Below are 53,077 nucleotides of genomic sequence, written 5' to 3' on the forward strand. Positions count from 1 at the left end.
GTCCCGACTGGGGGTTAATGGCGAAGTGGGAAAGGGAGATCCAAGCATGGGAAGGGGAGCGAAGGCGGCTACTCCGCAGATTGAGAAGATAGTGGGCCTACCTGAACCCATCTGGCAGGAGCTCTTTGAGGAGGTGGACCGCCTCAAGGCGGTGTACCAAAAGCTGAAGCAGGCTCCTCCGGAAGCGCGGAGCGCCTTGGAGAAGGAGGTCCTCCATAGTCTCACCCACCTCTGGGCCCACACCCGGGTCATGTGGGAGGAGCTGGAGCTTACGGACCCTGCGGAGGACGCATGAGGGTGGCGGTGGTGGGGGCCACGGGGGCCGTGGGGCGGGAGATCCTAAAGGTCCTCGAGGCCCGAAACTTCCCCCTCTCGGAGCTCAGGCTCTACGCCTCCCCCCGCTCCGCCGGGGCGCGCCTTCCCTTTAGAGGGGAGGAGGTCCCGGTGGAGCCCCTGCCCGAGGGGCCTCTCCCTGCGGACCTCGTCCTGGCGAGCGCCGGCGGCTCCCTCTCCAAGGCCCTGGCCCCGGTCTGGGCGGAGGGCGGGGCTTTGGTCATAGACAACTCCAGCGCCTGGCGCTACGAGCCCTGGGTGCCCCTGGTGGTGCCCGAGGTGAACCGGGAGAAGATCTTCCAGCACCGGGGCATCATCGCCAACCCCAACTGCACCACGGCCATCCTGGCCATGGCCCTTTGGCCCCTGCACCGGGCTTTTGGGGCCAGGCGGGTCATCGTGGCCACCTACCAGGCGGCCTCGGGGGCGGGGGCCAGGGCCATGGAGGAGCTCCTCAGGGAGACCCACCGCTTCCTCCACGGGGAGGCGCCGGGGGCCCAGGCCTTCGCCCACCCCCTGCCCTTCAACGTCATCCCCCACATAGACGCCTTCCAGGAAAACGGCTACACCCGGGAGGAGATGAAGGTGGTCTGGGAAACCCACAAGATCTTCGGGGACGAGTCCATAAGGATCGGCGCCACGGCGGTGCGGGTCCCCACCTTGAGGGCCCACGCCGAGGCGGTGAGCGTGGAGTTCGCCCGCCCCGTGAACCCGGAGGCGGCCCGGGAGGTCTTGAGGGGGGCCCCGGGGGTGGAGGTGGTGGACGAGCCCGAGGCCAGGCGCTACCCCATGCCCCTCACCGCCAGCGGCAAGTGGGAGGTGGAGGTGGGGAGGATCCGGAAGAGCCTCGCCTTTGAGAACGGCCTGGACTTCTTCGTGGTGGGGGACCAGCTTCTGAAGGGGGCCGCCTTAAACGCCGTGCAGATCGCCGAGGAGTGGCTCAGGGGCCCCTGAGCCAGAGCCAGTACTCCAGGTTCCCCTCCTTGCCCGGGAGGGGGCTTTCCCTCTCCCCCAGGACCCGGAAGCCCAGGGCCAGGGCCTTTTCCCGCACGCGCCTTAGGGCCTCCCGCCGCTTGGCCTCCTCCCGCACCACCCCCCTGTGGGCCTTGGGGCCCAGCTCAAACTGGGGCTTCACCAGGACCAGGGCCTCCCCGCCGGGCCCTAGGAGCTCCCTGACCTTGGGGAGGAGCAGGGTGGAGGAGATGAAGGAGACGTCCATGACCACCAGGTCCACCGCCTCCAGCAGGAGGAGGGTGCGGGCGTCCTGCTCCTCCAGGGCCACCACCCGGGGGTCTTCCCGGAGGCGGGGGTGGAGCTGGCCTTTGCCCACGTCCACGGCGTAGACCCTCCGGGCCCCCCTTTCCAGGAGGACCTGGGTGAAGCCCCCGGTGCTCGCCCCCAGGTCGGCGCACACCTTTCCCCTGGGTGCCACCGGGAAGGCCTCCAGGGCCCCGAGGAGCTTGTAGGCCCCCCGGCCCACGTAGCGCGCCCCCTGCAAGAGGGCCACCTCCGCCTCCTCCGGGACGGGGTGGGCGGGCTTTTGCACCACCTTCCCCCCCACCCGCACCTTGCCTTCCAGGATCAGGCGCTTGGCCTTCTCCCGGCTCTCCGCTAGGCCCCTCTCCACCAGGTAACGGTCCAGGCGCACGAGGGTATTATGGACCAGTGGAGCCGGAGCTTTCCGGTACCTGGTACGTTCTGGAAGGGGAGCCCGGGGAGCACCTGGTGGTGGAGGCCCTGGGAAAGAGGCTTTCCGGCATCTGGACGGATAGCGCCCTGGCCGAGGCCTTCCTCGCCCACCACGGGGAGCTCGGGATGCGGGTGAGCCCCTTAGAAAGCCGGGCCCTCAAGGAGGCCTTCCTCAGGGCCCTGAGGATGCTTCAGGTGGAGGCGGTTCTCTTGGACTACCGCCCCGGGGTGCACCGGGCGCGGGTGGTGAAGGTGGAAGACCTTCTAGAGGAGGTGCGGCATGCCTAGGGTATTGGCGGCGCTTTTCCTGGCACTGGCCTTCGGCGTGGCCCAGCGGGTGGACCTGAGCCTGGGGAGCCCCTTTGGGGTTCAGGGAGGGGTGCGCTTTCCCCTCCTTCCCCTGGTCCTGGAGGGGCGGGTCTACGGGGGGGTGGGCCCGGAAGCCCTGGGAGGCGGGGCGGACCTCCTCTTTAAGGTCCCCCTCACCGACCTCTACCTGGGCCTAGGGGGCTTTTACGGCACCGGCAGGGCCCTTTCCCTCCCCCAGGACCAGGCGGGGCGGGGAGGGGTGCGGGCGGTCTTGGGCACCTGGCTCAACCTGCCCCTGCCCCTGGTGGGGGTCTACCTGGAGCTCCAGCCCGTCTACTACCTGGCCCCCGTCTCCTTCGGCCTGGGCGGGGCCTTGGGCGTGAGCGTAGGGCTTTAGGCCTGGTACCCCTCCTTCAGGGGCACAATGCGGTTCATCACCAAGGCCTCGGGCCTCGAGTCCACGGGGTCCCGCCAGAAGTAGCCCAGGCGCTCCAGCTGGTAGCGGGTGTCCCCGGGGTCTTGGGCCACGCTCGGCTCAATGAAGCCCCGCTTCACCAAAAGGGCCTCGGGGTTGAGGTTCTGGAGGAAGTCCCCCCCCTCCTCCGGGTCCTTGGTGCGGAAGAGCCTGCCGTAGAGCCGGAACTCCACGGGAAGGGCGTGGCGGGCGGAGACCCAGTGGATCACCCCCTTGGGCCTGACCCCGTCCTCGGGGTTTGCCCCTAGGGTGCCGGGGACGATGCGGGCCTTCAGGAGCCTGACCTCCCCCCCTTCCTCCACCACGTCCTCCAGCTCTATCACGTAGGCGTGCCGGAGGCGCACCCTTTGCCCCGGGGCGAGGCGCTTCCAGCCCTTGGGAGGGCTTAGGCTGAAGTCCGCGCGCTCAATGTAGAGCTCCTGGGAGAAGGGAAGGGGCCTCCTGCCCTCCTTGGGGATGTCCCGGGGCCAGTAGGGGGCCTCGAGCCACTCCTCCCCCTGGTAGTTGGTGAGGACCACCTTCAGGGGGTCCACCACCCCCAAGACCCTGGGGGCGATGGGGTTCAGGTCGTCCCGCACCACCTCCTCAAAGAGGTCCATCTCTATCTGGGCCTCGTTGCGGGAAATCCCCGTCCTCCGCACGAACTCCACGATGGCCTCGGGCCTTATCCCCCTTCGCCTCAGGCCCCTCAGGGTGGGGAGCCTGGGGTCGTCCCAGCCCGAGACGTACCCTCCCTCCACCAGCCGGATGAGCTTCCTCTTGGAAAGCACGGTGTGGGTGAGGTCCAGGCGGGCGAACTCGTACTGGTAGGGCCTGGGGGAGAGGGGCAGGCCGCACTTTCCCTTGAGGTTTTCTATCACCCAGTCGTAGATGGCCCGGTTGTTCTCAAACTCCAGGGTGCAGAGGGAGTGGGTGACCCCCTCTATGAAGTCCTCCAGGGGATGGGCGAAATCGTACATGGGGTAGATGACCCACCGGTCCCCGGCGTGGTAGTGGGGGGCGTGGACGATGCGGTAGAGCACCGGGTCCCGGAGCTTGAAGTTGGGGTGGGCGGGGTCGATCTTGGCCCTTAGGACCCGGCTTCCCGTGGGAAACTCCCCCCGGCGCATCCCCTCAAAGAGCTCCAGGTTCTCCTTCACCCTCCTTTCCCTGTAGGGGCTTGGCTTCCCTTGGGCGCGGAGGGCGCTCATCTCCTCCTCCGGCAGGTCGTCCACGTAGGCCTTGCCCTCCTGGATGAGGACCAGGGCGCATTGGTACATGGTCTCAAAGTAGTCCGAGGCGTAGAGGACCCGGTCCGGGGTGAAGCCCAGCCAGCGCACGTCCTCCTCAATGGCCCGGGCGTACTCCTCCTTCTCCGTTTCGGGGTTGGTGTCATCGTAGCGCAGGTTGCACTCCCCGCCAAAATCCCGGGCCAGGCCAAAGTTCAGGACGATGCTCCGGGCGTGGCCGATGTGGAGGTAGCCGTTGGGCTCCGGGGGGAAGCGGGTGAGGAGCTTGGCGTACTTCCCCTCCTCCAGGTCCCGCTCCACGATCTCGGTGATGAAGCACGGGGGGACAAGACCCATAAGAGCAGTTTACGGTTAAGCCACGCCACCTGGGGGTACTTAGAACCGGGGCGGCCGCTTCTCAAAGAAGGCCCGGATTCCCTCCTTTAGGTCCCCGGTCTCCCGCACCCAGGCGTTGGCGAGGGCGGCCAGGCGGAGGCCGTCCTCGAGGCCCATCCCTGGGAGGGAGAGGAGGAGCTCCTTGGTGAGGCGGAGGGAAGTGGGGGCGTTTTGGGCCACCTCTTCCGCCAGGGCCACCGCCTCTTCCAGGGCCTTCCCCGGCGGGGCCACGCGGTTGATAAGCCCCAGGGCCTTGGCCTCCTCCGCCCCTAGGAGCCTTCCCGTGAGGAGGAGGTCCTTGGCCACCTTCTCCCCCACGGCCCGGGAGAGGATCACCGAGACCAAGGCGGCCACGAAGCCGATCCGGACCTCCGTGAAGCCCATCTGGGCCTCCCGGTCCATGACCACCAGGTCCGCGGCCAGGGCCAGCCCCGCTCCCCCCGCCACCGCCGGGCCGTTCACCGCGGCCACGGTGGGCTTGGGGAAGGTGTAGAGCCGGTGGAAGAGGCGCATGAGGGAGCGGGAGTGGCGGTAGTTCTCCTCGGCCCCGAGCTCCGTGACCTTCTCCAGGAAGGAGAGGTCCGCCCCGGCGCTGAAGGCCTTGCCCCTCCCCGTGAGGACCACGGCCCGCACCCCCGGGTCTTCCTCCAAAGCCTCCAGGGCCTGGAGGAGCCCCTCCACCATCCCGGGGGAGAGGGGGTTGCGCCGTTCGGGGTCGTTGAGAAAGAGGGTGGCCACGCGGCCTCCTTCTACCTGGACCATGCCCCCATTGTAGCCGAGGGCTTTTTCCTGCTACACTCCCCTTAGCCCGCAAACTGTGGCGAAAGGGCTTGGCGGGCTAGGAGGTGGTGTAGATAAAGGAGTACTTGACCAACGAGCGCATCCGCGCCAAACAGGTGAGGGTCATCGGTCCCGATGGGCAGCAGCTGGGCATCATGGACACCCGGGAGGCCCTGCGCCTGGCCCAGGAGCAGGACCTGGACCTGGTCCTGGTGGGCCCCACCGCCGATCCGCCCGTGGCCCGGATCATGGACTACTCCAAGTGGCGCTACGAGCAGCAGGTGGCGGAGAAGGAGGCCCGGAAGAAGGCCAAGCGCACCGAGGTGAAGTCCATCAAGTTCCGGGTCAAGATTGACGAGCACGACTATCAGACCAAGCTGGGCCATATCAAGCGCTTCCTGGAGGAAGGGCACAAGGTCAAGGTGACCATCATGTTCCGCGGGAGGGAGATGGCCCACCCCGAGCTCGGGGAGAGGCTTCTGGAGCGGGTGGCCGAGGACCTAAGGGGGATGGCGGTGGTGGAGATGAAGCCCGAGATCCTCGGCCGGGATATGAACATGCTCCTGGCCCCGGCCAAGGTCTCGGCCTAGACCGAGGAAGCCCCCTCTGGTATAGTGGGAAGGCTTTGGGGAGCACCCAAGACCCCTTCGGGGGCGCTTCCCAGGGTGGAGGAGGCTTATGCCGAAGATGAAGACCCACAAGGGCGCCAAGAAGCGGGTAAAGGTGACCGCTTCGGGCAAGGTGGTGGCCATGAAGACGGGCAAGCGGCACCTGAACTGGCACAAGTCGGGGAAGGAGATCCGCCAGAAGGGGCGGAAGTTCGTCCTGGCCAAGCCCGAGGCGGAGCGCATCAAGCTCCTTCTGCCCTACGAGTAGGAGGTAAGGGATGCCGCGCGCCAAGACCGGATTTGTCCGCCGCAGGAAGCACAAGAAGGTCCTGAAGCTCGCCAAGGGGTACTGGGGCCTACGCTCCAAAAGCTTCCGCAAGGCCCGGGAAACCCTCTTTGCTGCGGGCAACTACGCTTACGCCCACCGCAAGCAGAAGAAGCGGGAGTTCCGCAAGCTCTGGATCGTGCGCATCAACGCCGCCTGCCGCCAGCACGGGATGAACTACTCCAGCTTCATGAACGGCCTCAAGAAGGCGGGCATCGCCCTGGACCGCAAGGTCCTGGCGGACCTGGCGGTGCGGGAGCCCCAGGCCTTCGCCCTTTTGGTGGAGCGGGCCAAGGCGGCCCGGGCCTAGGGACCGGGGAAAAGGCGCCGGAGCGGCTCCGGCGCCTTTTCTCATGAGAGGATGGGCGTGATCCCACCGCACCTCTACGTCCTCCTGGTGGCGGCCCTCCCGGTGGTGGAGCTTAGGGGGGCCATTCCCCTGGGGGTGGCCCTGGGGCTTCCCCTCTGGGAAGCCTTTTCCCTGGCCCTCCTGGGCAACCTGCTGGTGGCCCCCCTGGCCCTGGCCCTCCTCCCCTGGGCCGTGGACCTCGCCACCCGCATCCCCCTCCTGGCGCAGGCCTGGCAGGCCCTGGAGGCCCGGGTGCGCCTTCGGGGCGAGGAGCAGGTCCAGCGCCTGGGGGCCTTGGGCCTCTTCCTCTTCGTGGCCGTGCCCCTTCCCGGCACCGGGGCCTGGAGCGGAAGCGTTTTGGCCGTGGTCCTGGGCCTTAAGCGGCGCTACGCCCTCCCGGCCATCTCCTTGGGGGTGGTGGCCGCCGGGGCCTTGGTCCTCCTCCTTACCGGGGGAGCGGTGGCCGGGCTAAACTACCTGCGATGACGGCCCTGCTCCTCCCCGTGGCCTACCTCTTCGGCGCCCTGCCCCTGGGGTACTGGCTGGCCGGGCGGCGCGGGGTGGACCTGCGCACGGCAAGCCCCTACACCCTGGGGCTGGAAAGCGCGCTAAAGCGCCTGGGCGTGGGCCTCCTTCTTTTCTCTTTCCTCCTGGACTTCCTCAAGGGCTACCTCCCCCTGGCCCTGGGGCGGGCCCTGGGCCTGGACCTCCCGGGCCTCCTGGCCCTGGGGGTGGCGGCCTACCTGGGCCACCTCTACCCCCTCTTCTTCCGGGACCCCTGGCCCCTAAGGGCCAAGGGGGCGGGGGTGCTTCTGGGGGTGCTTTCCGGCCTTCCCCTCCCGCCCGCCCTGGGCTTCGTGCCCGTGGCCCTGGGCCTCGTCCTCTACGCCCTCACGGGCTACGCCTCCTTGGCCTCCTTGGGGCTTCCCCTGGGGCTTTTCGGGGTGATGCTCTTTGGGGGCTTTGGCCTTGGGGAAAAGCTCCTCGCTTTTGCCCTCCTCCTCCTCGCCCTCTGGCGCTACAAGGAGAACCTGGGGCGGATCCTCGAGGGCACCGAGCCCAGGCTGGGCGAGCCCCTGCCCCTTCCTTCGGCGAGGCAGGTGGTCTGCGCCTTCCTCATCCACCCCCTGACCCTGGAGGACTTCTGGCAGAGCCCCCGCTTCCGCTGGCTCAGGCCCCTGGTGCGCCTCGGCCTCCTCAGGCAGGAGTGGGTAGAGGGCCTGGCCGAGCGCTTCCGCCCCATGAAGGTGGGGGAGGTGCGGGGGGTGAGGACGGCGGACGGGCGGGAGGTCCTCTGCCACCTTCTCTCCGCACCCCTCCTTCCCCACCAGATCAAGGGGAAGCCCGGGCTCGCCGTGCGGCGGGCCATCCAGGGGGCGAGGCTCGCCAAGGAGCTCGGGGCCACGGTGGTGGGCCTCGGGGCCTTCTGGAGCGTGGTGGGGGAGAAGGGGAAGGCGGTGCAGGAGGCCGTGCCCGGCATAGAGGTGACCAACGGGGGCGCCTACACCGCGGGCACGGTCCGCGCGGCCATTCCCAGGATCCTCGCCTACTTCGCCCAGAGCGGCAAGGACCTGAAGGGGGTGACGGCGGCGGTGGTGGGGGCGAACGGGGTGGTGGCCTTCGGCATCGCCCGGCAGATCGCCCCCTACGTGGGCAGGCTCGTCCTGGTGGGGCGGGACCTAAAGCGCCTGGAGAAGGCGGCGGAAAGCCTCCGGAAGAACCTGGAGAGGAAAGGCGAGGCTCCCGAGATGGTGGTCACCACGGAGGTGGCTGCCATAAGGGAGGCGGATTTGGTCTTCACCGCCACCAGCGACCCCGGTCCCGTGATCTACCCCGAGCACGTGAAGCCCGGGGCCTGGATCTACGACGAGGGGGTGCCCCCGGACGTCCACCCCTCGGTCCGGGAGGTGCCCGGGGTGCGGGTCATCCCCGGGGGGGTGGTGCGGCTTCCCGGGGAGGCGAGGGCCACTCTGGACCTCCACTTCGGCGCCCCCGACCAGGTCCCCGCCTGCCTCGCCGAGACCATGATCCTGGCGGCGGAGGAGGCCTTTGACCGCAAGAGCCTCGGGGGGGAGGTGCGGGCGGAGAACATCCAGTTCTTCGTGGACCGGGCCGAGGCCCTGGGGTTTAGGGTGGTGGAGTAGTGTGGCTTCTCCTTTCCCCCACCCGCCTCGAGGCCCCCTTCCTCCAGGGCGAGCCCTTTACCTTTTTCGCCTGGCGGGGCCTTAAGGGAACGGGCTTCGTCTACCTGGAGACGGGTATCGGCAAGGTGAACGCCGCCATGGCCCTCGCGGCCTACGCCGCCAGGAACCCGGTGGAAAAGGCTCTCCTCTTCGGCCTCGCCGGGGCCTACGCCGGGGGGCCCTCTTTGGGGGAGGCGGTTTTGGTGGGGGAGGAGGTGGAGGCCGACCTCGGCCTGAGGGAGGGCCTGGAGCCCCTGGGCTTTCCCGCCTTGGAGCTCGGGGAGAGACGCTTCTACAACCGCTTTCCCCTGGACGCCCCCCTCACGGAAGGCCTTGCCCAAAGGCTTGGCCTGAGGGTGGTGGTGGGCCTCACCCGGGACCTGGTCTCGGAGACCCCCGAGGAAGCCCTGGCCCTGGCCGGGAGGTGGGGGGCCTCCCTGGAGAGCATGGAGGGGGCGGCCTTCGCCCGGGCCTGCCTGGCCTTGGGGGTGAGGGGGGCGGAGCTTAGGGCCATCTCCAACCCTGCCGGGGTGCGGGACAGGGCCCGGTGGCGCACCCAGGAGGCCCTTTCCGCCCTGGCCTGGGCGGTGGAGAAACTGCTTTGGGCCCCGTAAGGCCCCCCGGGGTTCGGGCTTCTTTAGGCCTTCTGGAAGAGTTCCTCGGCCACGTCCCAGTTGAGGACGTTCCAGATGGCCTGGAGGTAGTCGGCCCGGCGGTTCTGGTACTTCAGGTAGTAGGCGTGCTCCCAGACGTCAATGCCCACGATGGGGGTGAAGCCCTCCATCACCGGGTTGTCCTGGTTGGGGGTGGAGAGGACGTGGAGCTTGCCGAAGGGGTCCTTCACCAGCCAGGCCCAGCCCGAGCCGAACCGGCCCATGGCCGCCTGGGTGAGCTTTTCCTTGAGGGCCTGGAAGCCCCCGAAGGCCTCGTCAATGGCCTTCTTCAGCTCCCCCACGGGCTCCTTGGCGCCTCCTGGGGTGAGGAGCCTCCAGAAGAGGCTGTGGTTCAGGTGCCCCCCGCCGTTGTTGCGCACGGCGGCCTGGATGTCGGCGGGGAGGGCGGCGAGGTGGCGTAGAAGGACCTCCACCTCCGCCCCCTGGAGGTAGGGGTACTTCTCCAGGGCGGCGTTGAGGTTGGCTACATAGCCCCCGTGGTGCTTCTGGTGGTGGATCTCCATGGTCTGGGCGTCAATGTGGGGCTCGAGGGCCGCGTAGGGGTAGCCTAGCTCCGGAAGCTTGAACGGGTACGGCATACTGCACCTCCCAAATCCCACTATAAAGCGCCCACCCCTCTTTGGGGTGGGCTTTCTCACAAACGGCCTAGCCCCCGTGGGGCTTGGCGAGCCTTAGGGGCACCACGATGCGGTCAAACTCCTCCTCGCTGAGGTAGCCCAGCTCCAGGGCCGCTTGCTTCAGGGACTTCTTCTCCTTGATGGCCTTCTTGACGATCTCCGCCGCCTTGTCGTAGCCGATGGCCTTGTTGAGGGCGGTGGCCAGCATGGGGTTCTTCTGCAGGTGCTCCTCGATGCGCTCCAGGTTGGGCTCAATCCCCTTGGCCAGGTGCTCGTTGAAGGACTCCATGGCCTCGGCCAGGAGCCGGATGGACTCCAGGGCGGCGTCGGCCATCACCGGCTTGAAGACGTTGAGCTGGAAGTTCCCCTGGCTCCCGGCGAAGGCCACGGCGTGGTCGTTGCCATAGACCCGCACCACCGCCATGGTGAGGGCCTCCACCTGGGTGGGGTTCACCTTCCCGGGCATGATGGAGGACCCGGGCTCGTTGGCGGGGATGTAGATCTCCCCGATGCCCCCATAAGGCCCCGAGGCCAGCCAGCGGATGTCGTTCCCGATCTTCATCAGGGCCCCGGCCAGGGTGCGGAGGGCCCCCATGACGTGGACCAGCTCGTCGTGGGCGGCGAGGGCGGCGAAGCGGTTCTCCGCCACCCTAAAGGGGAGCCCGGTCTCCTCCGCCAGGTACTGGGCCACGAGCTCCCCGAAGCGGGGGTGGGCGTTTAGGCCCGTGCCCACGGCGGTGCCCCCGATGGCCAGGTGGTAGAGGCCCTTTTCCGCCTCCTTCACCATGGAGAGGGTGTTCCTAAGCTCTGCGGCCCAGCTTCCCACCTCCTGGCCCAGGGTGATGGGCACGGCGTCCATGAGGTGGGTGCGGCCGATCTTGACGATGCCGTCAAAGGCCCGGGCCTTTTCCTCAAAGGTCCGGATCAGGGCCTCCGCCGCCGGGTAGAGCCTCTGGTGTAGGGCCAGGGCCACGGCCACGTACATAGCGGTGGGGAAGGTGTCGTTGGAGCTCTGGCCCCGGTTTACGTGGTCGTTGGGGTGGACGTACTTGCTCCCCAGGGGCTTCCCCAGGAGCTCCGAGGCCCGGTTGGCGATGACCTCGTTGACGTTCATGTTGGTCTGGGTGCCGCTTCCCGTCTGGAAGACCACCAGGGGGAAGTGGTCGTCCAGCTTCCCCTGGATGACCTCCTCCGCCGCCTGGAGGATGGCCCTTCCCATCTCCTCGGGAAGCTCCCCCAGCTCCAGGTTGGCTCTGGCGGCGGCCTTTTTCAGCATCCCGTAGGCGCGGATGACCTCGAGGGGCATCCGGAAGCGCCAGGCCCCGATGCGGAAGTGCTCCAAGGAGCGCTGGGTCTGGGCCCCCCAGTACCTGTCCGCCGGCACCCTGACCTCGCCCATGGTGTCCCGCTCTATCCGGTATTCCATAAGGCACCTCCCGCCCCGATTTTATTCCTCGTAGGGGTCGCGGAGCTTCACCGGGCTTCCCCGTAGGCCCGCCCTGAGGTTCAGCCACTCCACGAAGACGGCGAAGCCCATGGCGAAGTACACGTACCCCTTGGGGATGTGCACCCCGGTGCCCTCGGCCACCAGGGTGAAGCCCACGAGGAGGAGGAAGCTTAGGGCCAGCATCTTCACCGTGGGGTGCCGGTTGACGAAGGCGTAGATGCCCTTGGAGGCGAGGAGCATGACGGCCACCGAGATCAGGATGGCCGCCACCATCACCCCCACGAAGCGGGTGAGGCCCACGGCGGTGATGACGGAGTCTATGGAGAAGACGATGTCCAGGAGGAGCACCTGGGCGATGACGCTAAAAAAGCTCGGGGCCACCCTCTTGACCGCGTGGCCGGACTCCCCTTCCAGCCTCTCGTGGATCTCCCTCACCGCCTTGTAGATGAGGAAAAGCCCCCCGGCGATGAGCACCAGGTCCTTGCCCGTGACCTCGAGGCCCAAGACGGCGAAGAGGGGTTTTTTGAGGGCCATGATCCAGGCAATGGAGAGGAGGAAGAGGATGCGGGTGAGGGCCGCCAGAGAGAGGCCTACCACCCGGGCCCGGTCCTGCTCCTCCCTGGGGAGCTTGGAGGCCAGGATGCTGATGAAGATGACGTTGTCCACGCCCAGGACCACTTCCAGCACGGTGAGGGTGACCAGGGCCACCCAGACCTCGGGGTTGGTGAGCCAGTCCATGGGAAGGAGTTTACAGGTTGCCCTAGACTTGGGTACATGGTGGACGTCCTGGTGGTGGGGGCGGGGCCGGTGGGGCTTTGCGCCGCCCTTTGGGCCAAGCGGCTCGGCCTTTCCCACCTGGTCCTGGAGCGGGGCACGGTGGCGGAGACCATCTACCGCTTCCCCCGGGATCTGGTCTTCTTCTCCGAGGCCAGGAACATCGAGATCGGGGGGCACCCCCTGGTTTCCCAGGGTCCCAAGCCCACCCGCAAGGAGGCCCTCCTCTACTACCAGCGGGTGGCGGAGCGGGAGGGCCTAAAGGTCCTCACCTACACCGAGGTCCTGGCCGTCCGGGGCCGGGAAGGGGAGTTCCGGGTCCTGGCCCGGGACCGGAAGGGGGAGAGGGTCTTCCTGGCCCGGTACGTGGTGGTGGCCACGGGCTACTTCGGGAACCCGAACCGCCTGGGCGTGCCCGGGGAGGAGCTTCCCCACGTGCTCCACCGCTACGAGGAGGCGGCGGCCTTCTTCGGCAGGCGGGTGGCCGTGGTGGGGGGGTCCAACTCGGCGGTGGAGGCGGCCTTGGAGCTTTACCGGGCCGGGGCCCGGGTGGCCCTGGTGCACCGGGGGAAGCGGGTCCGGCCCTCGGTGAAGTACTGGCTCCTCCCCGACTTTGAGAACCGGGTGAAGGAGGGGAGCATAGAGGCGGTGATGGAGGCGGAGGTGGAGGCCATCACCGAGGAGGGGCTTGGGCTAAAGCGCCCCTGGGGAAGGGAGTTCCTGCCCGCCGACTTCGTCCTGGTCCAGATCGGCTACCGGGCGGAGGACCGCCTGCTTAAGGAGGCGGGGGTGGCCTACGAGGGGGAGAGGCCCTGGCTTTCCCCGGAGTGGGAGACCTCCGTCCCCGGCCTCTTCGCCGTGGGCTCCTCGGCCTACGGGCCCGACACCCGCTCGGTCTTCATAGAAAACGGCCGAGAGCACGCCCGAATCGCCCTCACCGCCATCGCCGCCCGGGTGCGGGGCTTGACACCGAGGCCTTGAGGGGCTATCCTTAGCGGCAAGATGCGCTTCGGCCTCACCCTATCCCTAGGCCTAGCCCTAATCGTAGGGCCGGCGGGGGGTAGGGTGTAGCGTTTTTGCGCATCCATAGACCCCCCGGAAACCCCGGGGGGTTTTGGTTTAGGAGGGGGAGATGAAAGGAGCAGAGGCACTGTTAAAGGCGCTGGAACGGGAAGGGGTGGAGGTGATCTTCGGCCACCCGGGCGGGGCCATCATGCCCACCTACGACGCCCTCTACGACAGCAAGATCCGCCACATCCTGGTGCGCCACGAGCAAGGCGGGGTGCACGCCGCCACCGCCTACGCCCGGGCCTCGGGGCGGGTGGGGGTGGTGATGGCCACCTCTGGCCCCGGGGCCCTGAACCTGGTCACGGGCCTGGCGGACGCCATGATGGACTCCACCCCGGTGGTGGCCATCACCGGGAACGTCCCCCGGGCCCTGATCGGCACCGACGCCTTCCAGGAGGCGGACGTCACCGGGGTCACCATGCCCATCACCAAGCACAACTACCTGGTCCAGGACGTGAACGAGATCCCCCGGGTGGTGAAGGAGGCCTTCCACATCGCCTCCACCGGCCGCCCGGGCCCGGTGCTCATCGACCTCCCCAAGGACGTGCAGCTCGCCGAGTTCACCGGCGGGTTTGAGGTGGAGCTGGACCTTCCCGGGTACAGGCCCACCCTGAAGGGCCACCCCAGGCAGATAGAGCGGGCCCTGGACGCCCTGGAGAAGGCGGAGCGTCCCGTCCTCATGGTGGGGGGTGGGGCCCAGCACGCCCACGCCGAGCTCCTCGCCTTTGCCGAGAGGATGGGCCTGCCCGTGATCACCACCCTCATGGGCCTCGGGGCCTTCCCCGGGAACCACCCCTTGTGGCTGGGGATGCCGGGGATGCACGGCACGGTGGCCGCCAACCGGGCCATCCACCACGCGGACGTGATCCTCGCCATCGGCCTTCGCTTTGACGACCGGGTCACGGGCAAGGTCTCCCGCTTCGCCCCCCACGCCCACACCATCGTCCACGTGGACATAGACCCGGCGGAGATTGGCAAGGTGGTGCGCACCCACATCCCCATCGTGGGGGACTCGAGGCTGGTCCTCAAGGAGCTCCTCAAGGGGGCGAAGCCCCTCAAGCTCGCCACCTGGTGGCGGGAGCTGGAGGAGTGGCGCACCCGCTACCCCTTGCGCTTCAAGCCCAGGCCCCACCTGCAGAGCCAGGAGGTCATCCGGGCCTTCCACGAGGCCACGGGGGGGAACGCCATCGTCACCACCGGGGTGGGGCAGCACCAGATGTTCGCCGCCCAGTTCTTCCCGGTGACCAGGCCGAGGAGCTTCCTCACCTCGGGGGGCCTCGGCGCCATGGGGGTGGGGCTTCCCTTCGCCATCGGGGCCAAGATCGCCCGCCCCGAGGAGTTGGTCATAGACTTTGACGGGGACGGCTCCTTCCAGATGACCCTGCAGGAGCTGGCCACGGTGGTGAAGTACAAGCTCCCCGTGAAGGTGGTGATCCTCAACAACGGCTACCTGGGCATGGTGCGCCAGTGGCAGGACCTCTTCCACGCCCGGCGCTACAGCGAGGTCTACCTGGCGGACTCCAACCCCGACTTCGCCCGCCTGGCCGAGGCCTACGGCGTTCGGGGCGTCCGGGTGGAGAGGAAGGAGGACCTCATGAAGGGGGTGGAGGCGGTGCTCAATGCCGACGGCCCGGTGGTGGCCGAGTTCAAGGTCTACCACGAGGAAGGGGTCTTCCCCATGATCCCCGCCGGGGGCGCCACCGAGGACATGCTCATAGAGCACCCCGCCGAGCGGGAGGAGGTGGGGGCGTGAGGCACGTCATCTCCGTTTTGGTCCAGGACCACCCCAGGGTGCTCAACCGCATCACGGGCCTCTTCGCCAGGCGGGGCTTCAACCTGGAAAGCCTGGCCGTGGGCACCACCCACCAGCCGGGCCTTTCCCGCATCAGCCTGGTGGTGGCCGGGGACGACCACACCCTGGAGCAGGTGGAGAAGCAGCTCAACCGGCTCATCGAGGTGCTCAAGGTCACCGACCACACCGAGCCCCACGTGGAGCGGGAGCTTTGCCTGGTGAAGGTCCACGTGGCGGGGGTGGAGGAGCGCCTGGCGGTGAAGGACATCCAGGAGGCCTTCCGGGCCCGGGTGGTGGACGTGGCCCATAGGAGCCTCATCCTGGAGCTCACCGGCGACTCCAAGAAGGTAGACTCCTTCATCGAGGCCCTGAGGCCTTACGGGATCCTCGAGGTCATGCGCACCGGGGCCGTGGCCATGAGCCGCGGGGAGAGGACCCTTAAGGTCAGGGAGAAACGGGAGGCGGTATGAAGATCTACTACGAGCACGACGCGGACCTTGGCTTCATTCTGGGCAAGAGGGTGGCCGTCTTGGGCTTCGGCTCCCAGGGGCACGCCCACGCCCTGAACCTCAAGGACTCGGGGGTGGACGTGCGGGTGGGCCTTAGGCCCGGCTCCAAGAGCTTCGCCAAGGCCGAGGCCGCGGGGCTTCGGGTCCTTCCCGTGGCCGAGGCGGTGAGGGAGGCGGACATCGTCATGGTCCTCCTCCCCGACGAAAAGCAGGCCCAGGTCTACCGGGAGGAGGTGGAGCCCCACCTCAAGGAGGGTGGGGCCCTGGCCTTCGCCCACGGCTTCAACATCCACTTCGGCCAGATCAAGCCCCGTCCCGACCTGGACGTCTGGATGGTGGCCCCCAAGGGCCCGGGCCACCTGGTGCGCTCGGAGTACCTAAAGGGGAGCGGGGTCCCCGCCCTCGTGGCCGTCCACCAGGACGCCTCGGGAAGCGCCTTCCCCACCGCTTTGGCCTACGCCAAGGCCATCGGGGCGGCCAGGGCCGGGGTCATCCCCACCACCTTCAAGGACGAAACGGAGACCGACCTCTTCGGGGAGCAGGCGGTCTTGTGCGGTGGGCTCACCCGGCTCATCCAGGCGGGGTTTGAGACCCTGGTGGAGGCGGGCTACCCCCCGGAGATGGCCTACTTTGAGACGGTCCACGAGGTGAAGCTCATCGTGGACCTCATCTACGAGGCGGGGCTAAGGGGCATGCGCTACTCCATCTCCAACACCGCGGAGTACGGGGACTACACCCGCGGGGAGATGGCCGTGCCCCTGGAGGAGACCAAGAGGCGCATGCGGGAGATCCTCCGCCAGGTCCAGACCGGGGAGTTCGCCCGGGAGTGGATGCTGGAAAACCAGGCGGGAACCCCCGTCTTGGAGGCCAACCGCAAGCGCTGGGCGGCCCATCCCATTGAGGAGGTGGGCTCGAGGCTTCGCGCCATGATGCCCTTCCTCAAGGCCAGGGTATTGGAGGAGGTAGGCTAAGGGCTTCTTCGGGGCCCCTTCGGGGGCCCCGTGCGCTTTGGGAGGTGAGGAGGATGGAGAAAGAGCGGCACATCCGGATCTTTGACACCACGCTTAGGGACGGCGAGCAGAGCCCTGGGGTGGCCCTTTCCCTGGACCAGAAGCTGGAGATCGCCCAGGCCCTGGCCCGGCTCAACGTGGACATCATTGAGGCGGGCTTCCCCGTATCGGGGCCTCTGGAGTTTGAGGCGGTAAGGCGCATCGCCGCCGAGGTCAAGGGCCCCGTCATCGCCGCCCTGGCCCGCACCCACACCCTGGACATTGACCAGGCGGCCAAGGCCCTGGAGCGGGCGGAGAAGCCCCGGATCCACGTCTTCACCTCGGCCTCCAAGGTCCACCTCCAGTACATGCTCAAGAAGACCGAGGAGGAGGTCCTGGAGATGGCGGATAGAATGGTCCGCTACGCCAAGCGCTACGTGGACGACGTGGAGTTCTCCGCCCAGGACGTGATGCGGGCCGACTGGGACTTCGTGAAGCGGCTCTACGAGGTGGCCGTGGAGGCCGGGGCCACCACCATCAACGTCCCCGACACCACGGGCTACGGCACCCCGGAGGAGTACGGGGCCCTCATCCGCCGCATCCGCGAGGAGGTGGTGCGGGGGCGGGACGTGGTCATCTCCACCCACACCCACGACGACCTGGGCCTGGCCACGGCCAACGCCCTGGCGGGGGTGTTGAACGGGGCGGGCCAGGTGGAGTGCACCATCAACGGCATCGGGGAGCGGGCGGGGAACACCGCCCTGGAGGAGGTGGTCATGGCCCTCTACGTGCGCCGGGACTTCTACCGGGCCTACACCCAGGTGAACACCCGGGAGATCTACCGGGTAAGCCGCCTGGTGGAGCGCTACACCGGGATGCCCGTCCCCCCCAACAAGGCCATCGTGGGGGACAACGCCTTCGCCCACGAGTCCGGAATACACCAGGACGGGGTCCTCAAGCACCGCTCCACCTACGAGATCATGGACGCCGAGCTCATCGGGAGGCGCCCCGCCGTGCTGGTGCTCGGCAAGCACTCGGGCCGGGCGGCCTTCAAGAAGGCCCTCGAGGACCTGGGCTACAAGGACCTTTCCGAGGAGGAGCTGAAGAAGCTCTTCGCCCGCTTCAAGGAGATCGCCGAGAAGAAGGGGCCCCTCTCCGCCGAGGAGCTTCAGGCCCTGGTGGAAAGCGAGCGGGTACCCGTTTCCCACTTATTCCGGCTGGAGCACGTCCAGTTCTTCTCGGGCTCCGGCCTCCTGCCCACCGCCACCGTCAAGGTGAAGACCCCAGACGGGGAAAGGCTGGCCACCCACACCGGGGACGGACCCGTGGACGCGGTGTACAAGGCCTTGGAGGAGGCCATCGGCCTGAGGCCGGAGCTTGAGCTTTACCGGGTGGAGGCCATCACGGGAAGCACCGAGGCCTTGGGCCAGGTGACGGTGCGCTTGCGCCTTGGGGAGCTTCAGGCAGTGGGGGTGGGGGTGTCCCCGGACATCATTGAGGCCAGCGCCCTGGCCTTCCTGGACGCCGCCGGGAAGCTGGCCTCGGGCCGGGCCACCCGGCACCCGCCCTCCATTGAAGAGGTGCACCGCGGGGTCTAGGCCATGGTGGAGATCCTGGACACCACCTTAAGGGACGGCACCCAAGGGGAGGGGGTAAGCCTCTCCGTGGAGGACAAGGTGGCCATCGCCAGGCGCCTCGCCGCCTTCGGGGTCCACCTCATCGAGGGGGGCTGGCCCGGCTCCAACCCCAAGGACGCCGAGTTCTTCGCCCGCATGAAGGGGGTGGACCTGGGGGAGGCGAGGCTTTGCGCCTTCGGGGCCACCCGCAGGAAGGGGCTTTCCCCGGAGGAGGACCCCTCGGTCCTCGCCCTCCTGGAGGCCGAGACCCCGGTGGTGGTCCTCTTCGGCAAGAGCTGGACCCTCCACGTCCTCGAGGCCCTGGAGACCTCCCTGGAGGAAAACCTCCGGATGATCGGGGAGACGGTGGCCTTCTTCGCCGAAAGGGGGAAGCGGGTGGTCTACGACGCCGAGCACTTCTTTGACGGGTACAAGGAAGACCCCGCTTACGCCCTCGCCACCCTGGAGGCCGCCTTTAGGGCCGGGGCCGACACCCTGGTCCTCTGCGACACCAACGGGGGGAACCTCCCCGAGGAGGTCTACGCCGCCACCAAGGCCGTGGTGGAGCGCTTTCCCGGGGCGAGGATCGGCATCCACCCCCACAACGACGCCGAGCTTGCCGTGGCCAACGCCCTGGCGGCGGTGCGGGCCGGGGCCACCCACGTCCAGGGGACGGTGAACGGCTACGGGGAAAGGTGCGGCAACCTCAACCTCACCAGCTTCCTCCCCACCCTGGTCTTCAAGTACGGGATTCCCGCCCTCCCCCCGGAGAGGCTAAAGGCCCTGAGGGAGCTCTCCCACTTCGTGGACGAGCGGGCCAACCTCACCCCAAACCGCCGCGCCCCCTACGTGGGGGAGGCGGCCTTCGCCCACAAGGCGGGGGTGCACGTCTCCGCGGTCTTGAAGAACCCCCGCACCTACGAGCACATCCCTCCGGAGTGGGTGGGGAACCAGCGGCGCTTTTTGGTCTCCGACGTCTCGGGCCGCTCCAACCTCCTGGCCAAGCTCCAGGAGCTGGGGGTGGACCTAAGCAAGGAGGAGGCGAGGCGCCTTTTGGAGGAGGTCAAGGCCCTGGAGTACGAGGGCTACGCCTTTGAGGGGGCGGAGGCCAGCTTCTACCTCCTCGCCCACCGCCTGAAGGGGGGAAGCCTTCCCTTCCAGGTGGAGGGCTTCTCCGTCTTCGTCCACGGCACGGGCCTCGCCACCGCCTGGGCCGAGGCCACGGTGCGGGTCCGGGTGGGGGAGAGCCTCCAGCACACCGCCGCCGAGAGCCCTTTTGGGCCCGTCTCCGCCCTGGACCGGGCCTTCCGCAAGGCGGTCTTGCAGTTTTACCCGGAGCTCGCCGACGTGGAGCTTGCCGACTACAAGGTGCGGATCCTCTCGGGCCAGGAGGCGGGCACCAACTCCGGGGTGCGGGTGATGGTGGAGATGAAGCGGGGGGAGGAGCGCTTCAGCACCGTGGGGGCCAGCGAGAACATCCTCGAGGCCTCCCTCAAGGCCCTCACCGACGGGTACGCCTACGCCCTCCTCTACCCGGTGGCTACGCCCAAGGGAGCCTGACCTCGGGAAAGGCCAGGGGCGAGGCTTCCTCCTCGGGGGAGAGGAGCCGGATCTCCCGGTAGCGGCCCCCCCGGGGGTCCCGGTGGGCCTCGAGGAGGTTCTCCTTCAGGTTCACGAGCCACACCTCGGGGATACCCGCCTCGGCGTAGAGGGGAGGCTTCACCTCCCGGTCAAACTCCAAGGAGGTGTCGGCCACCTCCACCAGGAGGAGGACGTCCTCGGGGGTGGGGAGGCGGTCCTGGTAGCGCTCCAGGGGGGGCTTAAGCACCATGAGGTCCGGTTCGGGCTCCGAGTCCTGGGAAAGCCGCAAGGGGGACTGGACCGCCACCACGGCCTTTGCGCCCAAAGCCTCCCTAAGCCTGTGGTCCATGCGCATCACCGCGTAAACGTGCCTGGGTCCCATGGGGCTCATCTGGTAGACCTCCCCCCGGAGGAGTTCCACGTGGGGCACCCCTTGGAAGGCCCGCTCAAACTCCTCTACCCGGAAGCGGTAGCGGGTGGCCATGCCTCCATTATGCCCCGTGGCCCGAGTAGCGCTTGAGGCCAAGCCGCCAAAGGAGGCGGGAAAGCCCGAGGAAGAAGAGGCCCCAAAGGAGCATGACCCAGAGCCCGGGGAAGAGGGCCACCTCCTGCCCGGCGAGGAGGGCGGCGGGGAGGTAGACCAGGTAGGGGAAGGGGGTGAGGAGGGCGAGGGCTCTGAGGCCCTCCGGGAAGACCTCGAGGGGGGCGATGGTCCCCGAGAGGAAGAGGTAGAGGAGGAAGAAGACCTCCTCCACGCTGGTGGCCCTTTCCGTCCAGAAGGTGAGCATGGCGGTGGCGTACTGCATGAGGTAGCGGAGGAGGAAGGCGAGGAGGGTGAGGCCAAGGCCGAGGAGGAAAGCCCCGGGCTCCGGCAGGAAGCGGGCCTCGGGGAAGAGGAGGAAGAAGAGGAGGGTGAGGAGGAGCACGAAGGGAAGCCGGGCCAGGCGCTCGGCCAGGTGGGCGGCCAGGTGGTCAAAAAAGGGGTCCAGGGGCCTAAGGAGCCGGAAGGAGAGCCTTCCCTCCACCACGTCCCGCTCAAACTCCCACGCCACCCAGACCACCGTGGCCTGGCGCACCAGGAAGACCATGAGGAAGTACCGGGCGAACTCCCCGGGGGTTAGGGGGAAGTCCCCGCCCCTTGCCGCCTCGGTCCAGACCCCCATGAGGATGAGGGGCAGGACCCCCGCCAGGGCCCAGAGGAAAAGCTCCGCCCGGTACTCCAGCATGTAGGCTAGGTAGACGGAGAGGAGGACCCGGGCCTTCCTCATACCCTCTCCTTGGGGCTTTGGAACACCTTGGCGATGACCTCCTCCAGAGGGGGCTCCCGCACCTCCAGGTCCTCCACGGGAAGCCTCTCCAGGATCTCCGCCACCCTTTCGGTGAGCCGTTCCCGGGGAACGAGAAGCCGCGCCTCCCGGCCCTCTAGCTCCCGCACCTCCCCGAAAGGGAGGAGGGCCTCCCTGGGCAGGGGGAGCTTCAGGGTGAGCCCCACCTCCCGGTAGGGGGCGAAGCGCTCCAGAAGCCCCTCCAGGGCCCCATCGTAGAGGAGCCTCCCCTGGTGGATCACCAAGACGCGTTCAGAGAGGGCGGCGATGTCCGCCATGTAGTGGCTGGTGAGGAGGAGGGTGGCCCCATAGCGGCGGTTGTACTCCCGGAGGAACTCCCTGACCGCCACCTGGGCGTTCACGTCCAGGCCCAAGGTGGGCTCGTCCAGGAAGAGGACCTGGGGCCTGTGGAGGAGGGCGGCGAGAAGCTCCGCCTTCATGCGCTCCCCCAGGGAAAGCTTCCGCACGGGCTGGTGGAGCTTCCCCTCCAGGGAGAGCATCTCCGCAAGCTCCAAGACCCGCTTTCTAAACTCCCCTTCGGGGATCTCGTAGATGGCGGCATTCAGGCGGAAGGAGTCCATGGCCGGGAGGTCCCAGATGAGCTGCTGCTTGTTGCCCATCACCAGGGTGATCTTCTTCAGGAAGGCCCTTTCCCGCCGCCAGGGCACGTGCCCCGCCACCAGGGCCTTGCCCCGGGAGGGGTGAACCAGGCCCGTGAGCATCTTCAAGGTGGTGGTCTTGCCCGCCCCGTTGGGGCCTAGAAACCCCACCACCTCCCCGGGGTGGATCCCGAAGGAGACCCCCTCCACCGCCCGTACCACCTGGTACCGCCGCTTTAGGAAATGGCGCAGGGTGCCGAGGAGGGTTTCCTCCTTCAGGGCCACCCGGTAGTGCCGGGTGAGGTCTTCCGCCAGGATCACGGGGCTTGCGCCCGCCATGCCTCCGAGTCTACCTTAGGAGGGGTGCGCTACCTCTGGGTCCTGCGCCTCTTCCTCCTCACCTCCTTGGCGGCGGAGATGGAGTACCGGGCCAACTTCTACCTGGGCCTCCTTTCCTCCTTCCTCACCCTCCTGGGGGCCCTCTTCGGCCTCCTCCTCCTCTACCAGGGGGGGTATAGGCCGGGGGGGTGGCGGCTCGAGGAGGCCCTTTTGGTCCTTTCCGCCTTCACCCTGCTTCAGGGCCTCGCCAGCACCCTCCTCGCCCCCAACCTCAACAAGATCGTGGAGCACGTGCAGCAGGGCACCCTGGACTTCGTCCTCCTCAAGCCCCTAGACCCCCAGTTCTGGCTCTCCTTGCGGGCCTTCTCCCCTTGGGGCCTGGGGGACTTCCTCTTGGGCCTCGGCCTCCTCCTCTACGCGGGGGTTCGCCTGGGCTTGGGCCTTGGGGACTACGCCCTCTTCGCCCTCTACTTCCTCCTCGGGGCCCTCATGCTTTACAGCCTATGGTTTCTCCTGGCCACCACCAGCATCTGGTTCGTGAAGATCTACAACGTGACCGAGGTGCTGAGGGGGCTTTTGGAGGCGGGGCGGTTCCCCGTCTCCGGCTACCCCGCCCTTTACCGGGCCTTCTTCACCTTCGTGGTGCCCGTGGCCTTCCTCACCACCGTGCCCGCGGAGGTGGCCCTGGGAAGGGGAGAGGCCCCCTTCCTTGCCCTCCTCCTCGCCCTCTTCCTCCTCGCCCTGGCCCGGGGCTTCTTCCGCCTGGCCTTGAGGAGCTACACCTCGGCGAGTAGTTAGAACTCCCGGAAAGACAGGGGTGTTGCCTGAACCCTTTGCACGTCAAAGACCCTAACCGTGGGGAAGTTGGGAGGGGCTAGGGCGCTATCCGCAAAGCGGAGGTCATAATCGTAGGTTTCCATGTACCCCGACTGCAGCCGCCCCGAGCTGTCAATGACGCCGCGAAGCTGATCGGCCGACTGGATGAGGCCTCCGAAGAGGCGGAGCTTACCCTGTTTGCCGCGGCCGCTATAGTTCTCCACGGCCAGACCCTTCCCCGGGGTACCCGAGAGGTACGAGCCCCAGAGGTAGAGGTTATCGGGGGCTCTCACAGGGTAATTCTCAATAACGATGTTGTCGTTCTGGGACATGACCCCGAGGACGGTTGGGAGGATTTGCCCTGTCCCCAGAGCACACCGGGGCTTGGTGGCCAGGTAGACGGGGTCGGTCACCTTGGTGGGGTCGCACTCGTAGACCAGGTCCCCCGTGAGGCCGATGGCCCCTACGGCGGTGATGTGGAGCTGGGTCTCCTTGGAGAGGGCCGGGGGGATTTGGGCGGGAGGCGGGTGGTCCGGGCAGGCATCTGAGCTCCCGGGGTAGTCTACTCCGCAGGGGAGGGGACCGGTGCGGGGAGGTCCCTGTAGGCTCTTGATCTGGCCCGTTACATAGATCTGGCCGGTCGGCCCCCCCGTACCCAGGGGCGCGGGGCCGTTGGGCGTGCCCGAGTAAATCACGATGGGCGAGCCGTTTTTGCTGACGGCGGTGGTGTTTGTCGTGTAGTCCACGGTGATCACCCAGGTGTTACTTCCCTGCTTGAAGGTGTAGACCTGCTGCCCCGTTCCCGTGGCCTGGAGGACCAGCTGGTCCACGTTCCCTTGGACATAGATACCCCCCTTGACGTTGGTGCCGTCCTTGACGAGATAAACCCCGTTGGGTACTGAAGGGTCGCTGTTGCAATTTTTGCTGGGAGGATTGTGGAGGCCCAGGGCGAAGCAGATCTCCTTGGCGGAGGGGGTGGAGGTGTCCTGGGGGTCCATGCCGAGGGCAGCCCGTTGCTGGGAAAGGGTGGAGGTGGGGAGGTCAATCGGAGGCTGGCTACGCAGAAAGCCCTTCTGAAAGTCGGGCACCGTGCAGGGGGGGCGGGAGTCGCCCCGCACCCAGACCCGCCCTCCCCCGGTACACCCGTCCCCGGCCAGATGCCAGTACCAGGCCCCGTCGTCGCTGGTGCTCACCACATCCCGGAAGACGGGCCGCCCCCAGAAGCCCCAGTTGTGGTTGGCGTGGACGGGGCCGTTGAAGACCGTGCCCGTAGGGAAGAACCCCGTTTGGCCCCCGGCGTCGTCCACCAGGAAGAGCCACTGGGAAAGGGAAGGCCTCCCGAGCTGGACCTCAAAGTATCCTTTCTCCTCAGCACGGCGCTTGGCGGTGCCCACTTGCCCGGTGGAAACCACCACGTAGTCCGCCCGGTAGGTCTGGGCCGTGGCCCCCTTGGTGTTCCCGCGGAAGCGGGCGACGGTGAACCGCACGGAGGCCTGGCCCTGGTCCACGGCTCCCGGGGGGAGGGAGCCGTAGCCCCCGTTGAGGAGGCTCTGGATGGCCGAGGCGATACCGGACCACTGGCTCTCTGGAAGAACCCATTCCGTGGCCGGATTCGCGGTGAGGTTCATTCTGGGGGCGAGGATCCCCTTGATGTCTCCTCGGGCCACCTCCATGGCGTAGCGCGCATAGGTGAGCCCGGCCTCGGCCGCGGCCCGCGCCTGGGCCGCCTGCAGGGTGGAGCGGGTCTGCCGAAGATCCCCCAGGGTGCCCATGAAAAGGAGGCTTCCCACGAGGGTCATCACGGCGGCCACCACCAAGACCGCGATCAGTGCAACACCTCTATGGTGCATCGTTCACCTCCTCAGTTCCACGGTTTCCGTCACGGTGAAGGTGTCCGGAGCCCCCTTACCGGGAAGGTTTCCGGGGCTTTGCCCCGTCAGGGCGACCCGTACGGCCCGCACCAGGGTGCCGATGTACTTGCCACCGCTCGGCGCGGCCGAGTAGCCCTGAGCGCTAAAGGCGCTGGCGGCGTCCTCCAAGGTGGGGTAGAAGACAAGGCGCGAGGACTGGGCGTTTGGGTCCTCCGGTACCCCGTACCAGACTTCCAGACCGATGATGCCGAAGGCCACGATGCCGGCCCCCACCGTCCCGGCACCGTCGTAGCCGGTCATCCGGTAGAGCACCTTCCGGCCGGCCTCCAGAGGGTCATCCCGTACCATGTAGGTAGCCAGGTCCACCTTGAACATGTAGGCGCTGTTCGTCCACTGGCCAGAGATCTTGTCCTGGTTGTGCTGCACTTTGTCACGGTTAGGGTTGGGGGGACCGGAGCAGGCCTGGGTGTAATCGGCCAAGAGCTGGCGCTGGGTGATGCGCAAGAGCTGTACCTGGCCCCCGTTGTAGAGGAGGGCCAGGTTGCCCTCCTGGAAGGCCCGGGCATCGCAGATTCCTGTTTCCGCCGAGTTTGTGAAGCTGTTTCCCGGCGGCTCGGCCACAGGGGAGGAGTCTCCGGTGAGGCTCACGATGGCCACCTGGGTGTGGTTGCTACAGGGCTTGGTGGCGTCGCAGGGGCTTTGGTGCCACACGTGCAGGTAGGCACCTGAACGAAGGTCCTGGGTGATGTAGTGCAGGGCTGCCCTAAGGTTCTGCTGGGTTTTCAACCTGAGATCCTCGTGCCGCTTGTAGTTGAGGGACTGGGTGAAGGCGTTAAGGGTCAGGGTGGAGAGCACCCCGAGGATGGCCAGGGCCACCAGGAGCTCCACCAGGGTGAACCCGGCCCTACTGGTAGACGAGCGTGCTGAGAGCAAAGCTAGCCTCACCTCCTCCCGTCTTCCGGTAGAACGTGGTTACGGTCACGGTCCAGACCTGGGGAGAGGTGGAGAAGCTTCGGGTCTGGACGGTGAACTGGAACGGACCCCACTCCTGGTTCAGCACCGCGGGGTTGGGGTCCCCTGCGGCCACAAACGTGGGATCGCTGGCATAGTTGTAGCCATAGGGGTAGCTCTGCGCCGTGGTGAAGGCGTTAAAGTCTAGGCTTTTGGCCCGGAACCGGTCCAGCCAGGTCTCTGCCGCGGCGATGGCCCGGGCCCTTATTCGGTCGTCACTATTCATCCGCAAGCTGGAGACCACCGTGGTGGTGAACGCTCCGGCCACCAGGCCCAGGACTAAAAGGGCGATCAACACCTCAACCAGGGTAAGACCGCGGGAGCGCCTCATTTCACCTCCTCACTGGAGTGCCGTCTTTACGGCTCCGGTCATGGAGAGGATGAGCCGGAAGGTCTTGCTGCCGTTGGTGATCCGCACCTCCGGGGCCACCACGCCTCCACCCGTGCTGGGAAAACCTGGGCTGCTGCTGAGAAGAGTACGGGGATTAAACTCCAACCAAGCCCCGCCTCCGACGTTGGCGAAGCGAACGCCTGTGGGAAAACTTCGCGTGAGCACCGTGGAGTAGGAGCCGGGGCCCGCCCCCCTCTCCATCACGTAGCTTGCAGTGTCTAAGATGCGGATACGGCAGTTATCCCCCCAGGAGAGGGCGTTGGTGCGGCAGGTTTGCACGTCCTGGGAGAAGGTGTTGACGGCGTCTTCTAGGGTAAGATGCTGACGTAGGCTCAGGAGGTTTGTCTCTACGAGGCCGAAGAGTATCGCAAGCACGCTGATGACAACCAGCAGCTCTATGACGGTAAGACCTCTTTTCCCCAACATTTCCACCCCATCGAGATAAGGGTAGCCCAGGAAAACTTCCGAGACATCCCCCAAATGGGGGGGTACAATCCCCATCAGGTATGGAAGGCGTCCTCTTGGTTCTCCTCCTCGCCTACCTCTTCGGTTCCGTTCCCGCCGGGGTTCTGGTGGCCCGCACCTACGGGGTGGACCTGCGCAAGGTGGGCTCTGGGAACATCGGGGCCACCAACGTCCTCCGCGCTTTGGGCTGGGGCCCGGCTTTGGTGGTGGCCCTCTTTGACGTCTTCAAGGGGGGAATCGCCGTCCTTATTGCCCGGGCCTTCGGGCTTTCCGACTGGATGCTGGGCGGCGTGGCCTTGATGGCGGTCCTCGGGCACAACTACTCCCTCTTCCTCCGCTTCCGCGGAGGGAAGGGGGTGGCCACGAGCTTCGGCACCCTGCTCTTCCTGGACCCCGTGCTGGCCCTCTGGACCTTCCCCGTCGGGGTGAGTGTGATGCTCCTCACCCGCTACGTCTCTGCGGGGAGCATGACCGGGGGGGTGGCCGCTTTCGTCCTCGCCCTGGCCCTGGGAAGGCCCCTTTGGGAGGTGGCCACGGTTTTCCTCATGGCCCTCCTCATCTTCTGGACCCACCGGGAGAACCTCAAGCGCCTCCAGGAAGGGACGGAAAGGCGTTTGGGGGAGCGGGTGGAGGTCCGCTAAACTGGAGGTGTGCAGAAGGAGGAGGTCCTGGCCCTGCTCCGGTCCCGCTGGCCCGAGTTGCGCGCCCTGGGGGTGACGGAGCTTTACCTCTTCGGCTCCTTGGCCCGGGGTGAGGCCCAGCCCGGGAGCGACGTGGACCTGCTGGTGGCTTTTGCCACTCCGCCGGGCTTTGAGGGCTACTGGCGGGTGAAGGAGTTTTTGGAGAGCCTCCTTGGGCAGCCCGTGGACTTGGTGATGAAAGGGGCCTTGAAGCCGTGGGGGATGTCCGAGGTGATGAGGGAGGCCGTCCGTGTCGCGTAGCTATCGGCTTTTCCTTCGGGACATGTTGGAAGCCTGCGAAAAGGTCATGCGCTATACTGAGGGTCTTGATTTTGACACTTTTGTCCGAAACGAGCTGGTTTACGATGCCGTGCTTCGCAATCTGGAAGTCCTCGGTGAGGCGGCGAAGAAGGTGCCTGACCCGGTCCGGGCCCGCTATCCCTCGGTGGAGTGGCGGGCCATCGCTGGGCTGAGGGACGTTTTAGCCCACGCCTACTTCGCCTTGGACGACGCTACCCTTTGGGATATCGTGGCCCAGAAGGTGCCCGCGCTTGTGGAAGCCCTTCGGTAGATCTTGGAGGAAGAGAATGCTTGACCTTCTGGTCATCGCCCCCCACCCCGACGACGGGGAGCTGGGCTGCGGGGGGACCCTCGCCCGGGCCAAGGCGGAGGGGCTTTCCACGGGGATTCTGGACCTGACCCGCGGCGAGATGGGCACCAAGGGCACCCCGGAGGAGCGGGAGAAGGAGGTGGCCGAGGCGAGCCGGATCCTGGGCTTGGACTTCCGGGGAAACCTGGGGCTTCCCGACGGAGGCCTTTTGGACGTGACGGAGCAGAGGCTCCTTCTGGCGGGGGCCCTGAGGCGGCTTAGGCCCAGGGTGGTGCTCGCCCCCCTCGAGGCCGACCGCCACCCCGACCACACCGCCGCAAGCCGCCTCGCCGTGGCCGCGGTCCACCTGGCGGGCCTGAGGAAGGCCCCCTTGGAAGGGGAGCCCTATCGGGTGGAGCGGCTTTTCTTCTACCCCGGCAACCACCCCTTCACCCCGAGCTTTTTGGTGAAGGTCTCGGCCTTCATAGACCGGTGGGAGGCCGCGGTGTTGGCCTATCGGAGCCAGTTTTCGGGGGAGGCGGCAAGCGAAACGGTGGGGCCCAAGGGGGTGGAGGCCCGCAAGGCCATGCGCCGCTACTGGGGGAACTACCTCGGGGTGGACTACGCCGAGCCCTTCGTGAGCCCCCTTCCCCTGCTCGCCACCCCCTGGGGGCGGGTTTAGAAAAGGGGCTCCTGGCTCACCGCTTTCACCGGGCGGCCTCCCTTGGGCGGGAGGCTTTCCAGGACCCGCTTCACCTCCTGGATGTCCAGCCAGGTGAGGTGCTTGGGGCTTCCCGGGGCGCGGCTTGGGTTCCTGAGGAGGTAGGCGGGGTGGAACATGGGGAAGATCCGGATGCCGTGCCACTGGTGCCACGTCCCCCGGACCTTGGTGATGGGGACCTTCTCCCCCAGGAAGAACTCGGCGGCCACCGCCCCCAGGGGGACGATGATCTGGGGGGCGATGAGCTCAATCTGCTTCACCAGCCACTTGTCCGTGCAGATCTTGGCCTCGTCGGGAAGGGGGGCGCGGTTCTGTGGGGGGCGGCACTTGACGACGTTGGTGATGTAGACCTCCTCCCGGGGGATGCCGGCGGCCTCGAGGATGCGGTTCAAAAGCTGCCCCGCCTTGCCCACGAAGGGGCGTCCCGTCTTGTCCTCCTCCTCCCCCGGGCCTTCCCCCACGAACATGAGCCGGGCGTCGGGGTTTCCCTCCCCGAAGACCACCCGGGTGCGCCCTTCCGCAAGCCGGCAGGCGGTGCAGGCCTTGGCCTGGGCCTCCAAGAGCTCTAGGGTCATTGCAGGGGCTTCCGGGCCTTGCGGGCTTCCCGCCTCGTCTTGGGGTCCAGGCCGATCATGAGGAAGAAGTTCTCCAGGGCGTTCTCCTGGCCCTTGATCTCGGGGTACTGGTCCTCCGGGGTGCCGGTGACGAAGGGCAGGGATTTGTAGAGTTCCAGGGCGTACTGCACCACGGCCTCCGGGCCCTCGGCCTCGGCCACCTCCGCCAGCTTGGCGTAGACCTCCCGCCTAGCCTCGGCGTGGCGGCGGAAGGCCTCGGGGTTAGGCGTCTCCGGCGCCCGGAGGACGTCCTGCTTGGCGATGCGGCGGTAGTGCTTCAAGCCCCGAACGATCTCCTCCGTGGTCAAGGTGATTTTGAACTCCATCCCCGCTCCTTTCCGGCCTTAGGGCCTACCCTTGGCAGATTATAAGCCTCCTCACGGGGGCGTGAATATACTTGGGGAGATGGAGGTTTTGGGCCACTATTGGTTGCGGCGCATTCTCGCCCGTATTGGAACCCTTACCGCTTATGAGGGGCAGGACACCCGCACGGGCATGCCCGTGCTGATCCTGAAGGGGGCCGAGGGCAGGCCCCTGGAAGGGGAGGGGCTTCTGGCCCTCCTGGAAACCCTCCCCCAGGAGAGGGCCTGGGTCCTGGAGTGGCCCTTGGGGGCGGTGCCCATGGTCCAGTACCTGGGGGTGGCGGACCCGGAGCGCCTGGCCCACTGGGTGGAGGCCCTGGCCCGGGTCCTTCGGCACCTGAGGCGGGAGGGGGTGGAGGTGGCCCCCGTGCCCGAGCTTTGCCTGGTGAAGGGGAAGCGGCTCTGGCTTGGGGGGGCGGGCCTTGAGGCCCTTTCCGGCTCCCCCGAAAAGGCCTTGGCCGCCCTGGCCCGGGCCCTGAGCGCCGACTGGCAGGCCTTCCCCCTGCGGGAGGCCCTGGAGGCCCTGGAGGCGGGAGAGGCCCGGCTGGAGGGCCTCCTTTCCCGGGAGGCCCCGCCCACAGAGCCTCCCCCCGAGGAGCCCAAGGCCCAGGAGGCCCGCAAACGCCTTCCCGTGGAGCCCGCCGAGGAACCTCCCCCCCCACCCCCGCCCCCGGCCCCCGAGGAAAAGACCCCAAGCCGCCCCCGGGTCATCCGCATTGAGGAGGGAGAGGGGCCTTCCTTCCCGGTGGTGGAGCCCAAGAGGCCCTCGAGGGGGCGGCGGGGGCTTCTTTGGGGCCTCCTCCTCTTGGCCCTGGGCCTGGGCCTCTTCCTCGCCCGGCCCCCATCCCCTGCCTCCCAGGGGTACGTGATGGAGTTCCGCACCGACCCGCCCACGGAGAAGGCCGAGGTGGTGCTCCTGGAGGTGCCGGAGGGCTCCCGCATGGCCCCCGGGCGGGTCCTCCTCACCGCCCCGGGCCGGGTGGAGTTTGACCAGAGGGGGGTGTACCGCCTGAGGATCCGCGTGCCGGGGCGGGACCCGGTGGACTACCTCCTGGAGGTGCCGGGCCCCCCCCTCACCATCAAGGTACGCTAGGGCCATGACCGAGCGCCCCGCCACCTACCTCTACCGCTACCACTTCGCCGGGGAAAGGGCGGGGGAGGGGAGGCTGGAGGTCCGCCCCCAGGGGGAAGGGGCCAAGGCCACCCTGGTGGCCGAGGTGAACCTGCCCCTTTCCCGCACCCGCCAGCGCTGGCAGACGGAAACCGATAGGGAAGGGTTTTCCCGCTACTTCTCCGAGCGGGTGGAGGCCAGGGAGGCCCGGGTCTTCACCGTGGAGCGCCTGGAGGAGGAGGGCCTGGTCCTGGTCACCCAGGGAAAGGAGAGCCTGGCCCTGCCCTACCTGGTGCCCTACCACGATCCCCTTTCCCTCCTCCTCGCCCTGCCCCGGCTTTCCCTGGAGCCCGGGGAGGTGGCGCGCTTTCCCATGCCCGGGGGGCGGGTCTATGTGGAGCGCCTTTCCGATGTGGAGGTGGGGGGAAGGGCGCGCCAGCACTTCCGCCTCCGCCCCGGCCTCACCCTGGTCCAGGTGGAGGAGGGCCTTCCCGTGCGCCTGGCCCAGCAGGTGGGGGACCACGTGTTTGAGGCGGTGCTGGAGGGCGTGGAGGAGCCCAAGAGGCGCCGCCGCTGGGTATAGTAGGGGCATGATCTACCGCGCGGAGGAGGTACGGGAGCGCTTCGCCCGGCGGGGCCTGGCCTTTGACCCCACGGTGGAGGAGATCGTCCGGGGGATCCTCGAGGCCGTGCGGGAGGAGGGGGACCCCGCCCTGGACCGCCTGAGCCTGGACCTGGACGGCCACCCCGTGGAGGAGGTCCCCAAAAAGGCCTGGCGGGAAGCCTACGAGGACCTGGACGAGGAGCTGCGGGACGCCCTGGAAACGGCCAGGGAGCGCATTGAGGCCTTCTACCGGGAGGAGGCCCGGGGAGGGTTTCTCCGGGCGGACGGAAGCGGGGTCCTGGGCCAGCTGGTGCGCCCCCTCTCCCGGGTGGGGGTGTACGTGCCCGGGGGAAGCGCCCCCCTCCTTTCCAGCCTCCTCATGACCGTGGTGCCCGCCAAGGTGGCCGGGGTGGGGGAGGTCATCGTGGCCAGCCCCCCCAGGGTCCACCCCGGCGTCCTGGCCGCCGCCTGGGTGGCGGGGGCCGACCGCCTCTTCGCCATGGGCGGGGCCCAGGCCGTCGCCGCCTTGGCCTACGGCACCGCGCGCGTGCCCCGGGTGGACAAGATCGTGGGCCCGGGCAACGCCTACGTGGTGGCGGCCAAGCGGCAGGTGTTCGGGGTGGTGGGCCTGGACGGCCTCGCCGGGCCCACGGAGACCCTCATCGTGGCCGACGGCTCCGCCTCTCCTAGGCTCCTCGCCGCCGACCTCCTGGCCCAGGCGGAGCACGGCCCCGACTCCGAGCCCTGGCTCCTCTCCCCGGACCGGGCCCTCTTGGAGAGGGTGGAGGCCGAGCTTTTCCGCCAGCTCCAGGACCTTCCCCGGGCGGAGATCGCCAGGAGGGCCCTGGAGAGGGGCGGCCTGGTGCTCACCCGGGACCTGGAGGAGGCCCTGGACCTCGCCAACCTCTACGCTCCCGAGCACCTCTGCCTGGCCCTGGCCGACCCCCTTCCCTGGCTCGGCCGGGTGCAGAACGCCGGGGGCGTCTTCCTGGGGGAGGGAAGCCCGGAGGCCCTGGGGGACTACATCGCCGGGCCTAGCCACGTGATGCCCACCTCGGGCACCGCCCGCTTCCAGGGAGGCCTAGCGGTGCGGGACTTCCTCAAGGTGATCCCCGTGATGGGGCTTGCGGAAGGGGCCGTGCGGGCCCTGGCCGAGAAGGGGGCCCTCCTGGCCCGGGCGGAGGGCCTCGAGGGGCACGCCCGCTCCTTGGACCTCAGGCGATGAAGGTCTTCCACGAGCTCTTGGGCCCTCTGGACCTCCCCGACCGCTTCCTCCGCATCGTCTCCCTGGCCCCGAACCTCACCGACGCCCTCTTCGCCCTGGGCCTTGGGGACAGGCTCGTGGGCCGGAGCGCCTTCTGCCACCGCCCGGCCCAGGTCCTCTCCCTCCCCGTGGTGGCCTCCTACACCAAGACCCGCCTGGAGCTTTTGCGAAGCCTGGAGCCCGACCTGGTCCTTCTCTCCACCGGGGTGCAGCGGGAGCAGGCCCTGAGGCTTAAGGAGGAAGGCTTTCCCGTCTACGCCGTGCCCCTGCCCACGAGCCCTTACGGCATCTTGGAAAATCTCTCCACCCTGGGCCACCTCCTGGACCTGGAGGAGAAGGCCGCCGCCCTCGCCCACGAGCTCGCCCTCCGCTACGCCGCCCTGAAGGACCGCTTCGCCCTCAGGGTTTACTTTGAGATGGACCTGGGCGGGCCCATCACCGTGGGCCGGGGGAGCTACATCGCCCAGGCCCTCCTCCACCTGGGCCTTCGGCCCATCTTCCTGGACGTGCCCCAGGCCTACTTCGCCCCCGACCTGGAGGAGGTGCGGCGGAGGGCCCCGGACCTCTTCCTCTACGAGCCCAAGCCCTGGGGCAAAAACCCCCTGGAGAAGGCGAGGGCCCTGGCCGCCGAGCGGGGCTGGGACTTCCCCGTGGCGGCCACGGACGGGGACGAGCTCGCCCACTACGGGCCCATGTTCTTCGGCTTCCTGGAGAAGCTGGCGGAGAGGATTCGGGAAACCTTAGCCCGGGCTTAAGGCGCGCCCTAGCCCCGGGGGCTATAGTGGGGAGCATGAAGCGGCTTGCCCTGCCCGCCCTTCTTCTGGGCGTGGCCCTCCTCCTCACCGCCTGCCCGCAAACCCCTCCGCCCCCTCCTCCTGCCTCCTGCGCCCCGACCCCCCAGGGCCTCGCCCCGCAGGGCCTTCCGCCGGGGCCCCAGGGCCTGGGGGATTTCTCCGCTCCCCACGTGCCGGGAGAGCTCCTGGTCCTCCCCGGCGGGATCACCCCCCAGGCCCTGGCAGGCCGCGTGGAGGGGGTGGGGCTTGCGGGGAGCTTGCCTGGGGGCTTTCTTCGCCTCCGGGTTCCTCCGGGCGAGGAGGCGGCGAAGGCGGCGGCCCTTCTCCGGGCCGGGGCCCGGTGGGTGCAGCCCAACTACCTCTACCGCCCCCTCTTCACCCCCAACGACCCCCTGTATCCCGCAAGCCCCCTGGACGCCTCGAGGCTCCAGCCCTACTATCAGGCCATCCACCTGGAGGCGGTCTGGGACCTCATGGGCCCCCTTCTCTGCACCCCGGTGGTGGCCGTCTTAGACACTGCCTTCAACCCGGCCCACCCCGACCTCCAGGCTAACCTCCTTCCAGGGCGGAACCTTACTCCGGACGGCTTGGCCCCAGAGGACCTGAGCCCGTCCCCGCCCCCCCAGGGGTACGCTTATCAGGCTGGCGAGGCCGACCACGGCCAGGGGGTGGCGGGGCTGGTGGCGGCCGTGGCCGACAACAACCGGGGGATCCCCGGGGCGGGCCTGAACCGGGTGAAGGTCCTCCCTCTCAAGGTCTTCTACTGGGTGGGGGGGAGCTACTCCTCCACTTCGGACGTCCTCGCGAGCGCCCTCCGCTACGCCGCCGACCAGGGGGCCGCCGTGGCCAACCTCAGCCTGGGTAGCCCCACGCCCCTGGACGGGGCGGTGCAGCAGGCCCTGGGCTACGCCCTCTCCAAAGGTACCCTTCCCGTGGCCTCCTCGGGGAACGGCGGCACCGAGGGCCTTTACTACCCAGCGGCCTACCCTGGTGTCTTGGCCGTGGGCTCCGCCAAGTTAGACGGGACCCGTTCCGACTTCTCCAGCTACTCCACCCAGCCTACGGACCTGGTGCTGACGGCGGCGGGGAACAGGAACCCATCCCAAACCCTCTGGTCCTTGGCCCTCGGGCAGAACTACCCCTATTACCAGACCCTCGGCGCCTACGCCAGGTGGGCCGGCACCTCCTTCGCCGCGCCCCAGGCCAGCGCCCTCGCGGCGCTCTACGTGGCCAGGTATTACGCCCGCTACGGCCAAGGGCCAAACCCCGACCAGATCCGCCTCTGCCTGACCCACACTGCGGCCAACGGGGGAAACTACAACTCCCAGACCGGCTACGGCCTCCTTCAGGCCGACCGGGTGATGACGGACACCACGTACTGCTTCCCCTAATCCACCTCACCCGGGAGGGAGTAGACTAAGCCCCCGTGCGGCGCGTGTTGCTCGGCCTCTTCCTCCTCTTTGTCGCGGCCCTGGCCCTTTGGGCCTACCCCCTCCTGGGCCCCGCGGTGCGCCAGGGGGCCCTCCCCTCCCGGGAAGGCCTGCGGGTGCCCCTCACCCTTTTGGTCTACGGCTCCAGCCCCGAGTACTCGGGCTACCACAAAAGGGCCCCCGAGCGTTTCCGGGGCCTTGCGGACACCATCCTCCTGGTGCGCCTGGACCCGGGGGCGAACCGGGTGGTGGTCCTTTCCATTCCCCGGGACGTTTGGGTGGACCTCCCGGGCTTTGGCTGGCACAAGGTCAATGCGGCGAGCCCCTTAGGGGGGCCGGAGCTCATGGTGGAGGCCGTGGCCCAGATCACGGGGGTGCGCCCTGAGCGCTACCTGGTGGTGAGCACCGAGGCCCTGCGGGAGGCGGTGGACGCCCTGGGGGGGGTTAGGGTCTGCGTGGAGCGGCCCATGCGCTACCGGGACACGGCGGCGGGCCTTTCCATTGACCTTAAGCCGGGCTGCCAGGTGCTTGGAGGGGAGGAGGCCGAAGGGTACCTGCGCTTCCGCAAGGACGCCCTGGGGGACATCGGGCGCATCCAGCGGCAGCAGGCCTTTTTCCACGCCCTAAAGGAAAAGCTCCTCTCTCCGGCGGGCCTCCTCCGCCTGCCCCGGGTGGTGGCGGCGGTGGAGCCCTACGTCAAGACCGACCTCACCCGGGAGGAGCGGGGGGCCATCTTGGGCTTCGCCACCAAGCGGCCGGAGCTGGTGAGCCTTCTCCTTCCCGGGCGCTTTGGAGGCGGGGGCTGGGAGGTGGACCGGGAGGCGTTGCGCACCCTTCTGGGGGTCTACTTCGGGCAAGGGGCTCCCCTGGGAGAGGCGGCCCTGGAGGGCCGGCTGGTGGCCTTGGTCTACGGCCCGGGCCAGGAGGCCCTGGCGGAAAGGGTCCGGGAGAAGCTCCGTTCCCTGGGCTTAAGGACCCTTCTCCATCCCGTGGACCTGCCTCCTTCCCGCACCGAGGTCCTGGAGAACGGCCCTGGGCTCCTGGCCAAAGCTTTGGGCGAGGCCCTGGGGGTGCCTCACCGCGTGAGCGGGGAAGCGGTCCTGGGGGCAGACCTCACCTTGAGGCTTGGCGGGGAGGTTTCCTTTGAGTAGCATGGGAAGCGCCCGCCGGGGTGGCGGAACGGTAGACGCTGCGGACTTAAAATCCGCTGGGGGGTTACCCCCGTACGGGTTCGAGTCCCGTCCCCGGCACCAGAGGGCCCCGGGAAGACCGGGGCCTTTCCCTTGGACTTGCTATGCTTGAGGGCGTGGGCGTGATCACCCGGTATTTGGAGCGGGTTATGGCCCAGGCCCGCTATGACCTCTTGGGCCCAGGCCGCTACGTGGGGGAGCTTCCCGAGCAGGGCCTCCGGGTGGAGGCCCCCCATCTCGAGGCCGCCCGGGAAGCGCTCCGGGAGGCCCTGGAGGCCTGGCTGGTGGGGGCTTTGCGCTCTGGGGCGGTGCCTTTGGGGCTGGAGGGGGAGGAGGACCCCCTGCGGGCCCGCTTCTTCGCCCTGGCGGGGGAGATGTGGCGGCTTTTGCAGGAGGCCTCCGGGGCGGCCAGACCCCCCTCGAGGCCCTTAAGGCGCCGGAGGGCCCCAGGCCCAAAAAGCCCGCCTCCCTGGAGGAGTGGTTGCAGGGCCTGGGCATCCAGGTGGTGCGGAGGCCCCAGGAGGAAGAGGAGAAGGAAAAGGTCCTCACCCGCCTGGCCCTCTTCCTGGGGGACCGCTACCCCAGCCTGGAGAAGCTCTACGAGCGCTTGAAGCAGAGCCTCTCCACCAAGCGCCAGTTTGAGCTCTCCTTAGCCGAGGCCTCCCAGGAGGAGATCGCCAACTCCACCCAGTTCTGCACCATGCTCAAGCAGTACGCCCTCCTCACCTCCTACCACTACAAAAGCGAGGACCGGCGCCTCCGGGCCAAGGCCAGCACCGAGGGCTGGGTGCAGAACTTCCTCACCGGGGGGTGGCTGGAGCGGTACGTGGCCGAGAGGGTGCGCAAGCTTCTCCGCTCCAAGAACCTGCCCCACGAGGTGGCGGTGGGCTACCAGGTGACCCTTCCCGGTGGGGAGGCCATGGAGCTGGACGTCTTGGCGCGGGTGGGGGAGAGGGTCTACTGGTTTGAGGCCAAGACCGGGGAGTTCCAGGCCCACATCGCCAAGTACGCCGGGCTTAAGAAGGTGCTCGGCCTTTCCCAGAGGGAGAGCTTCCTGGTCCTTTTGGGCATGGACAAGGCCCGGGCCAAGGAGCTTTCCGCCCTTCACGGGCTCACGGTGGTGAACCAGGCGAACTTCCTCGAGGTCTTCCAGGAGGCGCTGGAAGGCCATGCTGCGTAAGGTCCTCCTGGTCATGGGGGGGACCCTGGCCTCGAGGGTCCTGGGCCTCGTGCGCCAGGCGGTCTTCAACGCCCTCTACCCCGATGCCCTCAAAGACGCCTTCAACGTGGCCTATAGGGTGCCGAACCTCTTCCGGGAGCTCCTCGCCGAGGGAGCGGTGCAAAACGCCCTCATCCCCCTCCTGAAGGGCCTCCCTCCCCAGGAGGCCCAGGCCTTCGCCCGCCGCTTCGCCGCCTTCCTCCTCGGGGTGAACCTCCTGGTCCTGGGCCTGGGCTACCTCCTCGCCCCCTGGGTGGCCGGGCTTTTGGTGGCCGAGGGGAGCCACCTCAGGACCCCTGAGGCCTTCGCCCAGGTGGTTTACCTCACCCGGCTTCTCCTTCCCTTCCTCCTGGGCCTCTCCATGGCCGCCCTCTTTTCGGCCTTCCTCCAGGCGGAGGAGCGCTTTCTGCCTTACGCCCTAGGCCCCATCGCCTTCAACCTGGTGGCCATCGGCCTCATGGCCCTCTTTCCCGGGGACCCCACCTTTCTGGGCCTCTCCGTGGCCCTGGGGGGGCTTTTCCAGGCCCTGGTCCAGCTCCCCTTTCTAAGGGGCTTCCGCCTGGAGTGGCGCTGGCACCCGGCCTTCCTCCCTGCCCTCCTGCGCATGGGCCCCTTCGCCTTCACCACCTCCTTGCGCCAGTTCCTCAACCTGGTCCTCACCAACATCCTCACCCGCTATCCCCCGGCGGCGGTCACGGGCTTTTACAACGCCGAGGTGGTCTTCCAGATGGTCCTGGGCCTCTTCGCCACCAGTCCCGCCATCGCCCTCTTCCCCCGCATGAGCGCCCTAAGGGGGGAGGAGCTCTCCCGCTTCCTCCGGGGCCCCTTTGAGCGCCTGGGCCTGGTGTTGGCCCTCCTGGGGGGGCTCCTCACGGGCCTCGCCCCCTTCGTGGTGGTCCTCCTCTTCGGCCTCTTCGGGCCCCTCACCCCGGAGAACCGGGCCTACAGCGCCCAGGTCCTCGCCGCCTTGGGGTTTGCCGTGCTCCCTTGGGGGGTGAACACCCTCTTCCTCCGGGGGCTCTACGCCCTGGGGCGGGTGCGGGAGGCGGTCTCGGCCAGCGCGGCGGTCTTCCTCCTCAACACCCTGGGCTACTGGCTTTTGCGGGACGCGGGGCTTTTCCTCCTCAACCTCGCCACGGCCCTGGCGGGATATCTGGGCCTCTTCCTCTACCTCTCCCGGCTGGAACGGGAAGGGGTGGGGGTGGGGTACGTGCCCCCCTACCTGCTGCGCGCTTTCCTGGCGGGGCTCTTGGCGGCGGTACCCGGGCTTCTTTTGGGAAACCTTTTCCCGGGCTCCTCTCCCCGGGAGGCCCTCCTTCCCCTCCTCCTCGGGGGCTTGGGGGGAGGGGCGCTCTTTGGGCTTTCCGCCTGGGCGCTGGGCCTTCCCCTCAGGGGCCTCGCCAGAGGTCTTTTAGACGGTGGTAAAGGGGCTTGAGCCGCAAGGCGAAGGCGGGTTCCTCCCACTCCAAGGGGGAGGCCAGGGCCAGGCCCAGGAGGAGGAGAAGGCTAAGTGCCCGCACTTTGGTTTCGCAACATGGGATGCCCAAGCCGGGGCTGGGGGGAGACTTTTTTGGGGCCCCCACCGCGGCGAAAGCCGCGGTGGGGTACTTAAGCCCCCGCACCGCCCAGCTCCCGGATGGCCGCCACCGCCTCCGGGTTCTCCAGGGCGGAGAGGTCCCCGGGGTCCTGGCCCAGGTAGGCCGCCCGGATCACCCGGCGCATCACCTTGGCGTTGCGGGTCTTGGGCAGGTCGGGGACGAAGAGGACCCTTTCCGGCCTCAGGGGCTTTCCCAGGGCCTCGGCCACCCGCTCCGCCACCTCCTCGGCCAGGGCCTCCGAGGGGGTGAAGCCGGGCTTCAAGGCGGCGAAGAGGACGATGGCCTCGCCCTTTACCGGGTGGGGCACCCCGATGGCCGCGGCCTCCCTTAAGGCAGGGTGGCGGGTGGCGGCGGTCTCCACCTCGGCGGGGCCCACCCTTTTCCCCGCCACCTTCAGGGTGTCGTCGGAGCGGCCCAGGATGAAGAAGTGCCCCTCCTCGTCCAGGAGGGCCAGGTCCCCGTGGACCCAGACCCCGGGGACCTTGTGGAAGTAGGTCTCCAGGTAGCGGGCCTCGTCCTGCCAGAAGCCCCGGGTCATCCCCGGCCAGGGGGCGAGGACGGCCAGCTCCCCCACCCTCCCCACCACGGGCCTTCCCTCCTCGTCCAAGACGGCGGCCTTCATGCCGGGAACGGCGGTGTTGAAGCCCATGGGCTTGATGGGCCGGAGGAGGACGTTCCCCAGGATCCCGCCCGCCACCTCGGTCCCGCCCGAGTAGTTGACGATGGGGAGGCGCCCACCCCCTGCCGTGCGGAAGAACCAGAGGTAGGCCTCGAGGTTCCAGGGCTCCCCGGTGGAGCCCAAGACCCTCAGGGAGGAGAGGTCGTGGGCCTCCACGGGCGCCTCCCCGAAGGGGATGAGGGCCCGCACCAGGGTGGGGGAGAGGCCCAGGTGGGTGATGCGGTGGGCCGCCACCATGCGCCAGAGGCGGTCCGGGCCCGGGTAGTCCGGCGCCCCGTCGTAGAGGAAGACCGTGCCCCCCAGGATGAGCCCCCCCAGGATGGCCCAGGGGCCCATCATCCAGCCCAGGTCGGTGAACCAGAAGAGGCGGTCCGCCTCCCTGAGGTCAAAGAGGAGGGCCATGTCCAGGGCGGCCTTCAGGGGGAAGCCCGCGTGGTAGTGGACCGTGCCCTTGGGGCGGCCGGTGGTGCCGGAGGTGTAGATGAGCAGGAAGGGGTCCATGCTCTCCATCTCCTCCGGGGGGAGGGCCTCCCCCGAGAGGCCCCGGTAGTCGGCTTCCCCCGCCTCCAGGGGAAGCCCCAGGCGGCGCACCACGAGGAGCTTCTCCGTCCCGGCGAGGGCCTGGGCCTTGCGGGCCTCGAGGAGGAGCTCCACCCTTCTCCCCCGCCTTAGGAAGCCGTCCTGCACGGCCAGGAGCTTGGCCCCGGCGTCCTTGAGGCGGAGGGCCGCGGCTTCGGCGGCATAGCCGGAGAAGATGGGGATGGCCATGGCTCCCATCCAGGCGGTGGCCAGGAGGAGGATGGCGGCCTCCAGCCCCATGGGCATCCAGAGCCCCACCCGGTCCCCCCGCTTTACCCCCAAGGCCTTGAGCCCCGCCGCTACCCGGGCCACCTCGGCCCTCAGCTCGCCGTAGCTCAGGGCGCGGACCTGGCCGTCCTCGGTCTCGTGGAGGAGGGCGGTCCTTTGGGGGTCGTGGCCCAGGCAGGCCTCCACCAGGTTGAGCCTTCCCCCCACGAAGAAGCGGGGGAAGGGGAATCCCCCTTCCAGGACCCGGGTGTAGGGCTTCCGCCAGGGAAGGCCCAGGTGGGTGAAGAGCTGGTGGTAGAAGTCCTCGGCCTCCTCCACGCTGTAGCGGTAGAAGGCCCCGTAGTCTTCAAAGCCCAGGGCCTCCAGGAAGCGGTAAAGCCGGGTGGCCTGGGCTTCCTCGGGGTTAGGATACCAGACGGGTTCCATCTCACTTCCTCCTTAGGCCTGGGCGCTTGGGGCTTTCCTGAGGTTGGCCAGGGGGCTCCCTGAGCACCTTTAAAAACTCCTCCACGCCCAGGCGCTCCTCGGGCTTCTTGAGGAGGAGGCGCCTCAGGGCCCGGTCCAGGTAGGGGGGCAGGCCGGTGGGGGGTGGGGGGAGGAAGAGGTGGGCGTTCCGGATCTCCTCCAAGGTCTCGCCCCGGAAGGGCCGCCTCCCCGTGAGGAGCTCGTAGGCCATCACCCCGAAGCTGTAAGCGTCGCTCTTGGGGCTCGGGGAGGCGCCCAGGAAGAGCTCGGGGGCCAGGTAGTGGGGGCTGCCCGCGTACTCCTGGGTGCGGTCCTGCAGGGCCCTTAAGGTGCCGAGGTCCCCCAGCTTGTAGACCCCCTTCCCCAGGAACACGTTGGAGGGCTTCACGTCCTGGTGCACCAGGCCCCGGCGGTGCAGGAAGAGGAGGGCCTCCCCCACCTCCAGAAGGGCCTTCACCGCCTCCTCCCGCGGGAGGGGGGCCTGGAGGAGGCGGTCCTCCAGGGTGCCCCCGGGCAGGTACTCCAGGGCCAAAAAGGCCTCCTCCCCGAAAGGCGCGCCGGCCAGCCCCTGCACCAGGTGGGGGTGCCGGAGGGAGAGGGAGAAGGAGACCTCCCGGGCGAAGCGTTCCGAAAGCCTCGAGTCCTGGCGCACCTCCTTCCGGGGGAGCTTCAGGGCCACGGCCTCCCCGGAGGGGCTTCGGGCCAGGTAGACCTGGGCGGTCTGCCCGAGGCCCAAGAGCATCTCCAGGCGGAAGTCCTTGCGCTTCAGGCTAGTCAAGGACCAGCACCCCTCCGGGCTTCAGGGCGTGGCCCTCCACGCCCTTCTCCCCTGCCCTCTTGGCGAAGGCCTCCCCGTCTTGCCGGATGGGGGGGAAGGTGTTGTAGTGGATGGGCACCACCCTTTTGGGCCTGAGGAGGTCCAAGGCCTTCAGGGCGTCCTCGGGGCCCATGGTGAAGTGGTCGCCGATGGGCAGAAGGGCGAGGTCCAGGCCGAGCTCCCCCATGAGCCGCATGTCGGAGAAGAGGGCGGTGTCCCCCGCGTGGTAGATGCGCCTGCCCCCAAGCTCCACCACCACCCCCATGGGCATGCCGCCGTAGGTGCCGTCGGGGAAGCTACTGGAGTGCCAGGCGGGCACCCACTTGAGCCAGCCCCCCGCAAAGCGGTAGGTGCCGCCCAGGTTCATGGGGACGCTCTTCGCCCCGTGCTTCTCGGCGTAGGTGGCGATCTCAAAGGTGGAGACCACCACGCCTCCCTTCTTGGAGAGGGCCACGGCGTCGCCGAAGTGGTCCCCGTGGGCGTGGGTGACCAGGATGAGGTCGGCCTGCACCGCCTCCACCCCTAAGGCGGCCGTGGGGTTTCCGGTGAGGAAGGGGTCTATGACGATCCGGGTCTTGCCGTCGGTGAGCCAAACCGCCGAGTGCCCCAGATAGCGTACCTCCACCATACCTGCCTCCTTGGCCGTCACTATACCCCGAGGCCGGCCTTTCGGGAAAGGGTCTTTTCCAGCCTCAGGGCGAAGATGGCCTCCACCAGGCGGAGGAAGGCCCGCTCCCCCCAGGTCCTTCCTTCGGGCAGGGCGAGCTCCACCTCCAGGGAGAGGAGGGGGCCGTTGGCCTCCCCCGAGACCCGCAGGGAAGGGGGGGAGGGGAAGGGGCCTGAGCCTTTGGCCCTCGAGGCGGCTTCGGAAGGGCAGGACCAGTTCGCCCAGGGCCGGGTTCTCCTGGCGAAGGAGGCCCCGAATACCCCCCTCCTCCCAGGCGAGCTCCAGGGGGAGGCCCTGGGGAGGGTGGCCGTTCAGGTGGAGCTCAAGCCGCACCCTCATCCTTCCACCCACTCCACCCGCACCCGGCCTTCCTGGACCAGGCGGGCCATCTCCTGGTCCGGGAGGTTGATGAGCCGGGGGAGCTCCCGGAAACGGGGCGTGGCCGAGGCCAGCCCCACCCGCACCACCAGCACCTCCTCCTCCTCCGCCCGGCCGATGCGCCAGACCAGGTGCTGCCCCAGGGCTTCCAGAAGGTCCTTCTCCACCCCCTTAGTCTACCCCCGGGAAGGGGTGTCAAAGCCCAGGTTTGCGCCGGGGCGGGGTGTCACCAGAGCACTTCCAGCAGGGCGAACTTCAGGTAGTGGGTTTCCGGGTGGTTGAGGAGGACGGGGTGGTCAAAGGGCTGGCCCCGCTTTTCCACCACCCTCAAGGCCCGGTGGGCGTCCTGGGCCGCCTCCAGGAGCATCTGGTAAAAGAGGGGTTCGCCCAGGTGGTGGCTGCAGCTGGCCGTGGCCAGGATCCCCCCCTCCTTCAGGAGCTTGATGGCCCGGAGGTTGATCTCCTTGTAGGCGCGGTAAGCCCTCTCCAGGTCCTTCCTGCCCTTGGCGAAGGCCGGGGGGTCCAGGACCACCAGGTCAAAGCGCTCCCCCGCCTTTTCCAGGTCCCGCAGGAGGTCAAAGGCGTTGGCCTCGAGGGTCTTGAGGCGGAGGCCGTTTAGCCTGGCGTTCTCCTCCGCCCGGGCCAGGGCCTCCCGGGAGGTGTCCACGGCCAGCACCTCCTGGAACCCCAGGGCCAGGTGCAAGGCGAAGCCCCCGGCGTAGCTGAAGACGTCCAGGGCCCTTTCCCCCCGGAAGCCCTCCAGGAGGAGGCGGTTTTCCCGCTGGTCCAGGAAGGCCCCGGTCTTCTGCCCCTCCCCCAGGTCCACCAGGTAGCGCACCCGGCCCTCCCGCACCACCACCCGGCCGGGCACCTCCCCGTGGAGGGGCTTCAGCGTAGAGGGGAAGCCCCTCCAGCTTTCGGGCCTTGGCGTCGTTTTTGGCCAGGACGCTTTTGGCGTAGGGCTTGAGCCTCTGGGCCACCTCGGGCAAGAGGGCCTCCCAGGCGTGGGCCGTGGCCTGGACCACGGCGTGGCCGGCGTAGTAGTCCACCACCAGCCCCGGCAGGAAGTCCCCCTCGGCGTGGGCCAGGCGGAAGCCCCCCTCGGGCTCCCGCTCCAGGGCCTCCTGGCGGCGTTTCAAGGCCCTTTCCAGGTTCTCCAGAAGGGCCTCGGTGGGGTCGTGGCTCGGCCGGAAGCGGAAGGCCCGCACCGTGAGGTCGCTTTGCGGGTTGTAGAGGGCCAGGGCCAGGAAGCGCTTGCCCCAGTAGACGGGGAAGAGCCCCGGGGCCTCGGGCCCCGCCACCACGTCCCGGCGGAAGACCCAGAGGTGGCGGGAAAGGAGCCTCTCCGCCCCGCGTTCGTTGACGAGAATCCGCACCGCTTCAGTATACTTAAGCGGGGTCGGTTGACGTTTGCCCCGGAAGCCGGTAGCCTAACCGGTAGGCGCGCTTTGCGCATCTTTTCACATAAGGAGGGGCGATGGGAGGCCTGGGACTTATCAAGAGCCTAGCGGAGAAGGAGCGGGAGCTCCTCGCCCGCCTCGAGGCTGCGCGGAAGGAGGCGGAGGAGCTTGTGGCGCGGGCCGAGGCCGAGGCCAAGGCCCTCCTGGAGGAGGCCGAGGCCAAGGCCAAGGCCCTGGAGGCCGAGTACCGGGAGAAGGAGGCCCGGGAGGCCGAGGCCGTTCTGGCCCGCTTCCGGGCCCAGGCGGAGGCTGAGGCGAGGGCGGTGCGGGAGAAGGCCCAGGCCCGCCTGGAGGAGGCGGTGGCCCTGGTCGTCCGGGGGGTCTTGCCGTGATCGCTCCCATGGAGAAGTTAGTCCTGGCCGGGCCCAAGGGCCGGGCCAGGGAGCTTCTCCAGGCCCTGCAGCAGGCAGGGGTGGTCCACCTGGAAACCCTCCGGGCGGAGGCCCTTTCCGAGTACAAGCTCTCCCCGGAGGAGCGGGAGGAGCAGAGGCGCTGGGAGGCCGTGGCCGCGGGGGCGGAGCACGTCCTCGCCCTCCTCGGCCGGGAGGTGGAGCCCGCAAGGCCCTTTCCGGATGGCCTCGAGGCCGCTGAGAAGGCCCTCGCCCCCCTCCAGGCCCACGCCGAGGGGCTCTCCCGGCAGAGGCAGGAGCTTTTGGAGGAGCTCTCCCTGGCGGAGGCCTACCTGGAACCCTTGGAGAAGCTTTCCGAGATGGCCCACGGCCTGGACCGAAGCCCCTTCTTCCGCCCCCTTCCCTTCCTCCTCAGCGCCAAGGAGCTTCCCCTGGTGGAGGAGGGGCTGAGGAAGGCCCTGGAAGACCGCTTCCTCCTGGCCGTGGAGCCCTATGGCAAGGGGCTTGCCGGCCTTTTGCTGGTCCACCGCAAGGACCAGGAGGCCGCCAAGGCCGCCCTTTCCCGGCTGGGCCTCGCCGAGCTCCGCCTGCCCGGGGCCTACGCCGACCTCCCCCTTTCCCAGGCGGCGAGGCGCCTGAAGGAGCGGGCCGAGGCCGCCCCCCGGGAGCTTTCCGAGGTGCGCCAGGCCCTTTATCGGCTGGCCCAGGAGACCCATTCCACCCTGCAGAGCCTCTGGACCCGGGCCAAGGACGAGGTGGCCCGGCTCAAGGCCCTGGAGGAGCTGGCCTCGGGGCGGTTCGGCTTCGGGCTCTTGGGGTACGTCCCCGTGAAGGCCAAGCCCAGGGTGGAAGAGGCCCTCTCCCGCCACAAGGAGAACGTGGTCTACGCCTTTGAGCCCGTGGACGAGCACCACGAGAGGGACCACGTCCCCGTGGCCCTGGACAACCCCCCCTGGGCCAGGCCCTTTGAGCTTCTGGTGAGCTTCCTCAACACCCCCAAGTACGGCTCCGTTGACCCCACCCCGGTGGTCCCCGTCTTCTTCCCCTTCTGGTTTGGGATGATCGTGGGGGACATCGGCTACGCCCTCCTCTTCTACCTGGTGGGGCGCTGGCTTTCCGGGTACGTGAAGCGGAACGAGCCTTTGGTCATTGACCTCTTCGCCCTCAGGCTCAAGCCCCCGGTCATCGGCAAGCTGGTCTACATCCTGAACTGGATGGTCTTCTGGACGGTGGTCTGGGGGGTGGTCTACGGGGAGTTCTTCGGCACCTTCCTGGAGCACCTGGGGGTCTTCGGCACCCCCGAGCACCCGGGGCTTATCCCCATCCTCATCCCCCGCATAGACACCGCCAAGACCGCCAACCTCCTCATCCTCCTCTCCGTGGCCTTCGGGGTGGTCATGGTCTTCTGGGGGCTTGCCTTGCGGGCCTACCTCGGCCTCAAGCACCGCCACATGGCCCACTTCTGGGAGGGGGTAGGGTACCTGGGGGGGCTCGTGGGCATCCTGGCCCTGGCCGCTTCCTACCTCGGCAACCTTCAGGCGGGCGGGCTTTCCGCCTTGATGTACCTCGGGTTCGGGGTCTTTCTCCTGTCCATCCTCATGAGCCGGATCTGGCTCATGTTGCCGGAGATCTTCACCCAGGCGGGCCACATCCTCTCCCACATCCGTATCTACGCCGTGGGGGCGGCGGGGGGCATTCTGGCGGGCCTCCTCACCGACGTGGGCTTCGCCATGGCGGAACGGCTTGGGCTTTTGGGCGTGCTCCTGGGCCTTTTGGTGGCGGGGGTCTTGCACCTCCTCATCCTCCTCCTCACCACCCTGGGCCACATGCTCCAGCCCATCCGTTTGATTTGGGTGGAGTTCTTCACCAAGTTCGGTTTCTACGAGGAGAACGGCAGGCCATACCGGCCGTTCAGAAGCGTCCGCGAGACGCAGTAGGGAGGGAAAGAGATGAAGAAGCTTTTGGTTCTCCTTTTGGTGGCGGTGTTCGGCGCGTTGGCCTTGGCGGCGGAGGAAGCGGCGGCCTCCGGGGGTCTGGACCGGGGCCTCATCGCCGTGGGCATGGGCCTGGCGGTGGGCTTAGCCGCCCTGGGCACGGGTGTGGCCCAGGCCCGCATCGGTGCGGCGGGCGTGGGGGCCATCGCCGAGGACCGGGGCAACTTCGGCACCGCCCTCATCTTCCTCCTCCTGCCCGAGACCCTGGTGATCTTCGGCCTTCTCATCGCCTTCATCCTCAACGGCAAGCTCTAAGCAGTCCTTGGGGCCAGGCCCCTAAAGGGGCTTGGCCCTTTTCCCAAGGAGGCGAGATGTCCAAACTGGAAGCCATTCTGAGCCAGGAGGTGGAGGCGGAGATCCGCTCCCTCCTGGAAGAGGCCAAGGCCAGGGCGGAGGGCCTGCGCAAGGAGGCGGAGGCCAAGGCGGAGGCCCTCCTCCAGGGGCGGAAGCGGGCTCTGGAGGCCCAGTTCCAGGCCGCTTTGCGCCGGGCGGAAAGCGCCGGGGAGCTCCTTCTGGCCACCGCCCGCACCCAGGCCAAGGGGGAGGTGCTCCAGGCGGTGAGGGCCAAGGCGGAGGAGGCCCTTTTGGCCCTTCCCGGGAAGCCCGAGTGGCCCGGGGTCCTGCGCAAGCTGGCCGAGGAAGCCCTTTCCGCCCTTCCTGAGCCCGAGGCCCTGGTCTCCCACCCGGAGAACCTGCCCCATCTGGAGCCCTTGGCTAAGGAGCGCGGCCTGAGGCTTCAGGCCGACCCGGCCTTGCGCCTGGGGGTGCGGGTTTTGGGCAAGGAGGGCAGGACCCAGGTGGAAAACGCCCTGGAAAGCCGCCTGGAGCGGGCGTGGGACGCCCTTTCCTCCCAGGTGGCCCAGGTCCTTTGGGGCTAGGCCATGGCGGATGACTTCGGCTACCTCAACGCCCGGGTGCGGGCCCGGCGGGCCACCCTCCTCAAGGAAAGCTTCTTCCAGGAGGCCCTGGACCTTTCCTTCCCCGACCTCCTGCGCCTCCTCTCGGAGAGCGTCTACGGGGGGGAACTCGCCGGGCAGGGCCTGCCCGAGGTGGACCGGGCCATCGCCCGCACCCAGGAGAGGCTCCTCTCGGACCTGCCGAGGCTGGTGACGGGGGAGGCCCGGGAGGCGGTGCGGCTCCTCCTCCTGCGCCAGGACCTCCACAACCTCCAGGCCCTCCTTCGCGCCAAGGCCACGGGCCGCCCCTTGGAGGAGGTACCCCTCCTCCCCGGGACCCTGAAGGAGGAGCTTTGGCGCCAGGCCTACGAGGCCCAGGACGCCGCCGGCGTGGCCCAGGTCCTCTCCCTTCCCGGCCATCCCCTGGCCCGGGCCTTGCGGGGGGTGCTGCGGGAGACCCAGGACCTGGCCCGGGTGGAGGCCTTTTTGGCCAAGCGCTTCTTTGAGGGGGTGGTGAAGGGGGCCAAGGCCCTGGAGGAGCCTGCCCTCCGGGACTACCTGGCCCTGGAGGTGGACGCCGAGAACCTGCGCACCGCCTTCAAGCTCCAGGGCCAGGAGGTGGCCCCGGAGGCGGTCTTCGTCCGGGGAGGGCGCTTCCTGGACAGGGTGCGCTTCACCCGCCTTCTGGAGGGGGATTACGCCGTTTTGGACGAGCTTTCCGGCACTCCCCTCGCCGGGCTCTCCGGGGTGCGGGAGGCCAAGGAGCTGGAAAGGCGCTTAAGGTGCCTTCTCCTAAAGGAGGCCAGGCGGGGGAGCACCGATCCTCTGGGGGCGGGGCTGGTCCTGGCCTACGTCAAGGAAAGGGAGTGGGAGGCCATGCGCCTTAGGCTCCTGGCCCGGCGGGCCTACTTCGGCCTTCCCCGCGCCCAGGTGGAAGAGGAGGTGGTCTGCCCATGAGGATCGCGGTGATCGCCGATCCCGAGGCGGCCCAGGGCTTCCGGCTGGCGGGCCTCGAGGCCCACGCCGCCCGCACCCCGGAAGAGGCCAAGGCCCGCCTGGAGGAGCTGGTGCAAAGGGGCGGGTACGCCTTGGTGGCCGTGGACCAGGGGCTTCTTCCCGAGCCCGAGCGGGCGGTGGAAAGGCTCATGCGGGGGAAGGACCTCCCCGTGCTTCTGCCCGTGGCCGGCCTCAGGGAGGCCTTCCAAAACCCCGACGTGGAAGGCTACATGCGCGAGCTGGTCCGGAGGACCATCGGCTTTGACATCAAGCTGTAGAATGGAGGGAAGATGATCCAAGGGGTAATCCAGAAGATCGCGGGCCCGGCGGTGATCGCCAAGGGGATGCTGGGGGCCCGCATGTACGACATCTGCAAGGTGGGCCACGAGGGCCTGGTGGGGGAGATCATCCGCCTGGATGGGGACACCGCCTTCGTCCAGGTCTACGAGGACACCTCGGGCCTCAAGGTGGGGGAGCCCGTGGTCTCCACGGGGCTTCCCTTGGCGGTGGAGCTGGGCCCCGGGATGCTGAACGGCATCTACGACGGCATCCAGCGCCCCCTGGAGCGCATCCAGGAGAAGACCGGGATCTACATCACCCGGGGGGTGGTGGTGCACGCCCTGGACCGGGAGAAGCGGTGGGCCTGGACCCCCAGGGTGAAGCCCGGGGACGAGGTGCGGGGGGGCATGGTCCTGGGGACGGTGCCCGAGTTCGGCTTCACCCACAAGGTCCTGGTGCCCCCGGACGTGAAGGGCCTTGTCAAGGAGGTGAAGCCCGCCGGGGAGTACACCGTGGAGGAGCCGGTGGTGGTCCTGGAGGACGGCACCGAGCTCAGGATGTACCACACCTGGCCCGTGCGCCGCGCCCGCCCCGTGCAGAGGAAGCTTGACCCCAACACCCCCTTCCTCACGGGGATGCGCATCCTGGACGTCCTCTTCCCTGTGGCCATGGGGGGGACTGCCGCCATCCCCGGGCCCTTCGGCAGCGGCAAGACCGTGACCCAGCAGTCCCTGGCTAAGTGGTCCAACGCCGATGTGGTGGTCTACGTGGGCTGCGGGGAGCGGGGGAACGAGATGACGGACGTCCTCGTGGAGTTCCCCGAGCTCACCGACCCCAAGACGGGGGGGCCCCTCATGCACCGCACCGTGCTCATCGCCAACACCTCCAACATGCCCGTGGCCGCCCGCGAGGCCAGCATCTACGTGGGGGTGACCATCGCCGAGTACTTCCGCGACCAGGGCTTCTCCGTGGCCCTCATGGCCGACTCCACCAGCCGCTGGGCGGAGGCGTTGCGCGAGATCTCTAGCCGCCTGGAGGAGATGCCCGCCGAGGAGGGCTACCCCCCCTACCTGGCCGCCAGGCTTGCCGCCTTCTACGAGCGCTCGGGCAAGGTCATCACCCTGGGGGGCGAGGAGGGGGCGGTGACCATCGTGGGGGCCGTCTCCCCCCCGGGCGGCGACATGTCCGAGCCCGTGACCCAGTCCACCCTTAGGATCGTGGGGGCCTTCTGGCGGCTTGACGCCTCCCTGGCCTTCCGCCGCCACTTCCCCGCCATCAACTGGAACGGCTCCTACAGCCTCTTCACCCCCGCCCTGGACCCCTGGTACCGGGAGAACGTGGCGGAGGACTACCCCGAGCTCCGCGACACCATCGCCGAGCTCTTGCAGAGGGAGGCGGGCCTCCAGGAGATCGTCCAGCTGGTGGGGCCGGACGCCCTCCAGGACGCCGAGCGGCTCATCATTGAGGTGGGGCGCATCATCCGAGAGGACTTCCTGCAGCAAAACGCCTACCACGAGGTGGACGCCTACTGCTCCATGAGGAAGGCCTACGGCATCATGAAGATGATCCTCTCCTTCTACAAGGAGGCGGAGGCGGCCATCAAGCGGGGGGTTTCCATTGACGAGATCCTCCAGCTCCCCGTGGTGGAGCGCATCGGCCGGGCCCGCTACGTGAGCGAGGAGGAGTTCCCCCGCTACCTCGAGGAGGCCATGAGGGAGATTGAGGGGGCCTTCAAGGCCCTGGCCTAGGGAGGGAAGCATGGACCTCTTGAAGAAGGAGTACACCGGCGTCACCTACATCTCGGGGCCCCTGCTCTTCGTGGAGAACGCCAAGGACCTGGCCTACGGGGCCATCGTGGACATCAAGGACGGCACGGGCCGGGTGCGCGGCGGGCAGGTGATTGAGGTCTCCGAGGAGTACGCGGTCATCCAGGTCTTTGAGGAGACCACGGGCCTGGACCTGGCCCGGACCAGCGTGAGCCTGGTGGAGGACGTGGCGAGGCTAGGGGTCTCCAAGGAGATGCTGGGGCGGCGCTTCAACGGCATCGGCAAGCCCATTGACGGCCTGCCCCCCATCACCCCGGAGAAGCGCCTGCCCATCGTGGGCCTGCCCCTGAACCCCGTGGCCCGCAGGAAGCCCGAGGAGTTCATCCAGACGGGCATCTCCACCATTGACGTGATGAACACCCTGGTGAGGGGGCAGAAGCTTCCCATCTTCTCCGGCTCGGGCCTTCCCGCCAACGAGATCGCCGCCCAGATCGCCCGCCAGGCCACGGTGCGCCCCGACCTCTCCGGGGAAGGGGAGAAGGAGGAGCCCTTCGCCGTGGTCTTCGCCGCCATGGGCATCACCCAGCGGGAACTTTCCTACTTCATCCAGGAGTTTGAGCGCACGGGGGCCCTAAGCCGCTCCGTCCTCTTCCTCAACAAGGCCGACGACCCCACCATTGAGCGCATCCTCACCCCCCGCATGGCCCTCACCGTGGCCGAGTACCTGGCCTTTGAGCACGACTACCACGTGCTGGTCATCCTCACGGACATGACCAACTACTGCGAGGCCCTACGGGAGATCGGGGCGAGCCGCGAGGAGATCCCCGGGCGCCGCGGCTACCCTGGGTACATGTACACCGACCTGGCCACCATCTACGAACGGGCCGGGGTGGTGCAGGGGAAGAAGGGCTCGGTCACCCAGATCCCCATCCTCTCCATGCCCGACGACGACCGCACCCACCCCATCCCCGACCTCACGGGCTACATCACCGAGGGGCAGATCCAGCTCTCCCGGGAGCTCCACCGCAAGGGCATCTACCCCCCCATTGACCCCCTGCCCTCCCTTTCCCGCCTCATGAACAACGGCGTGGGCAAGGGCAAGACCCGGGAGGACCACAAGCAGGTCTCCGACCAGCTTTACTCCGCCTACGCCAACGGGGTGGACATAAGGAAGCTCGTGGCCATCATCGGCGAGGACGCGCTCACCGAGAACGACCGCCGCTACCTGCAGTTCGCCGACGCCTTTGAGCGGCACTTCATCAACCAGGGTCAGCAGAACCGCTCCATTGAGGAGAGCCTCCAGATCGCCTGGGCCCTCCTCTCCATGCTCCCGCAGGGTGAGCTCAAGCGCATCTCTAAGGACCATATCGGCAAGTACTACGGCCAGAAGCTGGAGGAGATCTGGGGTACCCCCCAGGCCCTGGACTGAGGGAGGTGTAGATGAGCCAAGTCAGCCCCACCCGCATGAACCTTCTGCAAAGGCGGGGTCAGCTCCGCCTGGCGCAGAAGGGGGTGGACCTCCTGAAGAAGAAGCGGGACGCCCTGGTGGCCGAGTTCTTCGGCCTGGTGCGGGAGGCCATGGAGGCGAGGAAGGCCTTGAACCAGGCCGCCAAGGAGGCCTACACCGCCCTCCTCCTGGCCCAGGCCTTGGACGGCCCCGAGAGCGTGGCCGGGGCGGCTTTGGGCGTGCCCCTTCTGGAGGGGGTGGAGGCGGAGGTGGAGAACGTCTGGGGAAGCAAGGTGCCGAGGCTCAAGGCCACCTTTCCCGACGGGGCCCTCCTCTCCCCTGTGGGCACCCCGGCCTACACCCTCGAGGCCAGCCGGGCCTTCCGCCGCTACGCCGAGGCCCTGGTCCAGGTGGCCAACACCGAGACCCGCCTGAAGAAGATCGGCGAGGAGATCAAGAAGACCACCAGGCGGGTGAACGCCCTGGAGCAGGTGGTGATCCCCGGGATCCGCGGCCAGATCCGCTTCATCCAGCAGGTTCTGGAGCAGCGGGAAAGGGAGGACACCTTCCGCCTGAAGCGCATCAAGGGCAAGATTGAGGCCCGGGAGGCCGAGGAGGAAGGGGGCCGTCCCAACCCCGCCTTGGAGATGGGGGCAGGCCTCTAGGCGCCCCCTTGCGGCGCAGGCCGCAAAATCCCCCCGGGCGCGCCCGGGGGGAGAGCTTTAGGGGGGCTACCCGGCCTTGGTCTCCTGGAGGATGTGGAGGAGGACGGTCTGGAGGATGCCCCCGTTCCTGTAGTAGTCCACCTCCACCGGGGTGTCCAGGCGGGCGAGGGCCTGGAAGCGGACTTCGCTTCCGTCCTCCTTCCTCGCCACCACCTCCACCACCTTCCTGGGCTTTAGGTCTTCCAGGCCCAGGATATCGTAGACCTCGTAGCCCGTGAGGCCCAGGGCCTCCCGGTTTTGCCCTGGGAGGAACTCCAGGGGCAGGACGCCCATCCCCACCAGGTTGGAGCGGTGGATGCGCTCGTAACTTTCGGCCAGCACGGCCTTGACGCCCAGGAGGTAGGTGCCCTTGGCCGCCCAGTCGCGGCTACTGCCGGTGCCGTACTCCTTGCCGGCGATGACGAGAAGGGGCGTGCCCTCGGCCTTGTAGCGCATGGCCACGTTGTAGACGAAGTCCACCTCTCCTTCGGGGAGCTTCTTGGCGTAACCCCCTTCCATGCCCTCCAGCATGAGGTTCTTGATGCGGATGTTGGCGAAGGTGCCCCGCATCATCACCTCGTGGTTGCCGCGCCGGGAGCCGTAGGAGTTGAAGTCCTCCGGCTTCACCCCCTTGCCCATCAGGTACTGGCCGGCGGG

At 68.3% G+C, this 53,077-nt stretch carries 59 protein-coding genes, 1 tRNA gene and 2 pseudogenes (1 of these 62 running past the window's edge); 39 read left to right on the forward strand and 23 right to left on the reverse strand.

Going from position 1 to position 53,077, the window contains the following annotated elements; all coding sequences use genetic code 11:
• Positions 1-91: 91 nt before the first annotated feature.
• Both ACZ5RK_RS06360 and ACZ5RK_RS06365 read left to right on the forward strand, forming a co-directional pair.
• Positions 92-295: a hypothetical protein gene (locus ACZ5RK_RS06360; protein ID WP_054647833.1), complete on the forward strand. Its 204-nt coding sequence runs from the start codon at positions 92-94 to the stop codon at positions 293-295.
• On the forward strand, positions 292-1,287 hold the full coding sequence (locus ACZ5RK_RS06365; RefSeq protein WP_464908484.1) for an aspartate-semialdehyde dehydrogenase: 996 nt from the start codon (positions 292-294) through the stop codon (positions 1,285-1,287). The genes ACZ5RK_RS06360 and ACZ5RK_RS06365 overlap by 4 nt, the downstream gene beginning before the upstream one ends.
• Here ACZ5RK_RS06365 and ACZ5RK_RS06370 read toward each other — a convergent pair.
• Complete coding sequence (locus ACZ5RK_RS06370; RefSeq protein ID WP_464908485.1) at positions 1,274-1,981, reverse strand: TlyA family RNA methyltransferase; 708 nt, start codon at positions 1,979-1,981, stop codon at positions 1,274-1,276. The two genes, ACZ5RK_RS06365 and ACZ5RK_RS06370, sit on opposite strands and share 14 nt — an antisense overlap.
• A gap of 17 nt (positions 1,982-1,998) precedes the next feature.
• Here ACZ5RK_RS06370 and ACZ5RK_RS06375 point away from each other — a divergent pair, with 17 nt between their 5' ends.
• Both ACZ5RK_RS06375 and ACZ5RK_RS06380 read left to right on the forward strand, forming a co-directional pair.
• Entirely contained in the window at positions 1,999-2,310 is a 312-nt protein-coding gene (locus tag ACZ5RK_RS06375; protein ID WP_054647786.1) for a DUF3234 domain-containing protein, read from the forward strand.
• Complete coding sequence (locus ACZ5RK_RS06380) at positions 2,303-2,728, forward strand: hypothetical protein (RefSeq protein ID WP_464908486.1); 426 nt, start codon at positions 2,303-2,305, stop codon at positions 2,726-2,728. The genes ACZ5RK_RS06375 and ACZ5RK_RS06380 overlap by 8 nt, the downstream gene beginning before the upstream one ends.
• Here ACZ5RK_RS06380 and ACZ5RK_RS06385 read toward each other — a convergent pair.
• Together ACZ5RK_RS06385 and ACZ5RK_RS06390 are read right to left on the reverse strand one after the other, a co-directional pair.
• Complete coding sequence (locus ACZ5RK_RS06385; RefSeq protein ID WP_464908487.1) at positions 2,725-4,371, reverse strand: glutamine--tRNA ligase/YqeY domain fusion protein; 1,647 nt, start codon at positions 4,369-4,371, stop codon at positions 2,725-2,727. The two genes, ACZ5RK_RS06380 and ACZ5RK_RS06385, sit on opposite strands and share 4 nt — an antisense overlap.
• Positions 4,372-4,410: 39 nt before the next feature.
• The gene (locus ACZ5RK_RS06390; protein ID WP_464908488.1) at positions 4,411-5,172 is read right to left on the reverse strand and encodes an enoyl-CoA hydratase/isomerase family protein; all 762 of its coding nucleotides are present in this window, start codon (positions 5,170-5,172) and stop codon (positions 4,411-4,413) included.
• 92 nt (positions 5,173-5,264) lie between these two features.
• Here ACZ5RK_RS06390 and infC point away from each other — a divergent pair, with 92 nt between their 5' ends.
• The 6 genes from infC (at position 5,265) to mqnB (ending at position 9,269) form a co-directional block, all read left to right on the forward strand.
• Entirely contained in the window at positions 5,265-5,780 is a 516-nt protein-coding gene (gene infC, locus ACZ5RK_RS06395) for a translation initiation factor IF-3 (protein ID WP_464910062.1), read from the forward strand.
• A gap of 88 nt (positions 5,781-5,868) precedes the next feature.
• Positions 5,869-6,066, forward strand: a complete 198-nt coding sequence (gene rpmI, locus ACZ5RK_RS06400) for a 50S ribosomal protein L35 (protein WP_054638350.1) — start codon at positions 5,869-5,871, stop codon at positions 6,064-6,066.
• A 10-nt stretch (positions 6,067-6,076) separates the two neighbouring features.
• On the forward strand, positions 6,077-6,433 hold the full coding sequence (gene rplT / locus ACZ5RK_RS06405; RefSeq protein WP_054647500.1) for a 50S ribosomal protein L20: 357 nt from the start codon (positions 6,077-6,079) through the stop codon (positions 6,431-6,433).
• Between the two features lie 60 nt (positions 6,434-6,493).
• The gene (locus ACZ5RK_RS06410; RefSeq protein WP_054647501.1) at positions 6,494-6,958 is read left to right on the forward strand and encodes a small multi-drug export protein; all 465 of its coding nucleotides are present in this window, start codon (positions 6,494-6,496) and stop codon (positions 6,956-6,958) included.
• On the forward strand, positions 6,955-8,616 hold the full coding sequence (locus tag ACZ5RK_RS06415; protein WP_464908489.1) for a glycerol-3-phosphate acyltransferase: 1,662 nt from the start codon (positions 6,955-6,957) through the stop codon (positions 8,614-8,616). The genes ACZ5RK_RS06410 and ACZ5RK_RS06415 overlap by 4 nt, the downstream gene beginning before the upstream one ends.
• The gene (gene mqnB, locus ACZ5RK_RS06420; protein ID WP_054647519.1) at positions 8,616-9,269 is read left to right on the forward strand and encodes a futalosine hydrolase; all 654 of its coding nucleotides are present in this window, start codon (positions 8,616-8,618) and stop codon (positions 9,267-9,269) included. The genes ACZ5RK_RS06415 and mqnB overlap by 1 nt, the downstream gene beginning before the upstream one ends.
• Positions 9,270-9,292: 23 nt before the next feature.
• Here mqnB and ACZ5RK_RS06425 read toward each other — a convergent pair whose 3' ends face one another.
• The 3 genes from ACZ5RK_RS06425 to ACZ5RK_RS06435 form a co-directional block, all read right to left on the reverse strand.
• Positions 9,293-9,907, reverse strand: a complete 615-nt coding sequence (locus ACZ5RK_RS06425) for a superoxide dismutase (RefSeq protein WP_464908490.1) — start codon at positions 9,905-9,907, stop codon at positions 9,293-9,295.
• A 67-nt stretch (positions 9,908-9,974) separates the two neighbouring features.
• Positions 9,975-11,372 carry a class II fumarate hydratase gene (gene fumC / locus ACZ5RK_RS06430; protein ID WP_464908491.1) on the reverse strand — a complete coding sequence of 466 codons (1,398 nt, stop codon included), beginning with the start codon at positions 11,370-11,372 and terminating at the stop codon, positions 9,975-9,977.
• Between the two features lie 21 nt (positions 11,373-11,393).
• A complete protein-coding gene (locus ACZ5RK_RS06435) occupies positions 11,394-12,131 on the reverse strand; it encodes a TerC family protein (protein ID WP_464908492.1) in 738 nt (245 codons plus the stop codon).
• 36 nt (positions 12,132-12,167) lie between these two features.
• Here ACZ5RK_RS06435 and ACZ5RK_RS06440 point away from each other — a divergent pair, with 36 nt between their 5' ends.
• The 6 genes from ACZ5RK_RS06440 to cimA all read left to right on the forward strand — a co-directional run bounded on the left by ACZ5RK_RS06440 (position 12,168) and on the right by cimA (position 19,701).
• Positions 12,168-13,148, forward strand: coding sequence for a YpdA family putative bacillithiol disulfide reductase (locus ACZ5RK_RS06440; protein WP_464908493.1), 981 nt, complete (start codon positions 12,168-12,170; stop codon positions 13,146-13,148).
• 151 nt (positions 13,149-13,299) lie between these two features.
• A complete protein-coding gene (gene ilvB / locus ACZ5RK_RS06445) occupies positions 13,300-14,988 on the forward strand; it encodes a biosynthetic-type acetolactate synthase large subunit (RefSeq protein ID WP_464908494.1) in 1,689 nt (562 codons plus the stop codon).
• A complete protein-coding gene (ilvN, locus tag ACZ5RK_RS06450) occupies positions 14,985-15,497 on the forward strand; it encodes an acetolactate synthase small subunit (protein WP_054647019.1) in 513 nt (170 codons plus the stop codon). The genes ilvB and ilvN overlap by 4 nt, the downstream gene beginning before the upstream one ends.
• Entirely contained in the window at positions 15,494-16,507 is a 1,014-nt protein-coding gene (gene ilvC, locus ACZ5RK_RS06455) for a ketol-acid reductoisomerase (RefSeq protein ID WP_464908495.1), read from the forward strand. The genes ilvN and ilvC overlap by 4 nt, the downstream gene beginning before the upstream one ends.
• A 53-nt stretch (positions 16,508-16,560) precedes the next feature.
• Entirely contained in the window at positions 16,561-18,123 is a 1,563-nt protein-coding gene (locus ACZ5RK_RS06460; RefSeq protein ID WP_464908496.1) for a 2-isopropylmalate synthase, read from the forward strand.
• A 3-nt stretch (positions 18,124-18,126) separates the two neighbouring features.
• Positions 18,127-19,701 (forward strand): citramalate synthase, encoded by a 1,575-nt coding sequence (gene cimA, locus ACZ5RK_RS06465; RefSeq protein ID WP_464908497.1) that lies wholly within the window; start codon positions 18,127-18,129, stop codon positions 19,699-19,701.
• Here cimA and ACZ5RK_RS06470 read toward each other — a convergent pair.
• The 3 genes from ACZ5RK_RS06470 to ACZ5RK_RS06480 are packed head-to-tail and all read right to left on the reverse strand — an operon-like array spanning position 19,682 to position 21,985.
• A complete protein-coding gene (locus tag ACZ5RK_RS06470) occupies positions 19,682-20,206 on the reverse strand; it encodes a Uma2 family endonuclease (RefSeq protein ID WP_054647020.1) in 525 nt (174 codons plus the stop codon). The genes cimA and ACZ5RK_RS06470 overlap by 20 nt on opposite strands.
• 7 nt (positions 20,207-20,213) lie before the next feature.
• Positions 20,214-20,990: an ABC transporter permease gene (locus ACZ5RK_RS06475; protein ID WP_464908498.1), complete on the reverse strand. Its 777-nt coding sequence runs from the start codon at positions 20,988-20,990 to the stop codon at positions 20,214-20,216.
• Positions 20,987-21,985 carry an ABC transporter ATP-binding protein gene (locus ACZ5RK_RS06480; RefSeq protein ID WP_464908499.1) on the reverse strand — a complete coding sequence of 333 codons (999 nt, stop codon included), beginning with the start codon at positions 21,983-21,985 and terminating at the stop codon, positions 20,987-20,989. Before ACZ5RK_RS06480 ends, ACZ5RK_RS06475 begins: the two co-directional genes overlap by 4 nt.
• A 24-nt stretch (positions 21,986-22,009) precedes the next feature.
• Here ACZ5RK_RS06480 and ACZ5RK_RS06485 point away from each other — a divergent pair, with 24 nt between their 5' ends.
• The gene (locus tag ACZ5RK_RS06485) at positions 22,010-22,783 is read left to right on the forward strand and encodes an ABC transporter permease (protein ID WP_054647021.1); all 774 of its coding nucleotides are present in this window, start codon (positions 22,010-22,012) and stop codon (positions 22,781-22,783) included.
• On the opposite strand, the gene ACZ5RK_RS06490 is transcribed toward ACZ5RK_RS06485, so the two are convergent.
• The 4 genes from ACZ5RK_RS06490 to ACZ5RK_RS06505 are packed head-to-tail and all read right to left on the reverse strand — an operon-like array spanning position 22,780 to position 26,500.
• On the reverse strand, positions 22,780-24,651 hold the full coding sequence (locus ACZ5RK_RS06490) for a DUF4900 domain-containing protein (protein ID WP_464908500.1): 1,872 nt from the start codon (positions 24,649-24,651) through the stop codon (positions 22,780-22,782). The two genes, ACZ5RK_RS06485 and ACZ5RK_RS06490, sit on opposite strands and share 4 nt — an antisense overlap.
• Before the next feature lie 3 nt (positions 24,652-24,654).
• Positions 24,655-25,560 (reverse strand): PulJ/GspJ family protein, encoded by a 906-nt coding sequence (locus tag ACZ5RK_RS06495; protein WP_464908501.1) that lies wholly within the window; start codon positions 25,558-25,560, stop codon positions 24,655-24,657.
• Positions 25,561-25,576: 16 nt separating this feature from the next.
• Positions 25,577-26,014: a type IV pilus modification PilV family protein gene (locus ACZ5RK_RS06500; protein WP_054647022.1), complete on the reverse strand. Its 438-nt coding sequence runs from the start codon at positions 26,012-26,014 to the stop codon at positions 25,577-25,579.
• Positions 26,015-26,023: 9 nt separating this feature from the next.
• Positions 26,024-26,500 (reverse strand): pilus assembly FimT family protein, encoded by a 477-nt coding sequence (locus ACZ5RK_RS06505; protein ID WP_464908502.1) that lies wholly within the window; start codon positions 26,498-26,500, stop codon positions 26,024-26,026.
• 80 nt (positions 26,501-26,580) lie between these two features.
• Between ACZ5RK_RS06505 and plsY the strand changes: the two genes are divergently transcribed.
• The 4 genes from plsY to bshB1 are packed head-to-tail and all read left to right on the forward strand — an operon-like array spanning position 26,581 to position 28,490.
• Positions 26,581-27,180, forward strand: coding sequence for a glycerol-3-phosphate 1-O-acyltransferase PlsY (gene plsY, locus ACZ5RK_RS06510; RefSeq protein WP_054647023.1), 600 nt, complete (start codon positions 26,581-26,583; stop codon positions 27,178-27,180).
• A gap of 9 nt (positions 27,181-27,189) precedes the next feature.
• Positions 27,190-27,480: a nucleotidyltransferase family protein gene (locus tag ACZ5RK_RS06515; protein ID WP_054647024.1), complete on the forward strand. Its 291-nt coding sequence runs from the start codon at positions 27,190-27,192 to the stop codon at positions 27,478-27,480.
• Positions 27,481-27,526: 46 nt separating this feature from the next.
• Positions 27,527-27,790 (forward strand): HepT-like ribonuclease domain-containing protein, encoded by a 264-nt coding sequence (locus ACZ5RK_RS06520; RefSeq protein ID WP_464908503.1) that lies wholly within the window; start codon positions 27,527-27,529, stop codon positions 27,788-27,790.
• A gap of 16 nt (positions 27,791-27,806) precedes the next feature.
• Entirely contained in the window at positions 27,807-28,490 is a 684-nt protein-coding gene (gene bshB1 / locus ACZ5RK_RS06525; protein WP_464908504.1) for a bacillithiol biosynthesis deacetylase BshB1, read from the forward strand.
• Here bshB1 and ACZ5RK_RS06530 read toward each other — a convergent pair.
• Together ACZ5RK_RS06530 and ACZ5RK_RS06535 are read right to left on the reverse strand one after the other, a co-directional pair.
• Positions 28,487-29,104, reverse strand: coding sequence for a uracil-DNA glycosylase (locus ACZ5RK_RS06530; protein WP_464908505.1), 618 nt, complete (start codon positions 29,102-29,104; stop codon positions 28,487-28,489). The genes bshB1 and ACZ5RK_RS06530 overlap by 4 nt on opposite strands.
• Positions 29,101-29,469 (reverse strand): hypothetical protein, encoded by a 369-nt coding sequence (locus ACZ5RK_RS06535; RefSeq protein WP_054647819.1) that lies wholly within the window; start codon positions 29,467-29,469, stop codon positions 29,101-29,103. The genes ACZ5RK_RS06530 and ACZ5RK_RS06535 overlap by 4 nt, the downstream gene beginning before the upstream one ends.
• Before the next feature lie 79 nt (positions 29,470-29,548).
• On the opposite strand from ACZ5RK_RS06535, the gene ACZ5RK_RS06540 reads away from it, so the two are divergent.
• The 9 genes and pseudogenes from ACZ5RK_RS06540 (at position 29,549) to murJ (ending at position 38,552) form a co-directional block, all read left to right on the forward strand.
• A complete protein-coding gene (locus ACZ5RK_RS06540) occupies positions 29,549-30,598 on the forward strand; it encodes a hypothetical protein (RefSeq protein ID WP_464908506.1) in 1,050 nt (349 codons plus the stop codon).
• A 4-nt stretch (positions 30,599-30,602) separates the two neighbouring features.
• Positions 30,603-31,199 carry a hypothetical protein gene (locus ACZ5RK_RS06545; protein ID WP_054647840.1) on the forward strand — a complete coding sequence of 199 codons (597 nt, stop codon included), beginning with the start codon at positions 30,603-30,605 and terminating at the stop codon, positions 31,197-31,199.
• 7 nt (positions 31,200-31,206) lie between these two features.
• A complete protein-coding gene (hisD, locus tag ACZ5RK_RS06550) occupies positions 31,207-32,445 on the forward strand; it encodes a histidinol dehydrogenase (RefSeq protein ID WP_464908507.1) in 1,239 nt (412 codons plus the stop codon).
• Complete coding sequence (locus ACZ5RK_RS06555; protein ID WP_464908508.1) at positions 32,442-33,239, forward strand: ABC transporter substrate-binding protein; 798 nt, start codon at positions 32,442-32,444, stop codon at positions 33,237-33,239. Before hisD ends, ACZ5RK_RS06555 begins: the two co-directional genes overlap by 4 nt.
• 35 nt (positions 33,240-33,274) lie before the next feature.
• Positions 33,275-34,669, forward strand: coding sequence for a S8 family peptidase (locus ACZ5RK_RS06560; RefSeq protein ID WP_464908509.1), 1,395 nt, complete (start codon positions 33,275-33,277; stop codon positions 34,667-34,669).
• A 35-nt stretch (positions 34,670-34,704) separates the two neighbouring features.
• Positions 34,705-35,859 (forward strand): LCP family protein, encoded by a 1,155-nt coding sequence (locus tag ACZ5RK_RS06565; protein WP_464908510.1) that lies wholly within the window; start codon positions 34,705-34,707, stop codon positions 35,857-35,859.
• 14 nt (positions 35,860-35,873) lie between these two features.
• Positions 35,874-35,961 (forward strand) — tRNA-Leu (locus tag ACZ5RK_RS06570).
• A gap of 41 nt (positions 35,962-36,002) precedes the next feature.
• Positions 36,003-37,078, forward strand: a pseudogene (locus tag ACZ5RK_RS06575) (PDDEXK family nuclease).
• Positions 37,068-38,552, forward strand: coding sequence for a murein biosynthesis integral membrane protein MurJ (murJ, locus tag ACZ5RK_RS06580; RefSeq protein WP_464908511.1), 1,485 nt, complete (start codon positions 37,068-37,070; stop codon positions 38,550-38,552). The pseudogene ACZ5RK_RS06575 and the gene murJ overlap by 11 nt, the downstream one beginning before the upstream one ends.
• On the opposite strand, the gene ACZ5RK_RS06585 is transcribed toward murJ, so the two are convergent.
• The 7 genes and pseudogenes from ACZ5RK_RS06585 to ACZ5RK_RS06615 form a co-directional block, all read right to left on the reverse strand.
• The gene (locus ACZ5RK_RS06585; protein WP_464908512.1) at positions 38,506-38,637 is read right to left on the reverse strand and encodes a hypothetical protein; all 132 of its coding nucleotides are present in this window, start codon (positions 38,635-38,637) and stop codon (positions 38,506-38,508) included. The two genes, murJ and ACZ5RK_RS06585, sit on opposite strands and share 47 nt — an antisense overlap.
• 88 nt (positions 38,638-38,725) lie before the next feature.
• Complete coding sequence (locus tag ACZ5RK_RS06590) at positions 38,726-40,627, reverse strand: AMP-binding protein (protein ID WP_464908513.1); 1,902 nt, start codon at positions 40,625-40,627, stop codon at positions 38,726-38,728.
• 1 nt (position 40,628) lies between these two features.
• A complete protein-coding gene (locus ACZ5RK_RS06595; protein WP_464908514.1) occupies positions 40,629-41,444 on the reverse strand; it encodes a serine/threonine-protein kinase in 816 nt (271 codons plus the stop codon).
• Positions 41,437-42,111 (reverse strand): metal-dependent hydrolase, encoded by a 675-nt coding sequence (locus ACZ5RK_RS06600; protein WP_464908515.1) that lies wholly within the window; start codon positions 42,109-42,111, stop codon positions 41,437-41,439. The genes ACZ5RK_RS06595 and ACZ5RK_RS06600 overlap by 8 nt, the downstream gene beginning before the upstream one ends.
• 20 nt (positions 42,112-42,131) lie before the next feature.
• Positions 42,132-42,254, reverse strand: coding sequence for a hypothetical protein (locus ACZ5RK_RS06605; RefSeq protein ID WP_464908516.1), 123 nt, complete (start codon positions 42,252-42,254; stop codon positions 42,132-42,134).
• 231 nt (positions 42,255-42,485) lie between these two features.
• Complete coding sequence (locus tag ACZ5RK_RS06610; protein ID WP_464908517.1) at positions 42,486-42,695, reverse strand: DUF3248 domain-containing protein; 210 nt, start codon at positions 42,693-42,695, stop codon at positions 42,486-42,488.
• Positions 42,696-42,754: 59 nt separating this feature from the next.
• Positions 42,755-43,904, reverse strand: a pseudogene (locus tag ACZ5RK_RS06615) (class I SAM-dependent rRNA methyltransferase).
• Between the two features lie 101 nt (positions 43,905-44,005).
• On the opposite strand from ACZ5RK_RS06615, the gene ACZ5RK_RS06620 reads away from it, so the two are divergent.
• From ACZ5RK_RS06620 to atpD, 9 genes are read left to right on the forward strand one after another with little or no spacing between them, the layout of a single operon-like run.
• Positions 44,006-44,320 carry a V-type ATPase subunit subunit G family protein gene (locus tag ACZ5RK_RS06620; protein WP_464908518.1) on the forward strand — a complete coding sequence of 105 codons (315 nt, stop codon included), beginning with the start codon at positions 44,006-44,008 and terminating at the stop codon, positions 44,318-44,320.
• Positions 44,317-46,275 carry a V-type ATP synthase subunit I gene (locus tag ACZ5RK_RS06625; RefSeq protein ID WP_464908519.1) on the forward strand — a complete coding sequence of 653 codons (1,959 nt, stop codon included), beginning with the start codon at positions 44,317-44,319 and terminating at the stop codon, positions 46,273-46,275. The genes ACZ5RK_RS06620 and ACZ5RK_RS06625 overlap by 4 nt, the downstream gene beginning before the upstream one ends.
• Before the next feature lie 12 nt (positions 46,276-46,287).
• Positions 46,288-46,587 carry an ATP synthase subunit K gene (locus ACZ5RK_RS06630; RefSeq protein ID WP_054647550.1) on the forward strand — a complete coding sequence of 100 codons (300 nt, stop codon included), beginning with the start codon at positions 46,288-46,290 and terminating at the stop codon, positions 46,585-46,587.
• A 56-nt stretch (positions 46,588-46,643) separates the two neighbouring features.
• Positions 46,644-47,210 (forward strand): V-type ATP synthase subunit E, encoded by a 567-nt coding sequence (locus ACZ5RK_RS06635; RefSeq protein ID WP_464908520.1) that lies wholly within the window; start codon positions 46,644-46,646, stop codon positions 47,208-47,210.
• Between the two features lie 3 nt (positions 47,211-47,213).
• On the forward strand, positions 47,214-48,185 hold the full coding sequence (locus ACZ5RK_RS06640) for a V-type ATPase subunit (RefSeq protein ID WP_464908521.1): 972 nt from the start codon (positions 47,214-47,216) through the stop codon (positions 48,183-48,185).
• 2 nt (positions 48,186-48,187) lie between these two features.
• Positions 48,188-48,502 (forward strand): V-type ATP synthase subunit F, encoded by a 315-nt coding sequence (locus ACZ5RK_RS06645; protein WP_464910063.1) that lies wholly within the window; start codon positions 48,188-48,190, stop codon positions 48,500-48,502.
• Between the two features lie 12 nt (positions 48,503-48,514).
• On the forward strand, positions 48,515-50,251 hold the full coding sequence (locus ACZ5RK_RS06650; RefSeq protein ID WP_464908522.1) for a V-type ATP synthase subunit A: 1,737 nt from the start codon (positions 48,515-48,517) through the stop codon (positions 50,249-50,251).
• Positions 50,252-50,261: 10 nt separating this feature from the next.
• Positions 50,262-51,698, forward strand: a complete 1,437-nt coding sequence (locus tag ACZ5RK_RS06655) for a V-type ATP synthase subunit B (RefSeq protein ID WP_464908523.1) — start codon at positions 50,262-50,264, stop codon at positions 51,696-51,698.
• Positions 51,699-51,709: 11 nt separating this feature from the next.
• Positions 51,710-52,381, forward strand: coding sequence for a V-type ATP synthase subunit D (gene atpD, locus ACZ5RK_RS06660; protein ID WP_054647205.1), 672 nt, complete (start codon positions 51,710-51,712; stop codon positions 52,379-52,381).
• 66 nt (positions 52,382-52,447) lie between these two features.
• On the opposite strand, the gene acnA is transcribed toward atpD, so the two are convergent.
• On the reverse strand, positions 52,448-53,077 hold the 3' end of the coding sequence (acnA, locus tag ACZ5RK_RS06665; protein ID WP_464908524.1) for an aconitate hydratase AcnA. It continues 2,076 nt past the right edge of the window; 630 of the gene's 2,706 nt are visible here — the last part of the coding sequence; the start codon falls outside the window, past its right edge; it ends in the stop codon at positions 52,448-52,450.

The organism is Thermus kawarayensis JCM 12314 (genome assembly GCF_055393575.1).

What these genes read in the sequence shown, in the direction of transcription:
- fumC (WP_464908491.1), bottom strand. Translation starts at nt 11,372, where the DNA reads ATGGAATACCGGATAGAGCGGGACACCATGGGCGAGGTCAGGGTGCCG.
- hisD (WP_464908507.1), top strand. Translation starts at nt 31,207, where the DNA reads ATGATCTACCGCGCGGAGGAGGTACGGGAGCGCTTCGCCCGGCGGGGC.
- ACZ5RK_RS06635 (WP_464908520.1), top strand. Translation starts at nt 46,644, where the DNA reads ATGTCCAAACTGGAAGCCATTCTGAGCCAGGAGGTGGAGGCGGAGATC.
- plsY (WP_054647023.1), top strand. Translation starts at nt 26,581, where the DNA reads ATGGAAGGCGTCCTCTTGGTTCTCCTCCTCGCCTACCTCTTCGGTTCC.
- ACZ5RK_RS06505 (WP_464908502.1), bottom strand. Translation starts at nt 26,500, where the DNA reads ATGTTGGGGAAAAGAGGTCTTACCGTCATAGAGCTGCTGGTTGTCATC.
- ACZ5RK_RS06650 (WP_464908522.1), top strand. Translation starts at nt 48,515, where the DNA reads ATGATCCAAGGGGTAATCCAGAAGATCGCGGGCCCGGCGGTGATCGCC.
- ACZ5RK_RS06590 (WP_464908513.1), bottom strand. Translation starts at nt 40,627, where the DNA reads ATGGAACCCGTCTGGTATCCTAACCCCGAGGAAGCCCAGGCCACCCGG.
- ACZ5RK_RS06630 (WP_054647550.1), top strand. Translation starts at nt 46,288, where the DNA reads ATGAAGAAGCTTTTGGTTCTCCTTTTGGTGGCGGTGTTCGGCGCGTTG.
- ACZ5RK_RS06365 (WP_464908484.1), top strand. Translation starts at nt 292, where the DNA reads ATGAGGGTGGCGGTGGTGGGGGCCACGGGGGCCGTGGGGCGGGAGATC.
- ACZ5RK_RS06415 (WP_464908489.1), top strand. Translation starts at nt 6,955, where the DNA reads ATGACGGCCCTGCTCCTCCCCGTGGCCTACCTCTTCGGCGCCCTGCCC.
- ACZ5RK_RS06440 (WP_464908493.1), top strand. Translation starts at nt 12,168, where the DNA reads ATGGTGGACGTCCTGGTGGTGGGGGCGGGGCCGGTGGGGCTTTGCGCC.
- ACZ5RK_RS06535 (WP_054647819.1), bottom strand. Translation starts at nt 29,469, where the DNA reads ATGGAGTTCAAAATCACCTTGACCACGGAGGAGATCGTTCGGGGCTTG.
- ACZ5RK_RS06555 (WP_464908508.1), top strand. Translation starts at nt 32,442, where the DNA reads ATGAAGGTCTTCCACGAGCTCTTGGGCCCTCTGGACCTCCCCGACCGC.
- ACZ5RK_RS06460 (WP_464908496.1), top strand. Translation starts at nt 16,561, where the DNA reads ATGGAGAAAGAGCGGCACATCCGGATCTTTGACACCACGCTTAGGGAC.
- ilvC (WP_464908495.1), top strand. Translation starts at nt 15,494, where the DNA reads ATGAAGATCTACTACGAGCACGACGCGGACCTTGGCTTCATTCTGGGC.
- ACZ5RK_RS06620 (WP_464908518.1), top strand. Translation starts at nt 44,006, where the DNA reads ATGGGAGGCCTGGGACTTATCAAGAGCCTAGCGGAGAAGGAGCGGGAG.
- ACZ5RK_RS06425 (WP_464908490.1), bottom strand. Translation starts at nt 9,907, where the DNA reads ATGCCGTACCCGTTCAAGCTTCCGGAGCTAGGCTACCCCTACGCGGCC.
- ilvB (WP_464908494.1), top strand. Translation starts at nt 13,300, where the DNA reads ATGAAAGGAGCAGAGGCACTGTTAAAGGCGCTGGAACGGGAAGGGGTG.
- ACZ5RK_RS06380 (WP_464908486.1), top strand. Translation starts at nt 2,303, where the DNA reads ATGCCTAGGGTATTGGCGGCGCTTTTCCTGGCACTGGCCTTCGGCGTG.
- murJ (WP_464908511.1), top strand. Translation starts at nt 37,068, where the DNA reads ATGCTGCGTAAGGTCCTCCTGGTCATGGGGGGGACCCTGGCCTCGAGG.
- ACZ5RK_RS06540 (WP_464908506.1), top strand. Translation starts at nt 29,549, where the DNA reads ATGGAGGTTTTGGGCCACTATTGGTTGCGGCGCATTCTCGCCCGTATT.
- ACZ5RK_RS06530 (WP_464908505.1), bottom strand. Translation starts at nt 29,104, where the DNA reads ATGACCCTAGAGCTCTTGGAGGCCCAGGCCAAGGCCTGCACCGCCTGC.
- ACZ5RK_RS06500 (WP_054647022.1), bottom strand. Translation starts at nt 26,014, where the DNA reads ATGAGGCGCTCCCGCGGTCTTACCCTGGTTGAGGTGTTGATCGCCCTT.
- ACZ5RK_RS06490 (WP_464908500.1), bottom strand. Translation starts at nt 24,651, where the DNA reads ATGCACCATAGAGGTGTTGCACTGATCGCGGTCTTGGTGGTGGCCGCC.
- ACZ5RK_RS06475 (WP_464908498.1), bottom strand. Translation starts at nt 20,990, where the DNA reads ATGAGGAAGGCCCGGGTCCTCCTCTCCGTCTACCTAGCCTACATGCTG.
- ACZ5RK_RS06385 (WP_464908487.1), bottom strand. Translation starts at nt 4,371, where the DNA reads ATGGGTCTTGTCCCCCCGTGCTTCATCACCGAGATCGTGGAGCGGGAC.
- atpD (WP_054647205.1), top strand. Translation starts at nt 51,710, where the DNA reads ATGAGCCAAGTCAGCCCCACCCGCATGAACCTTCTGCAAAGGCGGGGT.
- ACZ5RK_RS06640 (WP_464908521.1), top strand. Translation starts at nt 47,214, where the DNA reads ATGGCGGATGACTTCGGCTACCTCAACGCCCGGGTGCGGGCCCGGCGG.
- ACZ5RK_RS06655 (WP_464908523.1), top strand. Translation starts at nt 50,262, where the DNA reads ATGGACCTCTTGAAGAAGGAGTACACCGGCGTCACCTACATCTCGGGG.
- ACZ5RK_RS06435 (WP_464908492.1), bottom strand. Translation starts at nt 12,131, where the DNA reads ATGGACTGGCTCACCAACCCCGAGGTCTGGGTGGCCCTGGTCACCCTC.
- ACZ5RK_RS06470 (WP_054647020.1), bottom strand. Translation starts at nt 20,206, where the DNA reads ATGGCCACCCGCTACCGCTTCCGGGTAGAGGAGTTTGAGCGGGCCTTC.
- cimA (WP_464908497.1), top strand. Translation starts at nt 18,127, where the DNA reads ATGGTGGAGATCCTGGACACCACCTTAAGGGACGGCACCCAAGGGGAG.
- ACZ5RK_RS06520 (WP_464908503.1), top strand. Translation starts at nt 27,527, where the DNA reads ATGCGCTATACTGAGGGTCTTGATTTTGACACTTTTGTCCGAAACGAG.
- ACZ5RK_RS06600 (WP_464908515.1), bottom strand. Translation starts at nt 42,111, where the DNA reads ATGGTGGAGGTACGCTATCTGGGGCACTCGGCGGTTTGGCTCACCGAC.
- rplT (WP_054647500.1), top strand. Translation starts at nt 6,077, where the DNA reads ATGCCGCGCGCCAAGACCGGATTTGTCCGCCGCAGGAAGCACAAGAAG.
- bshB1 (WP_464908504.1), top strand. Translation starts at nt 27,807, where the DNA reads ATGCTTGACCTTCTGGTCATCGCCCCCCACCCCGACGACGGGGAGCTG.
- ACZ5RK_RS06545 (WP_054647840.1), top strand. Translation starts at nt 30,603, where the DNA reads ATGACCGAGCGCCCCGCCACCTACCTCTACCGCTACCACTTCGCCGGG.
- ACZ5RK_RS06560 (WP_464908509.1), top strand. Translation starts at nt 33,275, where the DNA reads ATGAAGCGGCTTGCCCTGCCCGCCCTTCTTCTGGGCGTGGCCCTCCTC.
- ACZ5RK_RS06390 (WP_464908488.1), bottom strand. Translation starts at nt 5,172, where the DNA reads ATGGTCCAGGTAGAAGGAGGCCGCGTGGCCACCCTCTTTCTCAACGAC.
- rpmI (WP_054638350.1), top strand. Translation starts at nt 5,869, where the DNA reads ATGCCGAAGATGAAGACCCACAAGGGCGCCAAGAAGCGGGTAAAGGTG.
- ACZ5RK_RS06480 (WP_464908499.1), bottom strand. Translation starts at nt 21,985, where the DNA reads ATGGCGGGCGCAAGCCCCGTGATCCTGGCGGAAGACCTCACCCGGCAC.